Origin of the sequence: Aquibacillus saliphilus (assembly GCF_020404745.1) — a bacterium.
Classification (GTDB): domain Bacteria; phylum Bacillota; class Bacilli; order Bacillales; family Amphibacillaceae; genus Aquibacillus; species Aquibacillus saliphilus.
The window spans coordinates 1-57671 of record NZ_JAIZAP010000020.1; the positions used below are offsets into that span (position 1 = coordinate 1).

64 protein-coding genes, 1 pseudogene and 1 riboswitch (1 of these 66 running past the window's edge) are annotated in these 57671 nt (G+C 35.4%); of the genes and pseudogenes, 49 read left to right on the plus strand and 16 right to left on the minus strand.

What is annotated here, in order from left to right; translation table 11 throughout:
- The 3 genes and pseudogenes from LD272_RS17445 to LD272_RS17455 all read left to right on the plus strand — a co-directional run.
- Positions 1–189, plus strand: a pseudogene (locus tag LD272_RS17445) (group II intron reverse transcriptase/maturase); the annotation flags it as partial.
- A gap of 250 nt (positions 190–439) precedes the next feature.
- Entirely contained in the window at positions 440–898 is a 459-nt protein-coding gene (locus LD272_RS17450) for a hypothetical protein (protein ID WP_226037888.1), read from the plus strand.
- A 97-nt stretch (positions 899–995) separates the two neighbouring features.
- Positions 996–1424: a hypothetical protein gene (locus LD272_RS17455; protein WP_226037889.1), complete on the plus strand. Its 429-nt coding sequence runs from the start codon at positions 996–998 to the stop codon at positions 1422–1424.
- An 11-nt stretch (positions 1425–1435) separates the two neighbouring features.
- Here LD272_RS17455 and LD272_RS17460 read toward each other — a convergent pair whose 3' ends face one another.
- The 3 genes from LD272_RS17460 to ddpX form a co-directional block, all read right to left on the minus strand.
- Complete coding sequence (locus LD272_RS17460; RefSeq protein ID WP_226037890.1) at positions 1436–1693, minus strand: hypothetical protein; 258 nt, start codon at positions 1691–1693, stop codon at positions 1436–1438.
- A gap of 106 nt (positions 1694–1799) precedes the next feature.
- Complete coding sequence (locus LD272_RS17465) at positions 1800–2258, minus strand: DinB family protein (protein ID WP_226037891.1); 459 nt, start codon at positions 2256–2258, stop codon at positions 1800–1802.
- A 177-nt stretch (positions 2259–2435) separates the two neighbouring features.
- Positions 2436–3263 (minus strand): D-alanyl-D-alanine dipeptidase, encoded by an 828-nt coding sequence (gene ddpX, locus LD272_RS17470; protein WP_226037892.1) that lies wholly within the window; start codon positions 3261–3263, stop codon positions 2436–2438.
- A 259-nt stretch (positions 3264–3522) separates the two neighbouring features.
- On the opposite strand from ddpX, the gene LD272_RS17475 reads away from it, so the two are divergent.
- From LD272_RS17475 to LD272_RS17485, 3 genes are all read left to right on the plus strand, one after another.
- Positions 3523–3753, plus strand: a complete 231-nt coding sequence (locus LD272_RS17475; protein WP_226037893.1) for an excisionase family DNA-binding protein — start codon at positions 3523–3525, stop codon at positions 3751–3753.
- Between the two features lie 62 nt (positions 3754–3815).
- Positions 3816–4712 carry an RluA family pseudouridine synthase gene (locus tag LD272_RS17480; RefSeq protein WP_226037894.1) on the plus strand — a complete coding sequence of 299 codons (897 nt, stop codon included), beginning with the start codon at positions 3816–3818 and terminating at the stop codon, positions 4710–4712.
- Between the two features lie 223 nt (positions 4713–4935).
- Positions 4936–5439, plus strand: a complete 504-nt coding sequence (locus tag LD272_RS17485) for a GNAT family N-acetyltransferase (RefSeq protein WP_226037895.1) — start codon at positions 4936–4938, stop codon at positions 5437–5439.
- A gap of 37 nt (positions 5440–5476) precedes the next feature.
- On the opposite strand, the gene LD272_RS17490 is transcribed toward LD272_RS17485, so the two are convergent.
- Positions 5477–5773 (minus strand): transposase, encoded by a 297-nt coding sequence (locus tag LD272_RS17490; RefSeq protein ID WP_226037896.1) that lies wholly within the window; start codon positions 5771–5773, stop codon positions 5477–5479.
- Between the two features lie 135 nt (positions 5774–5908).
- A complete protein-coding gene (locus LD272_RS17495) occupies positions 5909–6460 on the minus strand; it encodes a hypothetical protein (RefSeq protein WP_226037897.1) in 552 nt (183 codons plus the stop codon).
- Positions 6461–6563: 103 nt separating this feature from the next.
- On the opposite strand from LD272_RS17495, the gene LD272_RS17500 reads away from it, so the two are divergent.
- Both LD272_RS17500 and LD272_RS17505 read left to right on the plus strand, forming a co-directional pair.
- Positions 6564–7478, plus strand: coding sequence for a phosphatidate cytidylyltransferase (locus tag LD272_RS17500; RefSeq protein WP_226037898.1), 915 nt, complete (start codon positions 6564–6566; stop codon positions 7476–7478).
- Positions 7479–7567: 89 nt separating this feature from the next.
- Positions 7568–7804 carry a hypothetical protein gene (locus LD272_RS17505; protein WP_226037899.1) on the plus strand — a complete coding sequence of 79 codons (237 nt, stop codon included), beginning with the start codon at positions 7568–7570 and terminating at the stop codon, positions 7802–7804.
- Between the two features lie 473 nt (positions 7805–8277).
- Here LD272_RS17505 and LD272_RS17510 read toward each other — a convergent pair whose 3' ends face one another.
- Entirely contained in the window at positions 8278–9114 is an 837-nt protein-coding gene (locus LD272_RS17510; protein ID WP_226037900.1) for a hypothetical protein, read from the minus strand.
- Between the two features lie 133 nt (positions 9115–9247).
- Here LD272_RS17510 and LD272_RS17515 point away from each other — a divergent pair, with 133 nt between their 5' ends.
- Positions 9248–9802, plus strand: a complete 555-nt coding sequence (locus LD272_RS17515; protein WP_226037901.1) for a DUF3231 family protein — start codon at positions 9248–9250, stop codon at positions 9800–9802.
- A gap of 47 nt (positions 9803–9849) precedes the next feature.
- Here LD272_RS17515 and LD272_RS17520 read toward each other — a convergent pair whose 3' ends face one another.
- Complete coding sequence (locus LD272_RS17520; RefSeq protein WP_226037902.1) at positions 9850–10149, minus strand: YggT family protein; 300 nt, start codon at positions 10147–10149, stop codon at positions 9850–9852.
- A 161-nt stretch (positions 10150–10310) separates the two neighbouring features.
- Positions 10311–10414, plus strand: a riboswitch (purine riboswitch).
- A gap of 136 nt (positions 10415–10550) precedes the next feature.
- On the opposite strand from LD272_RS17520, the gene LD272_RS17525 reads away from it, so the two are divergent.
- A complete protein-coding gene (locus tag LD272_RS17525) occupies positions 10551–11138 on the plus strand; it encodes a xanthine phosphoribosyltransferase (protein ID WP_226037903.1) in 588 nt (195 codons plus the stop codon).
- A gap of 27 nt (positions 11139–11165) precedes the next feature.
- The gene (locus tag LD272_RS17530) at positions 11166–12488 is read left to right on the plus strand and encodes a nucleobase:cation symporter-2 family protein (protein ID WP_226037904.1); all 1323 of its coding nucleotides are present in this window, start codon (positions 11166–11168) and stop codon (positions 12486–12488) included.
- Positions 12489–12527: 39 nt separating this feature from the next.
- Here the strand turns inward: LD272_RS17530 and LD272_RS17535 are convergent, their stop codons facing one another.
- From LD272_RS17535 to LD272_RS17545, 3 genes are read right to left on the minus strand one after another with little or no spacing between them, the layout of a single operon-like run.
- Complete coding sequence (locus tag LD272_RS17535; protein WP_226037905.1) at positions 12528–12926, minus strand: GtrA family protein; 399 nt, start codon at positions 12924–12926, stop codon at positions 12528–12530.
- A 1-nt stretch (position 12927) separates the two neighbouring features.
- Positions 12928–13959, minus strand: coding sequence for a glycosyltransferase family 2 protein (locus LD272_RS17540; RefSeq protein WP_226037906.1), 1032 nt, complete (start codon positions 13957–13959; stop codon positions 12928–12930).
- 11 nt (positions 13960–13970) lie between these two features.
- Positions 13971–15665 carry a DUF6044 family protein gene (locus LD272_RS17545; RefSeq protein ID WP_226037907.1) on the minus strand — a complete coding sequence of 565 codons (1695 nt, stop codon included), beginning with the start codon at positions 15663–15665 and terminating at the stop codon, positions 13971–13973.
- Between the two features lie 194 nt (positions 15666–15859).
- Between LD272_RS17545 and LD272_RS17550 the strand changes: the two genes are divergently transcribed.
- From LD272_RS17550 to LD272_RS17560, 3 genes are all read left to right on the plus strand, one after another.
- Entirely contained in the window at positions 15860–16291 is a 432-nt protein-coding gene (locus LD272_RS17550; RefSeq protein ID WP_226037908.1) for a BrxA/BrxB family bacilliredoxin, read from the plus strand.
- A 264-nt stretch (positions 16292–16555) separates the two neighbouring features.
- The gene (locus tag LD272_RS17555) at positions 16556–17533 is read left to right on the plus strand and encodes an aromatic acid exporter family protein (RefSeq protein ID WP_226037974.1); all 978 of its coding nucleotides are present in this window, start codon (positions 16556–16558) and stop codon (positions 17531–17533) included.
- A gap of 69 nt (positions 17534–17602) precedes the next feature.
- Complete coding sequence (locus tag LD272_RS17560) at positions 17603–18106, plus strand: L,D-transpeptidase (protein ID WP_226037909.1); 504 nt, start codon at positions 17603–17605, stop codon at positions 18104–18106.
- Positions 18107–18176: 70 nt separating this feature from the next.
- Here LD272_RS17560 and prli42 read toward each other — a convergent pair whose 3' ends face one another.
- Complete coding sequence (gene prli42, locus LD272_RS17565) at positions 18177–18299, minus strand: stressosome-associated protein Prli42 (RefSeq protein ID WP_226037910.1); 123 nt, start codon at positions 18297–18299, stop codon at positions 18177–18179.
- A 149-nt stretch (positions 18300–18448) separates the two neighbouring features.
- Here prli42 and LD272_RS17570 point away from each other — a divergent pair, with 149 nt between their 5' ends.
- The 4 genes from LD272_RS17570 to LD272_RS17585 all read left to right on the plus strand — a co-directional run bounded on the left by LD272_RS17570 (position 18449) and on the right by LD272_RS17585 (position 23537).
- Positions 18449–20095, plus strand: a complete 1647-nt coding sequence (locus LD272_RS17570) for an acyl-CoA mutase large subunit family protein (protein WP_226037911.1) — start codon at positions 18449–18451, stop codon at positions 20093–20095.
- Positions 20070–20489 carry a cobalamin-dependent protein gene (locus LD272_RS17575; protein ID WP_226037975.1) on the plus strand — a complete coding sequence of 140 codons (420 nt, stop codon included), beginning with the start codon at positions 20070–20072 and terminating at the stop codon, positions 20487–20489. The genes LD272_RS17570 and LD272_RS17575 overlap by 26 nt, the downstream gene beginning before the upstream one ends.
- A gap of 104 nt (positions 20490–20593) precedes the next feature.
- Positions 20594–21718, plus strand: a complete 1125-nt coding sequence (locus LD272_RS17580) for a M20/M25/M40 family metallo-hydrolase (RefSeq protein WP_226037912.1) — start codon at positions 20594–20596, stop codon at positions 21716–21718.
- Between the two features lie 619 nt (positions 21719–22337).
- The gene (locus LD272_RS17585) at positions 22338–23537 is read left to right on the plus strand and encodes a DNA polymerase IV (RefSeq protein ID WP_226037913.1); all 1200 of its coding nucleotides are present in this window, start codon (positions 22338–22340) and stop codon (positions 23535–23537) included.
- 105 nt (positions 23538–23642) lie between these two features.
- On the opposite strand, the gene LD272_RS17590 is transcribed toward LD272_RS17585, so the two are convergent.
- Complete coding sequence (locus tag LD272_RS17590) at positions 23643–24002, minus strand: SpoIIAA family protein (RefSeq protein WP_226037914.1); 360 nt, start codon at positions 24000–24002, stop codon at positions 23643–23645.
- Positions 24003–24253: 251 nt separating this feature from the next.
- Here LD272_RS17590 and LD272_RS17595 point away from each other — a divergent pair, with 251 nt between their 5' ends.
- The 4 genes from LD272_RS17595 to LD272_RS17610 all read left to right on the plus strand — a co-directional run bounded on the left by LD272_RS17595 (position 24254) and on the right by LD272_RS17610 (position 25834).
- A complete protein-coding gene (locus tag LD272_RS17595) occupies positions 24254–24676 on the plus strand; it encodes a YlbD family protein (RefSeq protein ID WP_226037915.1) in 423 nt (140 codons plus the stop codon).
- 11 nt (positions 24677–24687) lie between these two features.
- The gene (locus LD272_RS17600; RefSeq protein ID WP_226037916.1) at positions 24688–24921 is read left to right on the plus strand and encodes a YlbE-like family protein; all 234 of its coding nucleotides are present in this window, start codon (positions 24688–24690) and stop codon (positions 24919–24921) included.
- A gap of 64 nt (positions 24922–24985) precedes the next feature.
- The gene (locus tag LD272_RS17605; protein WP_226037917.1) at positions 24986–25426 is read left to right on the plus strand and encodes a YlbF/YmcA family competence regulator; all 441 of its coding nucleotides are present in this window, start codon (positions 24986–24988) and stop codon (positions 25424–25426) included.
- Between the two features lie 132 nt (positions 25427–25558).
- Complete coding sequence (locus tag LD272_RS17610) at positions 25559–25834, plus strand: YlbG family protein (RefSeq protein ID WP_226037918.1); 276 nt, start codon at positions 25559–25561, stop codon at positions 25832–25834.
- Between the two features lie 72 nt (positions 25835–25906).
- On the opposite strand, the gene LD272_RS17615 is transcribed toward LD272_RS17610, so the two are convergent.
- Entirely contained in the window at positions 25907–26296 is a 390-nt protein-coding gene (locus LD272_RS17615; RefSeq protein ID WP_226037919.1) for a DUF7147 family protein, read from the minus strand.
- A gap of 303 nt (positions 26297–26599) precedes the next feature.
- Here LD272_RS17615 and rsmD point away from each other — a divergent pair, with 303 nt between their 5' ends.
- Both rsmD and coaD read left to right on the plus strand, forming a co-directional pair.
- Entirely contained in the window at positions 26600–27223 is a 624-nt protein-coding gene (gene rsmD, locus LD272_RS17620; RefSeq protein ID WP_255639797.1) for a 16S rRNA (guanine(966)-N(2))-methyltransferase RsmD, read from the plus strand.
- Positions 27216–27713: a pantetheine-phosphate adenylyltransferase gene (gene coaD / locus LD272_RS17625; RefSeq protein ID WP_226037920.1), complete on the plus strand. Its 498-nt coding sequence runs from the start codon at positions 27216–27218 to the stop codon at positions 27711–27713. The genes rsmD and coaD overlap by 8 nt, the downstream gene beginning before the upstream one ends.
- A 183-nt stretch (positions 27714–27896) precedes the next feature.
- On the opposite strand, the gene spoVV is transcribed toward coaD, so the two are convergent.
- A complete protein-coding gene (gene spoVV / locus LD272_RS17630; protein WP_226037921.1) occupies positions 27897–29111 on the minus strand; it encodes a dipicolinic acid transporter SpoVV in 1215 nt (404 codons plus the stop codon).
- Between the two features lie 327 nt (positions 29112–29438).
- On the opposite strand from spoVV, the gene LD272_RS17635 reads away from it, so the two are divergent.
- A complete protein-coding gene (locus LD272_RS17635) occupies positions 29439–30461 on the plus strand; it encodes a SepM family pheromone-processing serine protease (protein ID WP_226037922.1) in 1023 nt (340 codons plus the stop codon).
- 46 nt (positions 30462–30507) lie between these two features.
- Here the strand turns inward: LD272_RS17635 and LD272_RS17640 are convergent, their stop codons facing one another.
- Positions 30508–31719, minus strand: a complete 1212-nt coding sequence (locus tag LD272_RS17640; RefSeq protein WP_226037923.1) for a nucleotidyltransferase — start codon at positions 31717–31719, stop codon at positions 30508–30510.
- A gap of 239 nt (positions 31720–31958) precedes the next feature.
- On the opposite strand from LD272_RS17640, the gene LD272_RS17645 reads away from it, so the two are divergent.
- The 3 genes from LD272_RS17645 to LD272_RS17655 all read left to right on the plus strand — a co-directional run bounded on the left by LD272_RS17645 (position 31959) and on the right by LD272_RS17655 (position 33417).
- Positions 31959–32489 (plus strand): YceD family protein, encoded by a 531-nt coding sequence (locus LD272_RS17645; RefSeq protein WP_226037924.1) that lies wholly within the window; start codon positions 31959–31961, stop codon positions 32487–32489.
- Positions 32490–32580: 91 nt separating this feature from the next.
- Entirely contained in the window at positions 32581–32754 is a 174-nt protein-coding gene (gene rpmF / locus LD272_RS17650; protein ID WP_153735815.1) for a 50S ribosomal protein L32, read from the plus strand.
- 174 nt (positions 32755–32928) lie between these two features.
- Positions 32929–33417 (plus strand): RsfA family transcriptional regulator, encoded by a 489-nt coding sequence (locus tag LD272_RS17655; protein WP_226037925.1) that lies wholly within the window; start codon positions 32929–32931, stop codon positions 33415–33417.
- A 114-nt stretch (positions 33418–33531) separates the two neighbouring features.
- Here LD272_RS17655 and LD272_RS17660 read toward each other — a convergent pair whose 3' ends face one another.
- Positions 33532–34005: an N-acetyltransferase gene (locus LD272_RS17660; RefSeq protein WP_226037926.1), complete on the minus strand. Its 474-nt coding sequence runs from the start codon at positions 34003–34005 to the stop codon at positions 33532–33534.
- A 284-nt stretch (positions 34006–34289) separates the two neighbouring features.
- On the opposite strand from LD272_RS17660, the gene LD272_RS17665 reads away from it, so the two are divergent.
- The 21 genes from LD272_RS17665 to sigE form a co-directional block, all read left to right on the plus strand.
- Positions 34290–35174 (plus strand): 2-dehydropantoate 2-reductase, encoded by an 885-nt coding sequence (locus LD272_RS17665; protein ID WP_226037927.1) that lies wholly within the window; start codon positions 34290–34292, stop codon positions 35172–35174.
- A 6-nt stretch (positions 35175–35180) separates the two neighbouring features.
- Entirely contained in the window at positions 35181–35564 is a 384-nt protein-coding gene (locus tag LD272_RS17670; protein ID WP_226037928.1) for a DUF3397 domain-containing protein, read from the plus strand.
- Positions 35565–35644: 80 nt separating this feature from the next.
- Positions 35645–37267 (plus strand): bacillithiol biosynthesis cysteine-adding enzyme BshC, encoded by a 1623-nt coding sequence (gene bshC, locus LD272_RS17675; RefSeq protein ID WP_226037929.1) that lies wholly within the window; start codon positions 35645–35647, stop codon positions 37265–37267.
- Positions 37268–37497: 230 nt separating this feature from the next.
- Positions 37498–37929 carry a division/cell wall cluster transcriptional repressor MraZ gene (gene mraZ, locus LD272_RS17680; RefSeq protein WP_226037977.1) on the plus strand — a complete coding sequence of 144 codons (432 nt, stop codon included), beginning with the start codon at positions 37498–37500 and terminating at the stop codon, positions 37927–37929.
- A 105-nt stretch (positions 37930–38034) separates the two neighbouring features.
- Complete coding sequence (rsmH, locus tag LD272_RS17685) at positions 38035–39012, plus strand: 16S rRNA (cytosine(1402)-N(4))-methyltransferase RsmH (RefSeq protein WP_226037930.1); 978 nt, start codon at positions 38035–38037, stop codon at positions 39010–39012.
- A complete protein-coding gene (gene ftsL, locus LD272_RS17690) occupies positions 39012–39398 on the plus strand; it encodes a cell division protein FtsL (protein ID WP_226037931.1) in 387 nt (128 codons plus the stop codon). Before rsmH ends, ftsL begins: the two co-directional genes overlap by 1 nt.
- Before the next feature lie 17 nt (positions 39399–39415).
- Positions 39416–41635, plus strand: coding sequence for a penicillin-binding protein (locus LD272_RS17695; protein WP_369414004.1), 2220 nt, complete (start codon positions 39416–39418; stop codon positions 41633–41635).
- 109 nt (positions 41636–41744) lie between these two features.
- Positions 41745–43676, plus strand: coding sequence for a stage V sporulation protein D (locus LD272_RS17700; RefSeq protein WP_226037932.1), 1932 nt, complete (start codon positions 41745–41747; stop codon positions 43674–43676).
- A 178-nt stretch (positions 43677–43854) separates the two neighbouring features.
- Positions 43855–45333, plus strand: a complete 1479-nt coding sequence (locus tag LD272_RS17705; protein ID WP_226037933.1) for a UDP-N-acetylmuramoyl-L-alanyl-D-glutamate--2,6-diaminopimelate ligase — start codon at positions 43855–43857, stop codon at positions 45331–45333.
- A 3-nt stretch (positions 45334–45336) separates the two neighbouring features.
- Complete coding sequence (locus tag LD272_RS17710) at positions 45337–46701, plus strand: UDP-N-acetylmuramoyl-tripeptide--D-alanyl-D-alanine ligase (RefSeq protein WP_226037934.1); 1365 nt, start codon at positions 45337–45339, stop codon at positions 46699–46701.
- Positions 46702–46763: 62 nt separating this feature from the next.
- Positions 46764–47723 (plus strand): phospho-N-acetylmuramoyl-pentapeptide-transferase, encoded by a 960-nt coding sequence (gene mraY / locus LD272_RS17715; protein WP_255639800.1) that lies wholly within the window; start codon positions 46764–46766, stop codon positions 47721–47723.
- Positions 47720–49069, plus strand: a complete 1350-nt coding sequence (gene murD / locus LD272_RS17720; RefSeq protein WP_226037936.1) for a UDP-N-acetylmuramoyl-L-alanine--D-glutamate ligase — start codon at positions 47720–47722, stop codon at positions 49067–49069. The genes mraY and murD overlap by 4 nt, the downstream gene beginning before the upstream one ends.
- Before the next feature lie 190 nt (positions 49070–49259).
- The gene (gene spoVE, locus LD272_RS17725) at positions 49260–50372 is read left to right on the plus strand and encodes a stage V sporulation protein E (RefSeq protein WP_226037937.1); all 1113 of its coding nucleotides are present in this window, start codon (positions 49260–49262) and stop codon (positions 50370–50372) included.
- Between the two features lie 382 nt (positions 50373–50754).
- Positions 50755–51561 carry a cell division protein FtsQ/DivIB gene (locus tag LD272_RS17730; protein ID WP_226037938.1) on the plus strand — a complete coding sequence of 269 codons (807 nt, stop codon included), beginning with the start codon at positions 50755–50757 and terminating at the stop codon, positions 51559–51561.
- Positions 51545–52237, plus strand: coding sequence for a DUF881 domain-containing protein (locus LD272_RS17735; RefSeq protein ID WP_226037939.1), 693 nt, complete (start codon positions 51545–51547; stop codon positions 52235–52237). The genes LD272_RS17730 and LD272_RS17735 overlap by 17 nt, the downstream gene beginning before the upstream one ends.
- A 15-nt stretch (positions 52238–52252) precedes the next feature.
- Positions 52253–52975, plus strand: coding sequence for a DUF881 domain-containing protein (locus LD272_RS17740; protein ID WP_226037940.1), 723 nt, complete (start codon positions 52253–52255; stop codon positions 52973–52975).
- Positions 52975–53343: a small basic family protein gene (locus LD272_RS17745; RefSeq protein WP_226037941.1), complete on the plus strand. Its 369-nt coding sequence runs from the start codon at positions 52975–52977 to the stop codon at positions 53341–53343. The genes LD272_RS17740 and LD272_RS17745 overlap by 1 nt, the downstream gene beginning before the upstream one ends.
- A 206-nt stretch (positions 53344–53549) precedes the next feature.
- Positions 53550–54833, plus strand: coding sequence for a cell division protein FtsA (gene ftsA / locus LD272_RS17750; protein ID WP_226037942.1), 1284 nt, complete (start codon positions 53550–53552; stop codon positions 54831–54833).
- Between the two features lie 73 nt (positions 54834–54906).
- Positions 54907–56034, plus strand: coding sequence for a cell division protein FtsZ (gene ftsZ / locus LD272_RS17755; protein WP_226037943.1), 1128 nt, complete (start codon positions 54907–54909; stop codon positions 56032–56034).
- 502 nt (positions 56035–56536) lie between these two features.
- Entirely contained in the window at positions 56537–57457 is a 921-nt protein-coding gene (spoIIGA, locus tag LD272_RS17760) for a sigma-E processing peptidase SpoIIGA (protein WP_226037944.1), read from the plus strand.
- A gap of 26 nt (positions 57458–57483) precedes the next feature.
- A protein-coding gene (gene sigE, locus LD272_RS17765) for an RNA polymerase sporulation sigma factor SigE (RefSeq protein WP_226037945.1) crosses the window boundary here: on the plus strand, positions 57484–57671 show its 5' portion. 532 nt of this gene lie beyond the right edge of the window; only the first 188 of its 720 coding nucleotides appear in the window; it begins with the start codon at positions 57484–57486; its stop codon lies off the right edge, out of view.

A 57671-nucleotide genomic window follows, 5' to 3' on the forward strand; every position in this document is an offset into this window, starting at 1 on the left:
CGGTACAGAAGTCTTATCAAATTAAAAATTCCCAAACAGAAAGCTTGGGAATGGGCTAACACACGAAAGGGATACTGGCACATAGCTTGTAGCCATATCCTACACAGAGCTATCAAGAATGAAATTCGCGAGAAAGTTGGTTTGAAAGACCTTAACCAACTACTCGAGAAAGCACACTTAAACTATTGAACCGCCGTGTACGGAACCGTACGCACGGTGGTGTGAGAGGTCGGATAATCAACTAATGATTATCCTCCTACTCGATTTATTGGTAAGAATGTATATATTTTGCGCACTGATATCTAGCACCAACGAAAGTGCTTGGGAATCAAGGTGTTATCCTGCGCTTTAATTAGTTATCGCTAAAAAAATGTACGATAAGCCTAAGTTAAACATATAAATAGATATATACTTCATTTAAAAGAGGGGGAGGGTTTATATGAAATTTGCTGTCGAATATATTCCAATCAGTAAAATAAAGTCTGACCAATCATCAAAAATGACGGATCACATAAAAAAGTTTCACATAGTAATGTTAGATTGTATGCATCTTATGGTTGTGAGAAAAAATAAAGATGGTCATTATACGGTTTTAAGTGGTCTCAGTCGATTTGAATATCTTCGAACACATGCGGATAAAAAGTACGTACCTTGTATTGTGGATCGGCGTAAAGGGTTAACTGCAAAAGCGTTGGTTAATCATTTAAACAATAAGTTTTATTCAGACGAAAACTCTATTGTCCAAAGCTGGTCAATTATTAAATCTTTCATAAGCAAGGAACCACACTTCAATCGTTTAAGTTTAGCTCAACAATTGAAAGTCATCTTTTTGGGGATAAGGTATAAACGAACAGTTATTTCCGCAATGAAAAATAAGGTAAATTATTATCGTGAATAAATCAATCGGTTAATGGACAATTGTTGACTGTTCGTAAAAATTGTAATTTATTATTATACTATTTCAATACTAAGGTAAAAATCGAGGGTGGACGTAAGTGAAGCTAATATATGAATTACTAGAGGAACTTACAGAGGTTGCCAGTGACTATAACAAAGATTTGATTGATAAAATTGAGCTTGATTTAAAGCTACAGTTACTAATGTCAAAAGTAGACAAGATTGAAATAAACTTTTATGTTAGTCCATTACAGAAACTAGTTAATAAAAGACATACGAATCTTTTTAACCAGCTTTTGTTTAAGTCAAAATATAATGCTAAACAATCTTTAATAAGACTAAAAGAAGCCAATAATAAGTGTGCGTTTAATACTAAACTAGGTTTAATATTAGCTAATAATCTGAATTTCAATTATTTGTACGAAATACTTGAAAACAGTTGTAGAGCTTATATTAGTAGAAATCACGTAAAACACGAACATGTGCCTATTCAGTTATTCATTTATTCGAAAATGGTTGATAGATAAAGGTGGGTTTATTAAGACTGTATTACACGTTTATAATAATCTAATGTAGTTGTAAGAGAACTCCAATGCTGTGCATATAACTCCGGACATTCCTCGATAATTTGACTTAAAACAAAATTGAGACGCATATGATTAGCGCCATCCTTGTGATGGACATTGTTTTGCAATCCATTTTCGAGTTCTTTAATCAAATCAAATGTATTGCCTTCATATTCCTCTTTTAAATCGCCAATGATTGTATTAATAACTGTATCACTTATAGTTTCCATTTAGTTGTTCTCCTCAGTCATTTAGGTGAATAAAGGAGCCTATCTCATATTAAGTGTATGAGGTGAGCTCCTTTTATTCCTGTTATGATAGTTTCTCGGTCAGAGTTTAAGAATGGTTAACAAAGAAAGGTAATGTTTCTATTCCAATTAAACGCGCGTATGTGAACAGTTGACCTTTATGATGTATTTCATGATCTTTTCCATTCTCTAGCAAGGCGATACCAGGTAGCTTCATGCCGGCAAACTCAACGAGCTGATCCAATTGTTCATCAGAAATGGATTCCAAATCAGTTTTTGTTTTTTCTGTTTGAGACTCAACAATTGACTTCAACTCTTCAATTGAATCAGCTTTTTTTGGTGAGGATTCAGATGTAGATGAATCTTCTTTAACAATTGTCGTGAACATACTCGTTGCACCTGTGGTATGGAGAACAAGTTCGGATAGCGACATAGCGTCCTCCCACGGTTTGAAATTAAGGTGTTCATCCTCTAATGTATCTATTATCTCTATTATTACTTTACGGTGACTCATCCAGCTTGTGATAAATCCATTAATTTTTGCCAAAGTAGATATACTCTCCCTTTTCATTTATAAATTTGATATGCGAACATTATATAATAGAAGAATTAATTTCTCAAAAATCATGATTTTGATGAAAGCTTTTTTAGTTAGTAAAAAACATATACGAAGGTGTCCTTCTACTTTTTTATTGACCTAATTATTCACACTTTAATCAGGATGCTAGTAATTAACGTTTATTTTTGATTTGAAATCTGTTAATGGAATGTTTAATACTGGATAACTTTTGGCACTTTTATCATTAAAGTGCCACCATTCTATATTAATGGTTGTAAACCCACTTTTAACCATCGCATCAGTTAATAATTCCATATTTTTTTGTGCTTCTTGAGAGTTGTTTTGGTAACTTCTCCATGCTTTGTTAGAGAATTCGTCAAATCCAGTTGGCATTTCTACTTCATTCAAAGCTTCATCGACTAAAGTAATATCAACTGCTGTACCTCGGTTATGATTGGAACCTTGGCTAGGGTCTGCTAAATATTCTTTATCTGGAGTTAATTCCCAAAATATTTTTTGAACGTCGAATGGTCGATACCCATCCCAGAGTTTAATCCGATACCCACTTTTTTTAACTAGATCATTTGCTTTTTTAAGTTTTAATGCAGTATCTTTTTGCAAAAGAGGCATTTCAACTTTGTAAACCTGCTTATCTACAAAGTTATTTTCTGTAGCATATCTTAATTCAACAACTATAGAATCATCTATATCCTTAATGTTAACTAAGCCAGTTTCTTCTTTAAGTGTACTAATACGCTCTAGTTCAATTTTCTTTAATTTAATCAATTCATCTGAAAGGTCGCTATTAACACTTTTTAATTTCTTGATTTCCTCGTTCAACAGTTTATTTTTTTGTTCAATGGATGTATATGATTCCTGAAGTTGCTTAAGTTGATTGTTTAAGATTTCCTGTTGTTGTGTCGATTCGTCGTCAGACGTACACCCACTGATAACGAAAATAAAGATCAGATAAAGTAAGATATATCTTTTCATCATTTCCCCCCTAATATAGCTATTATCCCTACTAATGTGAACTTGCTCTCTTAGATAGTAACTCTTCGCTAACCAAAAAGTAAAACTATAATCTGGTTTTGTTTTAGAATGTTTTGTGGCGTGTTATTGTTAGATGTCATATACTTGATATATTGTGTTAAAAATTATCCCGAACTATCTATAAAAACATGAAGCATTTTCACACCATATACATAAAATGCTAGTGATAATCTTAGCGGAAAGGTGGATTTTTGAAATCATGTATTTATCTATAAAAGAAACAGCAGATCACCTGGATATGACGGAAAAACAGGTCAATCAGTTAATAAATCAGGTAAAGATTCGTACGATTCATGATGGTGAACATTTCTTGATTAACAAAGAACAATTTAACACACACTTAGAACAAGTGGAAAAGTATAAGCAACTAGTAGAAGAACTGCGGAATGAACCAATTCCAGAAGATATAGATGTAAAGGATGAGGATTAATATCCTGTTTGAAATGTTTTTAAGGAATAGGTACTATCCAAAAGAATGGGAGACAGTTGATCGTGAATAAAAGAGCCAAACAAATAAGTGATAGATTTGAAACATACAAAGTCAATGAGGAAAGTGAATTACTGCCTTTCTTATTAGAAACAATGTCAAATCGAGGGCGTAATTCTGTTAAATCTATCCTCACACGTGGACAAGTTTTAGTAGAAGATAAGGTTGTTACGAAACACAATTTTATGTTACAGCCAGGGTTTACTGTTACAATCGAAAAAAATAAGGTTGCAAAAGCATCGACCTTCGAAAATATGGAAATTATCCATGAAGATGCTGATATTATTGTAATTGAAAAAGATGCGGGACTGCTTTCCGTTGCTTCTGCTAAAGAAAAATCAATGACAGCATACAAACAACTGATGACATACGTGCAGAAGATTGATAAGAAGAATAGAATTTTCATTGTACATAGACTCGATCGTGATACTTCTGGAGTAATGATGTTTGCCAAAAGTGAAAAAGTGAAGTTAAAATTGCAAAACTCTTGGAAGGATATCGTCAAGGAACGCGCTTATGTAGCACTTATTGAAGGTGTATTAAAGAAGCCAGAAGGTACGATAACTTCTTGGTTAAAAGAAACCAAAACATTAAGAATGTATTCTAGTCCAACTCCAAATGATGGACAAAAGGCAATTACAAACTATAAAGTAATTCAATCAAACAACAATTTTTCGTTAGTAGAGGTTCATCTTGATACAGGAAGGAAAAATCAAATCCGTGTTCATATGGAGGACCTAGGTCATCCAATCGTGGGGGATAAAAAGTATGGATCGAAGATTAATATTATAGGAAGACTTGGATTGCATGCTAAAGTATTAGCTTTTTCTCATCCTACTACTGGAAAATTACATCGGTTCGAATCAGCTACACCTAAGTCATTCTTGACTAGTTCTAAGTAAACAAAGATAAGAGTTCAGAATCTGCATTTTTAATAACTGCAAAGACATAAAACACAGTGATAGTAACGTAAATGCACTGTGTTTTGTTATTTATCGAACTGGAATTCCATCGTTTTAAAATACAATTAGAATAATCAACTAGCTAGCTCATTTTAATTGTAAAATTGGTTACTCATCGAGGAATTTTATTAATTGTTATTGAAAAATAATGAGCTTAAAAGAGGTGGAAAAATTGCCGTATTTAAACACTGATAGATTAACTCTAGTTACTTTTACAGTTGATATGATGAAGGCTATTTTAATTGGCAAGAATCAGTTAAGTAAAATAACAAACTATCAAGTTGCTGACGAATATCCAATGAAGGTTTATAAACAATTACTTCCATATAAAATTGAACGTTTTGCTCAGTATCCCGAAGAAAATAAATGGGAAGGTGTTATCATCCATAAGAGAGATAATACTATTATGGCTGATATTGGCTTTAAAGGTGGACCAGATGAGAAAGGAGAAATGGATCTGGGATATAGTGTTGTGCCAAGATACCAAGGGCATGGATACGCGACAGAAATGACGATTGCAATGGTGGACTGGGGTTTAAAGCAGGATAATGTAAAGAAAATTACAGCCAGTTGTTCAAGAAGTAACCTTCCTTCGATTCGAGTACTAGAAAAGGCCGGATTAAAACAAATTGGAATAAAAGATAATGAAATTTATTGGTCCACTTAATCTGACACTTTTATCGTTTTTGGTATTAGCATATAAGCTAATTATGTTGATACTCTTTTAAATTCCGCAACATAATTATATAAATCAGATATAACCCTAAGTATGCTCCTGTGATTAAGAAAAAAGGTTCTAGAAATAAACCATGAATATTGGTCATGAACACTGTCTGATCTCTGATAATTTTGTGAATAGCGATAGATGCAATATTTCCGAAGATAAGAGTAGATAGGAGTGCTGCAAAATTAAAGACCATTCGAAACTTGAGCCATCTTCGTTGTAGTATAACCATTACTATTGGAACAACAATACTACTTAAAACTATAAAAATTTTCATTGCTATCACCTCGTTCTCATTCTTCTCAATAAAAACGAGGATTAAACAGGATATGAATAATTTTGATAGAATAACCATCTAGTTTAGTGAATATTAGATGATCGAGTATAGATATAGCTGCTGTCTTTTTATTAATTAAAGATGTTGTTTAACTGGTCCGAATTCAAAGAGTTTACCCTGATAGATTAGTTGAAGAGAATCGTTATTACGAAAATCTTCAGGTGTAACAAGGGCAGGGAGCTTATCCCATAGTTTAATCCCTGATCGACTGAGAACCTCTGCAACAAATTGAGAACAAAAATAAGAATTACTGAACTCAACTGGCTCTTTTATCGAGACACCAATGACTCCAAGCAAATTGTATAAAAATTTATCATCATTTTTAATAAATACATCAAGGACACGTTTCATTTTTACAATTTCACGTTCTGTAACTTGAAGCTTGTAGATAACACAAGTCGTCTCTTTATACCTATTGTAGGTTCCTGTGAAAATATCCTCTTTGACAAAGCCACCATATAGAGGGTTCTTTGGGTTCTTACGCCCGAAGCTGTACATTTCAGTGAGCTCAGGATCAAACGACAAAGATGCGTGATTATACGGTGCTTTTGTATATTTTTTAATAGCATTAGTAAATAGGGTACCTGTGTCAGACAACATAATATAAACGTAATGATTGGCAGTCATTCTATATTCCCCATTTTTAAAATATTCTAATTAATTTATCTTTTAATTATATCGTATTTTTAGTAAAATGAATGCAGTTTTAACAAAAGAATGGGTGAAACTTATGATTGAAACGCTTTGGACGTTAGCTATCATTTTCATAGGATTGTTGTTGGCAACGATTATAATGTATGTGGTAAAGAAGCAAGACCCAAAAAAAGATTTTTCAGGTATTCTGCTCCGAGTAAAAACATGGTGGGGAATGTTTGTTGTTTTCTTTTTTGCGACGCTTTTTAATCCTGTCGTTTCACTGCTTTCAATCATGGTTCTTTGTTTCTTTGCACTTAAAGAATACTTCTCAATGATAAAAACTAGGAAGTCTGACAGGCGGCTGATGCTTTGGTGTTATCTAGTGATACCGTTTCAATTTTACTGGATTTACATTGGCTGGTACGGTATGTTCATTGTATTTATTCCTGTTTATGTATTTTTGTTTTTACCATTGCCAAGGATTATTCGAAAAGGTACTTCAGGATTTTTACGATCTGTTAGTATTACCCAGTGGGGATTGATGCTAATGGTATTTGGACTTAGTCATTTAGCTTATTATCAATTTGCGTCACCAGAGTTTGGTTCAAACTTAGTGCTATTTTTAATTGTTTTAACTCAGTTAAATGATGTTATTCATTATCTTATCTCACTATATATCGGGAAAAGGAGGGTTGTTCCATCGGCTAATCCTTATATAACATGGGAAGGTTTCATAGGAGCAATGCTTGTAACAACATTAATTTCATATTTTTTATATCCATACCTAACTCCATTTGATCTCAAGTTTGGAATTCTGTCAGGTATAATCATTGGTGCTTCGGGATTTTTAGGCAGCCTGACCATCTCCGTTTTGAAACGAGACTTATTGATAAGTGATAACAAGAAATTTGAAACACTTAAAGGTAGTTACCTAAACAGGATAGACAGCCTAACATATACATCACCGATTTTTTTTCATATCATTCGTTACTATTTTGAGTTTATGTAGGTAAACCTAGGTTAATTTTACGTATTGTGACGAACTTCACAGACATCGATTTTGAGAAGCGTATAGTTAAGGTCAGGAGGGTGATACCTATGGCACTTGAACTACTACGAAAAGGGAGTACTTGTAAGCTAGTTGGTACTTATATAGAAAATGGCGAAATAATGATAACAGTACTACATGATCAAAATGGATTTGTTTATTTTAGTCTAGGTGATACCGATAGACAGACTAAAGAAATACAGGAATACATCTCAGAATTGATTCCTGAAATTTCTGCCGGCGTATATCAAGTAGAATTTTTTGATATAAAAGAAGAAATTTTTTGATTTCAATTGTAAAGAACTCGTTAACATTAGGCTGTTTTCTAAAAGAGTGGGACTTGCGGTTAGTCGTCCCGTTGTAAATAATTATTGTTTTTGACAAAGAAACTATAAACTCCGACGTAACAACAGAGTTGATTGCCGCTCCGGGCAGTCGCTTTCAGCGAGCAACGCTTCAACTTCCTCGGAAGAAAACTGCTTCCTTGAAAAAGGAAAACGTTTTTTCTGCGTGCGCTGTAAAATCATTGAAGCTTTCCTTGTCCTGCGGGATTTTCAGCAGTTGCTTTTCCCGCAGCGCTGACATAGCACTCATCTTCTAAAGAATATAAAAGAAAATCTACAATAGCAGTTACGTCGCATTTTTTATCAACTACGAAGATTTAAAAGCAACAACACTTACGAGAAGCGCCTCACATTAAGATCTGCAGCCAAATTGCAGATTTTTTTATTTGGCAAAAGCAGCAATCCTGACTTTTAGATTATTTGCGTTCATAAATTAGACGGTAAAAAAAACGTGAAACAAATATCATCAAGATATGGATAGGTAAAGAACGCAATGATTGTTTAAAGTTCATTTTTAAGACTCCTAAATATACTAACGATTGGTCAATAACGACAAATATCGCTAAACACTTCATTCTTTGAACAAGACCCTGCTTATATGATGTAGTTAATGCTATATAAGACTGTAGAAAACTATATAAAGGTGCAATAATAAAATGTTCTCTCCAAGAGTGATGTTTGCCCCTACCAAAACGAATTCTCCGAATTAAAGCAGAAATATACATTACATTAATTCCTACTACCTCGATTGATAAATAGTGTGATACTTTTAATGACCAAGGTTGTTTATCTCTTAGCGCCTTATATAATATATCACTAATGAAAAAATAAAGTGGCATTAACATAATCGTATATATTGGCTTCCACCAGTGAACCTTATATATTTTTATTTTCATGAAAAGTTTTTCAATTAGATGAAAATAAATGGTGAATCCTACTTTCCATCTCCAATTTTTATTTAACACGGTTAATAAAGTAGAAGTAATTGGAACAAAAATACCTTGAGATAATATAGCTCCAAATATATTGTCCAGGTAACGTTTCTTAATAATGGACGGTTTGTAAGTGTAAGCTTTAAATAAATTTAAGACAATATAGTCAAATAGATAGGCTAATCCTATATTAGTTAATAGTAGTAACCACGTGGACTTGTCTCTTCTCCTGAAACCTAAATAGATGACCATTCCAAGATGTATTACTGCTAACAATAGGAACGGAATGGAGTTTTTGTTTATCTTTTTTACCTTCTTCACGAATCATCCCACCAAAGTAATATGTATCCGTTATTATTTGCTCAATATTAAGGAAATATAATATGTAAATTATTTTACAATTACATTATTTTAAATACATAAGGAATGATAGTAGGTAGGAGGTGAAAATTTCGTGCCTAATCCATTTGAAGCTGTTTGGAATACATTGAAAACAGCTATAGACAATACAGATGAACCTAAAACACCTTTGCATATCATCGAAGTAGGGGACTGCTGGAAATACGTTACGATGGTGGAGGAATTTATTCGTTATGAGGAAATAGGATTAAATACATCAACTGATGATGAAATAAAAGAAATGTTAACAGATGCAATTAAAGTGTGTGAATCACAAGTTAAACGGTTAAGTCAATTTATGAGAGAAGAAGGGATTTCATTGCCCGATGTCACTTCATCAAAACCTAATTCAGACTCTAAAGAAGTGCCGCTTGGTGTAAAGTTAACGGATAATGAAATTTCTAATGGAATTGCGTTTAAATTAGTAGTATGTATGCAAGCTTGTGCCAAAGGACAAGGTGACTCTCTACGCAATGATATGGGTTTGTTGTGGCTTAATTTCTATTCTGAGTGGGTTACATTTGGAACAACATTAAAAACATTAATGAAAAAACGTGGTTGGATAAAAGTACCACCGTATTACTATCCGCCGGGATATCCAAATCAATAAGGGCAAGAACCAGCTCTTAGCATTAGGAGTTGGTTCTATTTGTTCTTTTATTTATTATTTTGCCATACCATCAACACGAGTCTAGTTAATGCATAACCAATTATGGTATAAATAATAACAGCAAATAAAGCGGGAAATTCAATCAGAAATGTTCCATCAATATTAGTTGTTGGAAATATTCCTTCAAAAGGATAGAGTAGTGGTGCACTAGTATCATAAATCCATTGGACAAATGGTGCGCTTTTATTTGCTCCAAATAATTTAAGAACAATCCGTAATCCTAAAATTAGTTGTGCAATTCCAATAACGATATTGATTAAATGAATGATAATAGGTTTACCCTTCATAATTATCCTTTTTAAGTAAATGCCGTAGTTAAAGTATTCCCACTTACTAAATCGTAAAACTTGCATCAAAAAAGCGAACGATATAATATTTTTTTATAAAAACATTCGATATTAATTGCGAAAAACTGTTTGCAAATCAATTAAAATCCGTTATAATTCAATGTATCCAAAAAAATAATACTCGTATAATAGCAGGGATAAGGCCTGCTGAGTCTCTACCGGACGACCGTAAAATGATCCGACTACGAGTAAGCATTTATTGCTTGAGTAAAATCATATATTGTCCTTCTAATTTGTGGGGCTGTATTTTATTTATACTCATAAACAGTAGCTTACTCTATGTAGGTTGCTGTTTTTTTATGTTTTTAAAACTAGTATAAGAATTGGGAGTGACTTCAGGAATGGAATTATTAAAAGACAAAATCCTAAACGATGGAATTGTGTTAAACGAAAACGTGCTAAAGGTTGATTCATTTATTAATCATCAAATGGATCCATTTCTTATGAAAGAAATTGGTAAAGAGTTTGCTAGAATTTTTAGAGAAGAGAACATTACCAAGATACTAACTATTGAGTCATCAGGTATTGCGCCAGCAATTATGGCAGGTCTGGAACTAGAAGTGCCAGTGATTTTTGCAAGAAAACGCCAATCATTAACCTTAACAAATGATTTATTTTCTGCTGAAGTTTATTCTTATACGAAGCAAGAGACTAGCAAAATTACTGTCTCTAATAAATATATTGGCAAGGGAGATAATGTACTTATCATCGATGATTTTCTAGCAAATGGACAAGCTGCAATTGGTTTAGCTGAGCTTGTAAAAAAAGCAAACGCTAATGTAAGTGGAATTGGTATTTTGATTGAAAAATCTTTTCAACCAGGAGCAGATACTATTCGTGCTAAGGGTTATCGATTAGAATCGTTAGCACGTATTTTGTCATTACAAGACAAAAACGTTCAATTTGTTGAAGAAGTCATCCAGAAATAAATTTTAGACATCTAGGAGGATAAACAGATGAATAACACTTCGATTAAAACTTTTTCAATAGGATTACAACATGTATTGGCAATGTATGCAGGTGCCATCATTGTTCCATTAATTGTTGGAGGGGCGCTCAATTTAACCTTCGAGCAACTAACTTATTTAGTATCAATTGATTTACTTGCCTGTGGAGTGGCAACACTTTTACAAGTTTGGAAAAATAGGTTTTTCGGTATTGGCTTGCCTGTCATGCTTGGATGTACATTTACAGCAGTCGGACCTATGATTGCGATTGGAAGTCAACATGGTATTTCTTCAATTTATGGCTCAATTATTGTATCTGGTATTTTTGTTGTCCTTATTTCTAAATATTTTAGTAAATTAGTAAGATATTTTCCGCCAGTAGTTACTGGATCAGTTGTGACAATTATAGGCTTAACGCTTATTCCGGTTGCAATCAATGATATGGCTGGTGGTCAAGGTAGTCCTGATTTTGGAAGTGCAAATAATTTAACTTTAGCTTTTGGTGTGCTTGCATTTATTTTATTAGTTAATAAGTTTGCAAGTGGATTTCTACGTGCTATCTCTATCTTGCTTGGCTTAGTTGCTGGAACAATTATAGCTTCATTAATCGGAATGGTAGACTTTGCAGAGGTTGGCAATGCTTCTTGGTTCCATACGATAAAGCCTTTTTATTTTGGTGTGCCAACTTTTGAAATTTCAGCAATTTTAACAATGATTTTAGTAGCAATAGTTAGCTTGATCGAATCAACCGGTGTGTATCTCGCACTTGGCGACATAACCGATCGTGAGCTCACAGAAGAAGATTTATCAAAAGGGTATCGAGCAGAAGGACTTGCTATTGTTTTAGGGGGGATCTTTAACGCATTTCCATATACGACGTACTCACAGAACGTCGGATTAATCCAATTAACAGGAGTGAAATCGAAGAATGTTATTTTTGCTGCTGGTGGAATTTTAATTGTTTTAGGTTTCTTACCAAAGGTTGCTGCAATTACGACATTAATTCCAACGGCAGTACTAGGTGGTGCGTCAGTGGCTATGTTTGGAATGGTTGTTGCCTATGGTATAAAAATGCTAAGTCAAGTAAACTTCGAAGTAGAAGGGAACTTGCTGATAGTTGCCTGTGCTGTTGGGATGGGACTAGGTGTTACCGTTGTTCCTGAAATATTTGCTAATTTGCCAGAAAGTATTCGAATTTTAACAGAAAGTGGAATTGTTGCTGGAAGTTTGACTGCAATTATCTTAAATATTTTATTCCATGTTATTCCTAATCCTAAATCTAAACAAAAACAACAAAATCAAACTAAAGTAACTCATCAAAAAGCATCATAAAATACAGAAATCCCCTCTACCTATAGGTAAGGGGGATTATCATCTATAGAATACGAAGTTTTTCTGTCCGAAATAGTTCAACAACGTATATAGTACTGTGCCAAATAGAATGGAGATATATTCTATAGAAATAGGTGGGGATTGCAATAACTGGTCAAAGAGCAAAAATGCTGAACGCCTGCCAATAAAGTAAGCAATAAAATAACATGAGCCAATTACAATGAAAAAGCGATAAATCGTTTGCTGAATTGATTTTTCATTATGAAACGTAAACGATTTGTTTAATAGATAGCTAACACAAGCGCCAATCAAATTACCAATAAATGTCGAGAGCCAGTAGTTTAAACCATTAAAAAATAATAGATACATGAGTGACAGGCCGACAATTGTATTTACTATTCCAACTAAGATGAACCGTGAAAACATTAAACCTTTCATATTAACGTTTCATTTGCTTTTTATATTCTGGAATCGCTGTCGTAGGCGGTTGGGATAAATGTTTAAGTGGATCCTTATCCGTGTATAAATCAATATCGACTGCATATTTAGGTCGTCGCTTTACTTCCATAAAAACTCTGCCGATGTATTCTCCAATAATCCCAATCCCCATTAACTGCAACCCACCTAATAGCCAGATTGAAATCATAAGTGATGCCCAACCTGCATTAGTGTTGCCAATGAATTTTTGAATGAGGGCGTACATACCAGCAATTCCGCCTAGAAAAAACAGAAAAAATCCTAAAAATGTAATAAAACGAATAGGGGTAACACTAAACGAGGTAACTCCATCGAACGCAAACGACAACATTTTCTTTAATGGATACTTGGTTTCGCCTGCATGGCGTACTTTTCGTTCGTACATTACTTTCGTTGTTTTAAATCCGATCATAGGAATAATGCCGCGTAAGAATAAATTCTCCTCCTGATAGTGGTTCAATTCCACAAGTACTCGTTTGCTCATTAATCGGTAATCGGCGTGATTATAAACTAAATTGATTCCAAGTTTATTCATCAACTTATAGAAGCCTTGGGCAGTTAAACGTTTAAAGTGTGTGTCCGTTTTTCTGCTACTCCGGACACCATAGACAATTTGATAACCTTCGTGGTATTTTATCAAGAATTCCCGAATGACACTAATATCATCCTGTAAGTCAGCGTCAATTGAAATCACGCAATCCGATTTTATCAGCGCTCGCCGCAGTCCAGCCAACAGTGCAGTCTGATGGCCGACGTTTCGAGCAAGTTTTAATCCTGTTACGTACTTATTGAGAGCACATCCTTTAGAGATAAGTGTCCATGTTAGATCTTTACTCCCATCATCAACCAACAATAGTTTGCTTTTATCGGAGATCATTTCATCGCTTATTAACTCATCAAGCTTTAACGTTAGCTGCCTAATTGTCTCATTTAAGACTTCCTGCTCGTTGTAACAAGGTACAACAATCGTTAATAATGGTAGTGATTTCTCCAAGCTATTTCCTCCTAAGATGTTTGGTATAAGTAGATTTTCCAAGCTGATTCTAAGTGATTAAACTCTTTGACTAACTGAAGATTATTAGTCTCTGCATTTACTATTGGTAAGGCGGAAAAAAAGTAGCGTCCTCCCATTTCTTTAAAGGCTGCAATATTCAGTTCTAAGTTTTCTATTTTTTTTGTTGAATTTTTTCTGAAATCATAGTTTTTTCCCAACTCATCTACGAAGATGTAGCACCGACTTCCCCATTCATCGTAGTATTTTTTTAACGAGGCATTTTTTTCAAGTTCCTTACTAATAATTTTTCTGAACTGATATTTGTAGGAGATAGGATAAATATTGTTGTACGTATCTAACGTATAGAAGCCATTGTACTGTGCAATGCTTGGATGAAGTCCAATACTTGCGACCCGGTATGACTTCTGCGGTGTCCCGATGTATTCTTTAATTTCGTTAAATTGCTTTTCGGCATAAAACTCTTTAAATGAAGGTGTTTTGTGATAAGCACCATAATGAATTTCCTCATTAAAAGGGATGAGAACAATTAATTGCGCTAGAATAGCTATCATTACAAATTTCCTCCACCTTTTTTTCATTTTCCACAAGATCATGCAAGCTATCGCAAAGCTCAAGTAAATAACAAGTGGTCGTAAGAAGTGGAATCTGGCAAAATTGAATGTAACTAATAGTTCTATGTTTTCCTTTAATGGACCCCACATTTTGTTAAACCACAAGGCATACCATAAAGATAATCCGTAATTTAACACAAACAAAAAGATGAATAACTTATCTTGTTTCTGTTTTTTACGGAATAAAATGATACCTAGTGTTAAAAAAAGAACGGGAATGATAATTACTGTGTGAATAGTCATTACATGGGTGTGACCAAGAAAGAAATTTTTAATGGATAGACGAACAGAGTGCCAGAAGTCGTGCCGTGACGAAATAAATTCAATTCGATGCATTGGTTCTTCGACCGCTGTTAACATCGTTATCAGAAGTCGATATTCTACTAAAAGAAAAATACTAGACATTAAAAAAATACTCGTGAGGAATAACAAGTTCAAATCACGTTTCAAAATCAAATCATACAACCAGATAAATGAAACTAAGATTAAGAAAAATAAAAAGCCTAGTACTAAACTAGAGTAAAGTGGTAATAAAATGAGTGTTAGCCAGTTCTTCCATGAATAATCACGAAGCCTTATATTTAAAAATGCCCACAGTGCTAATGGATAGCCCAAGGTACTGAGCATCCCAGACGGCCAAAACGGTGTGAAGGCAAATGCCAATGCAACTCCAACTCGAATCACAGCTGCATCGTTATTAGTGATGAAATGTTTTTTTAGCAGTAGGTACATACCCATAAATGCAAATAGCCTCGTTATCGTTTGACTGAGTGCGTAGGCGGTCATCGTAGGGAAAAGGCTATGTAACCAGACAATTCCACTGAATTCTGTTCCAAACGCATTTCTAGGTAAGCCATTAATAACTTGAGGAATAGTTGACCCGACATCACCAAATACTTGTCCACTTTCAATTAAAACTTTATACCAAGCCAAATTTGAATCCATATTGTCATGAATTCGAATGTGAGCATCTTCCCCTAATAAATAGAGAGGAGACAAAAAAAGCACTAATAAACTAATGCCAGTCACTAAATATACTTTTTCTTTTCTATTGTTTAAATGGCCAAATGACATACCTACACATCCATTAGTAATTTAACTATTGTCTTTGCTAGTATGAGCAAAGACAAATTGAAAAATGTATCATTAAAGTAAAAAATATCATCCTTTACCAATTCCAATAATTGAAACCAATAAACAAACTTGTTACTATAATAGTAGTAATTGATGATAGCAAAGTATTCCAAACGGAGGAGTTGAGTTTAGTAATGGATTTTAATTTATATATGGGCGATGTAGTTAATTCTGCACGAAAAGATATTACTGAGGCAGGTTACGAGGAATTAACTATGCCTGAACAAGTAGATGAAGCACTAAATCGTAAGGGAACAACATTAGTTATGGTGAATTCGACGTGTGGTTGTGCTGGTGGGGTAGCTAGACCAGCAGCGGCTAATGCAATCCACTATGACAAACGACCAGACCATCTGGTTACAGTTTTTGCTGGACAAGACCGGGAAGCTACAGAGAAAGCTAGAGGATACTTTGAAGGTTATCCCCCGTCTTCACCATCGTTTGCTTTCTTAAAAGATGGTAAAATCGTATCAATGGTGGAACGTCATGATATTGAAGGGTTTGGACCTGTTGATGTCGTTGGTCGTTTGCAGAAAATATTTGATGAACACTGTGAAGAATTATAGGTTCACATTCAATCAGTAGTAAGTAGATTGTTCCTTTGTCGAGCTCTTTGACAAAGGAATTTTTTGTTAATCTAGCTTCAGCGTCTAGCCCGCCAGAGGTCTTAAGTCAAGCACCTTTGTGGCAAAAAGCGCAACATAGAGGCTTGACTTAATGCCCTAGGCTAACTATGGGCCTACCTTTTGTTCTGTATTTTGAGATATATAGAGATATATCAAATTTTCGATTATAATAGGTAGTGTATAATTAAGCATTGAGGAGTTTTTATCTTGAAAATTGGTTATCGTACGATAAAAACTGCAATTGGTACGCCATTCGCTATATGGATTGCTGAACTGTTGTCGTTAGACAATTTTGTTTCAGCCGGAATCCTGACTCTTTTATGCATTCAGCCTACCAGAAAACGGTCATTTTTAAGTTCATGGTACAGGTTTGGTGCATGTTTGTTAGCGATGGTTTACTCATTTATTGTGTTTGAATTAGTCGGCTATCATCCAGTTGCAATTGGTTTACTATTAATTTTATTTATTCCAACCACTGTAAAACTCGAGTTAACTCCAGGCATTGTAACAAGCTCTGTTATTTTATTACATCTTTATAGCTCACAACATATTACTTGGAATTTACTTTTGAATGAATTGGTCTTAATTGTGGTCGGAATTGGGACGGCGTTATTGTTAAATCTATATATGCCAAGCTTAGATGCAAATCTAATGAAAATGCAGAAAAAAATCGAAGGAAATTTTAAAATTATCCTAACTGAAATTGTCATTTACTTAAGAGAAGGTAGACAAACATGGACAGGCAGAGAAATTACCGAAACAGAAGATTTACTTAATGAAGCAGAGGAAATGGTATTACGAGATTTAGAAAACCATATTTTTCGAGACAGTCATCCCTATTATGATTATGTTAAAATGCGGAAAAAACAATTTGAACTTTTAAGAAGAATGTTGCCATTAATTAGCCAAATGAATGATTTATATGAGCAATCATACCGAATGGCAGATTTATTTGATGACCTTGCTGAAGCAATCCACCCTGGTAATACAGCTAGCATCCATTTGCAAACAATCCGTGAACTAAAGCAGCAGTTTGAAGGAGATGATTTACCTAAAACACGCCAAGAGTTTGAAACAAGAGCAAACCTTTTTCGGCTACTTTATGAAATTGAACAATATTTGGTGATTAAAAAGAATCGTGCTCCTAATTTCAAACAAAAACAAAGGGTAGATGCACCATGAATAATTATTAAATTGCTTCATTTGGTTATGTTAATCATAAACAAACTTCCATAGAAGTGAGGAGTTTTTATGAAAAACTTAATGATAGCAATAATGCTGTTTTTGTCTTTTTTTGGCCAGGCTGAGAATGAACAGGCACAAACTGCTCCTTTTTTAATTGTTAACAAACAGTCAAACGAACTTGCTTATATAAATGATGGTGAAGTAGTCCGAGTCTTCCGTATTGCTACTGGTGCGACAAATAAGCTCACTCCAAATGGTTTGCATAAGATAATAATTAAAGCAGTAAAGCCGTATTATCGCAAAAAGAATATACCAGGAGGATCTCCTGATAATCCGCTTGGAAGTAGGTGGATTGGATTTGATGCAAAAGGCACTGATGGGCGAATATACGGTGTGCATGGGACGAATAAACCAGATTCCATCGGAAAAAATGTATCGGCTGGTTGTATTCGAATGAAAAATGAAGAGGTTGAACAGTTGTTTACTCAGATTGCAATTGGCACAAAAATCTTTATCACAGAATCAGACGAGGATTTTGAAACGATCGTAGAGCAAGTGAACAAAATGTAAAAAACAGACTGTTCCATGGGAAATCCCCATTGATTCAGTCTGTTTTATTATTTTTATTTTATTTGGTGGATTAAAGAAACATTGCTAAACCAGCTGTTAGAGTTGATAAGACCATAGCAATAATCATAATATATACAACTAATGTGATACGTCTTTGACGTTTTGATTTTCTAGGTTTATTTGGTGTGGCCATAGTAAATTCCTCCTTCATGCCCTCGTTGCTACTAATATTCTACCTTGAAATGGCTAATTGGACAAGTCCATATTTTAATTACTAACTTTGACAACTTAAGAATATAAATTGACTAAGTTAGAAAATTTTAACACCAGGGGTGACTAGACATGAATAATGATAGTAAAGGTAGGGTTAAAAAGTGTGATGGACATTTGAACAGCTCTTTTAATAACGAACAGGAAGAACCAAGTTCTATCCATACAAGTTCTGGTATTCCGGTAGAATCTGTGTACAATTTTAGCAATGCTAACACTATGCTACCAGGTATTTATCCTTTTACAAGGGGGATTCATTCATCAATGTACCGTAGTAAGCTTTGGTCCTTTAGACAATATGCTGGGTTCGGATCTGCGGCAGAAACAAATACTCGTTTGCGTTACTTGCTTAAAGAAGGACAGACTGCTTTGTCAATTGCATTTGATCTACCAACTCAAATTGGCTATGATTCCGATCATCCACTTGCAGTAGGAGAGGTTGGGAAAGTTGGGGTTTCTATCGATAGCTTAGCTGATATGGAACTTTTATTTGAATCAATACCGTTAGATAAAGTAAGTACCTCCATGACGATAAACGCCCCAGCCGCTATTTTGCTATGCATGTATGTGGCAGGAGCTGAGAAAAAGGGGATCAGGGCAAGAGATCTTTCCGGGACAATTCAAAATGATATTTTAAAGGAATATGTTGCTAGAGGAACATACATCTATCCGCCAAAACCCTCAATGAGACTGACCACTAATCTTATTACCTTTTGTACGAACCACTTACCGAAATTCCATCCGATAAGTATTTCCGGTTACCATATGAGAGAAGCGGGTGCGACGGCAGTGCAGGAAATTGCCTTTACTTTTGCTAATGCAAAAGCATATATAGATGAGGCATTAAAAAATGGAGAGGATATTGATAATGTTGCAGCAAGATTATCTTTTTTCTTTAGTGTTGATAATGAATTTTTTGAAGAGGTTGCAAAATTTAGAGCTGCTCGCAGGCTATGGGCAAAGATAATTAAAGAAGATTATAAAGCAAGTAAATCATCCAATTGGAAGCTTCGATTTCATGCACAGACTGCGGGCTCAACATTAACCTCAACGGAACCTGAGAACAATGTTACTCGAGTTTCCTTTCAAGCACTTGCTGCTGTTTTAGGAGGAACACAAAGCTTACATACGAATTCTAAAGACGAGGCACTAGCTTTGCCTAGCGAAGGTTCTGTACGAACTGCTTTAAGGACACAACAAATTATTGCGAATGAAATAGGAGTGATTAAAACAGCAGATCCGCTAGGTGGATCTTACTATATTGAATACTTAACTGATGAAATTGAAGCACGTGTAAATGAATACCTTACTAAAATAGCTGCACTCGGGGGGGCGGTCGAGGCAATTGAAACGGGGTTTATCCAACAAGAAATAAATAAGGCTGCCTTTAAGTCTTTTAAACAAGCTGAAGAACAAAAAATAACTCCTGTTGGCATAGGGAATAATCAAATAGATAAAGATGTTTCTTTGGAATTACACGAAAACAACCCATTAACTGAGAAATTTCAATTAGAACAATTGATTCAGTTAAAACAAAAGCGAGATAATCAACTTGTTCACGTCTGTTTAGCTAATCTTAAAAAAGCTTGTGATAACGAACAAGCTAATTTAGTTCCTTTTATCATGGAGGCTGTCAAAGCATACTGTACGGTGGAGGAGATTTCAACTATTCTTAGAAGTGTGTTTGGTGAATATGAAAAAGGTGATTATCTTGATTGAGCCAATCCGTGTATTGATTGCAAAAGTGGGTCTGGACGGCCATGACCGTGGAGCATTAATTTTGACACAGGTACTTAGAGAATCCGGTATGACGGTTTACTATACAGGAATCAGAAAGACACCAACACAAATTTCAGAGATGGCTGTTAGAAATCAGATAGATGTAATTGGTATTTCAATTTTATCTGGTGGACATCGTTACTTGATTCCCAAAGTAATAGCGGTGTTGGAGCAAAGTGAAGCTGGCTCGATTCCGATTATTATCGGGGGTATTATTCCAGTCAAAGATAGAGAATTTCTTACAAGTAAAGGTGTTACCAAAATTTTTATAGATAACGAATCATCGACAGAAATAGTGAAGTATATAGCGGAATTGGTCCACAGAAACAGGTGAAATGATTTTAAGTATGACAGATGAAGTAGGTTGCAACTAATTGACAATTACCAGTCGTTTCGCTAACGTACTAATTAACGCAGTTACATACTAGGAGGAGAATCATGCTAGAAATTAATCAAGATAGACTAGTAAATGAATTTATTGAATTAGTTAAAATAGACTCTGAAACAAAGAGTGAAGCAATGATTGCTGAAGTCTTAAAGAAAAAGTTTGAAGCTTTAGGATTAGAAGTTCATGAAGATGATAGCAAAATACAAACAGGTCATGGTGCTGGTAATTTGATATGCAATCTAACAGGAACAAAAAATGGTGCTGATACAATTTATTTCACATCACATATGGACACAGTTGTTCCTGGTAAAAATATTAAACCATCAATAAAAGACAGCTATATTGTTTCTGATGGTAAAACGATACTTGGTGCAGATGATAAAGCTGGATTAGCAGCAATGTTAGAAGCAATTCGAGTTCTAAAGGAAAAAGAAATAGAACATGGAGATATTCAATTTATTATCACTGCTGGTGAGGAGTCAGGGCTTGTTGGTGCAAGGGCTTTAGATACCTCATATATAAACGCGAAGTATGGCTATGCGATTGATAGTGATGGTAAGGTAGGGAATATTATTGTCGCAGCGCCAACCCAAGCAAAGGTTAATGCGATTGTTAAAGGGAAAACTGCTCACGCTGGTGTAGCACCCGAAAAAGGTGTTTCAGCAATTACGATTGCTTCAAAAGCAATATCTAAAATGCCATTAGGTAGAATTGATTCAGAGACAACTGCAAATATAGGTCGTTTCCAAGGTGGATCACAAACGAACATCGTTTGTGACCATGTGGAAATTCTTGCAGAAGCACGGTCACTAGTGCCAGAGAAGATGGAAGCTCAAGTTAACAAGATGAAACAAGCTTTTGAAGAAGCTGCTGAAGAAATGGGTGGCAGCGTCGAATTAGATACTTATATAATGTATCCTGGCTATAAACATGCAGCTGGAGATCACGTAGTTGAGATTGCTAGAAAAGCTGCCAAAGCGGTTGGTAGAGATAGTGAATTGCGGCAGAGTGGTGGAGGTAGTGATGCGAATATTATTGCTGGTCATGGCATCCCTACAGTCAATTTAGCGGTAGGATATGAAGAAATCCACACAACTAATGAACGTATCCCTGTTGAAGAGCTTGTAAAAGTTGCTGAATTAATCACATCTATTGCACAAGAGGCTGCAAAGTAACCAAGTGTAGAAGGGATCAAATCATTTAATGGTTTGGTCCCTTTTTCATTGATTAAACCTTATTCACCTAGTTTGCTATTGATAGAAAGTGGAGCGTAACTTAAATGGTGAGTGCATAATACCCTCCCGGAAATACACTGAAAAAGGATCTTCATAACGCTGATGAAGGTTCTTTTTCACCTCTTTCACACACAAAAGGATCTTCATAACGCTGATGAAGGTTCTTTTTCATCTCTTTCACACGCAAAAGGATCTTCATAACGCTGATGAAGGTTCTTTTTCATCTCTTTCACACGCAAAAGGATCTTCATAACGCTGATGAAGGTTCTTTTTCATCTCTTTCACACACAAAAGGATCTTCATACTCTGATAAACAGCTTATGGATCACTTTGATTCATTATCCAGCGTATTTCAGCCTCCTTGCAAACCACCTATCTGGGTACCCGCCGCGTGCTTTTCGGTATGACAGGGTATGTTATGTCGCAATTACCTGTTAAGATTCAATGCTTTTGAAAAGAAACAATTTAGTAAACCGCTTTGAACAAAAATGGCTACTTTTTTCATTTCTGAGCAATATGGTATAATCAATAGAACAACCGTTCTTAAAGGGAGATAGTTATGTCAAAATGGTATCCAAAAAAAGGGCGCGTCATCTTTCACGTTGATATGAATAGCTTCTATGCATCAGTCGAGGCAGCCTATAATCCTAAATTGAAAGGGAAGCCATTAGCTATAGCAGGTAATCCTGAACAAAGAAGAGGGATTATCGTTACAAGTAGCTATGAAGCAAGAGCGAAAGGTGTTAAAACCACCATGCCACTTTGGGAAGCAAAAAAACTCTGTCCAGAATTAATTGTTATGCGTCCTAATTTTGAACGATATCGAACAGCTTCAAAAGCCATGTTTCAGCTGTTATCAGAAATAACCCCCTATGTACAACCAGTATCAATTGATGAAGGATACATGGATATTACTGAATGTGGGCATTTAGGATCACCACTCGAAATTGCGAATAAATTACAACAGCAAATCAAAAACGAAATAGATTTGCCAAGTAGTATTGGTATCGCACCTAATAAATTTCTGGCTAAAATGGCTTCAGACATGAAAAAGCCAATGGGTATTACGGTTTTAAGAAAAAGAGATTTGCCAACAAAGTTGTGGCCTTTAAAAGTCGAGGAAATGTATGGGGTTGGGGCTAAGAGTGCAAAAAAGTTGAATGACATTAATATTGTAACGATAGAAGATTTAGTAACATCCGATGTGTTCCAATTAAAACGTGTATTAGGAATCAATGGTGAGCGACTTCAAAACCGGGCGAAGGGAATAGACCCGAGTCCTGTAGATCCAGATGCCATTTATGATTTTAAGAGTATTGGAAGTTCGGAAACACTTCCACAAGATACTGTTGAGGAAGCAGAGATAAAGAAATTGATGCGACACTTAGCTAAAAATGTTGCTAAAAGATTAAAAAGAAAAAATGCAGCTGGTCGAAACGTACAGATAATGATTAGGTTCCATGATCGCAGAACAATTACTCGAAGTGTAAAATTACCGAATTATATTGAGGAAGAAGACGACATTTTTGCTATTGCTATCGATTTATTTGACCAACATTGGAATGGAGATCCAATTCGACTACTCGGAGTTACTATCCAAGATGTTGCTGAAAAAAAAGATATCGCTCAACAGTTAGATCTATTTACTTATGAGAAGGAAGCGGATAAAGAAAGCCTTTATCAAGTGATTGACCAATTAACAGAAAAATACGGGAAAAACCCGTTTATGAAAATAAATCCGAAAGAGGAAGAAAATTAACCTAAAACAAGCTTTCAAAAAGATTTTTTAGATGACTATAAAAGGTGACAGAAATACTTTTAAAATCAAAAGCCAATCTCCTGATAAGGAAATTGGCTTTTGATTTTATTTGGTAGATAGCCATTCCATTGCTTGCTCTCTTTGATTATGATTAAAATGCTTTGCATCAATTTTGGGTAAATAACTGCTTATTTTGGTTGCAATTTCTAACCATTTTTTGTCACTTAGAATGCCTACTTTATTAATATCTTTCCAATGGTTTGCTTCAAATTTCAAATCATCAAGAAGTCCTTGAATAGAATATCCCTGGATGTCATTAATCACTAATAGCAAGTTTAGTTTTCCATCCGCAGATTTTTTTAGCTTAAAATACTCTTTAAATTGTTCGATGTCACGCTCGGTGATTTTTCCATCCACGTTTACCTCAACGATTGATTCCATGTTATTTGTTCTTAAGGTAACCATCTTATTCCTCCTTAATCTATCTTTTGTTATAAAATACCCGTTGTATCGACGATTAAACTAGCAAACTTTTTGTCAAACTATCATGAATCATGCGCTTTCCCGGGAAATGATTATTTCCCTAGTATTATTACCTAAACTGTTATCTACTCCTCTAGAAGCAGTCGTATTCTCTTTAAGGATTGTCACAAAGCCCACGATATTTCATAAAATACAGTAGAAAAGGTTTATTACACGATTTGAGGTGAATAATTTTGGCACAAAAAGATATGCATCCATCAATTAAGGAGTTCAAAGTGTTTGTAAAAGAACATCCTGGACTGATAAAAGAAGTAAGAAGTGGTGGGGAAAACTGGCAAGATTATTATGAGAAATGGATTCTTCTAGGGGAAGATGACCCCTCATGGGATAAATATAAAGGTGTAAATTCAACCAAAACGAATAAAACAGATTCAGATGGTAGCGAATCAAAGAAAGATAAACAAGAACTATTAAATCAAATGATGAAGATGGTTGAAGGTGTTGATTTGAATAAAGTGGAGGGTCATGTGAACCAGTTAAATGGAGCTATCGCAAATATTCAATCACTGATTGGTCAATTTAAAGAAGCAAAAAAACAGTTTCCTTCTTCTAAAAAGAACGAAGTAAGGTCCCCTTTTAATATAAACAGAGATTAGGAGGTATAGGTATGCAGCCCGGTCTTTACCAATATTTGCGTTCTAGACCAGATTTATTACAGTTTGTTCGACTTAATCCACAGTGGTATAGAGAATTAACAAGAGCACCTTCCCGAATAAAGGATCTTGAGCGGGAATCAAAAGTGTTTTATGGCAAGACAGTCCCCCAACGGATAGAAAAGCTATCGAGTCAAGTACAAATGGTATCAATGTTAATCCAGATGGCAGGTGCCATGAAAGATTAGATTTCACCTGCCTCTTTTATTTTGGGAGAATAATTGATATGATAGTGAAAGTGGGGGTGAAAAAATGTTAGCCACGTTAGAAATAGTCGATATTGTTGATCAGTCAGAAGAAATTGGTCAGATGATACTTAAATCTGATGTTTCGGAAGAATACTATAAAGCAAAACAAGCTTTATCAAATGATAAAGAAGCCCAAAGCCTCATTACTAATTTTTCAAAAATTAAAGATCAGTATGAGGAAGTTCAACGTTTTGGAAGATACCATCCAGACTATAGCTTCATCATGAAAGAGATTCGTTCAACGAAACGCGAGATGGATATGAATGAACTAGTGGCTTCATATAAAATTGCAGAAAGAAATATGCAAAACCTACTAGATGAAGTAAGCGAAGCTGTTGCTCATAGTGTTAGTCAACAGGTGAAGGTACCTAGAGATGGTGCACTGCTTAAAGAGGGTGGTTGCGGTTGCGGATCTGGAAGTAGTGGCTGTGGCTGTGCTTCATAAACTATTTCTCGTGACATGTTTTAAAATATAGTCTACCTTTAAAGGGTAGACTTTTTTCATACTCCCAAGATGTTGATGATAACAAAGTATTCTGATAAACTAATGAAAAGAAGTTATAAGTGAGGACTTATTATGAGAACAAAACGCCAAGGTATAATTGTTTGGTTTCAACATATGAAAAACGTAAAGCAAATTAAACGGTATGGTCACTTGATTTTTGTTTCTAAAGAACTAAGATATGCTGTTCTTTATGTTAATCAAGAAGAGATTGAAGAAAAACAAATTAGGTTAAATCAATTGCCATTTGTTTCAAGGGTAGATTTATCATACAAACCATTTATAAGTACTAATTACGAGAATGCCAAAGTGGATAAAGCGAAACAGTATGATTATAAGATGGGCATATAGTGATAGAAAAACGCCGCTAAACTAATTAGTTTAGCGGCGTTTTGGGTTGCTTTTTTGGTACAAGTTAAAAAATTATTGATATGGTTTTATGAAACGATTCATCCTGAAAATCCCGATTAAATGCTGATAATATAACGTTTTATCATAAAATGTAGTAGAAGGTTTAACGGTTATTTCCATTATTGGATGATTGGTTTTAGTAGATATCTGTTCGAATAACTGAAATCTTTTTGTCGATTTATATGATGGATTCGGCACGCCTTCAAGACATATATATATTGGTTGAAACTCGCCTGCTTCAGTGGCTTTCATGATAATAGCTAGAGATGTTAATTCTTGCTCATTTTTAGTTGTATGAATAGCAATAATTTTTTCGATTCTTGTTGGCATATACTTAGCCAGTTCTACTAATTCGTAAATGTCCGAATACCCATCGCCTAGTTCAATAAATCGTTGTATCATAGTTATGTACACCTCTCTTTCATTCATCTTATCACGGTGAATTAGAAAAGTGAAAGTAATAGATAAGACAAAAAAAAGCCTGCAGACATAATCTGCAGGCCCTTTTTGCCTTCAATTAGAAAACAAAAAGGCAAAGGGAGAGGAGAAACCGGAGGAGAACTTATGGGGAAACGTAAGTCTTCTCCGTGTTCAGAAGCAACTAATAGGATTGTTAGCTGCCTCACTACGTTATTATGGTCGGCGTGAAAAATATTATACATCGATAAAAACATTTCCTACTAATTTTTTAGGGGCATTTCCTGAATGTTCTATTTTGTGGTAGGATTAATGTCGAATAAGATAGAAGAGGTGTCCTATATGAGAGTGATTTCTGGTGAGCATAAGGGGCGACAGATTAAGCCAGTGCCAAACCAATTAACTAGACCCACGACTGATAAAGTCAAGGAAGCCTTGTTTCAAATTATTGGACCTTTCTTTGAGGGAGGCAATTGTTTGGATTTATTTGCAGGCAGTGGGGGATTAGGTATTGAGGCTTTGAGCCGTGGTATGGATAAAGCCATATTTGTTGATAAACATCCTAAAGCCATACATACTATTCACGAAAATCTAAGAACATTAAAATTAGAAGCCAGAGCTGAGGTTTTCAGGAACGACGCTTTCCGTGCCATCAAAGCTGCTGCGAAAAGAGAGCTAGTCTTTGATCTTATCTTCCTTGATCCACCTTATGCAAAAGTATCCTATCAGGATTTATTGGAGGAAATCAGTAAGTTTGATTTACTAGCAATTAATGGTTTAATTATTTGTGAGCATGATAAAAGGAAAGAGCTACCGCTAGAATACAGTGGATTTAAACAAATTAAATCTGAGCTTTATGGTAGTACGACAACAATTACCTTATTCGAAAAAGGGGATATTAAATATGAGTAGGTTAGCTATTTGTCCGGGAAGTTTTGACCCTATTACCTATGGTCATCTAGACATTATTCAACGAGGGGCAAAAGTGTTCGATCAAGTTATTGTAACAGTATTTAATAACCAATCCAAACAGCCGTTGTTTTCTGTTGAAGAAAGACTTGAACTTTTAAAAAGTGTTACAAAAGATTTGGAAAATGTAAGTGTTGATACAAGCAGTGGTTTACTGATGGATTATGCTAAAGAACAAAATGCGCATGCTATTTTAAGAGGACTACGTGCGGTAAGTGACTTTGAATATGAAATGCAGATAACATCAATGAACAGAAAATTAAATGAGGATATTGAAACTTTCTTCATGATGACAAATAATCAATACTCTTTCTTAAGCTCTAGCATGGTTAAAGAGGTAGCAAAGTACCATGCGAATGTATCTGATCTTGTACCTGAAGTGGTAGAATCGGCCTTGAAAAAGAAGTTTGCAGAAAAAGGTGCTAACAGCTAACAGACGTTTAGTTTCAGCAGTTTGGAAACAGAGTAGGAAGTCGAGTGTAACCTTAATTTTATACTCGACTTTTTAGTGTTTTAGAATTTAAACTAGGTTTCTTAATTAACTTTTGAAAAAGCTTGAGGGACTCCCTCAAGCTTTTGATGTTAAGTAAGTCGATTTTTAATATTAAAATTAAATCTATAAATAGTTGTGTTTACTGTTTATTCTAAGTGCAACAATGAATATTGCTACTGCTAATGAAAATAGAGTTATCATCGGCCCATAAGTTTGCAAGGTTTGGAAGGCATTTGACCAAGGTTCGGGATTTGCTTGAGACACGACAGGTATGTCCCTAGCACCTGAAACTTGTTGATTTAAATATAACGGTTTAAATAGGATTATTGCTAATAAGCTTGCAAACAGACCATGTAATATTCGTGCGAAAAAATATGGGGCAAAGCGTATGTCTGTTTCTGCTATGATGCTAGCTACTTGAGCCTGAACGGATAGACCATTAAATGCAAGTATGAAGCTAAGAACGATTACTTGAGGAAAGAGACTAGTTACATCTGTTTGTGCTATTAGCTGGGCACCAAGAGTGATCTCGAATAAACCAGAGAACATGGGTAGCGCAAGTTCTGTTGGTAGACCAACAAGGTTCATAATAACTGCTAATCCACCAGCCAAGATGGTCGAAATTCCGACTAGATAAATTAGTTTTGTAAACACTGAAAATAAGATAATAAAGCCACCTATCATTAAGAGTGTTTGAACAGAATTAATAACAGCATCACCTAGTATTTTACCGAAAGGTCTTGTATCTTTTAAGCGTGTACGGTGCAACTCTTGTAATGCTTTATAAATGGATAATCTACTGTTTTTCTCTCGGATTTCTTGACTGTTTTCACCATAGAACCTCATGCAGATACCAACTAATGCATTACCGACATAATGACAAATAGCGAGAAGAATACCAAGTTGAGCGTCGTGGAAGAAACCGACTGACACTGCAGCAATGATGAATAGAGGGTTTGATGCATTAGTAAAAGATACAAGTCGTTCTGCTTCTATTTTAGTTAATTGTTTTTCTTGTCTTAGTCTTGCTGTTAACTTTGCACCAGATGGATATCCACTAGCCATTCCCATTGCCCAAACGAAACTTCCTACACCAGGTACATTAAAAAGAGGACGCATTATAGGTTCAAAGAGGACTCCTATAAATCGAACGACACCAAAACCAATTAGTAGCTCGGCAGTTATGAAAAAGGGTAGAAGAGAAGGAAAAACAGTTCCCCACCACATATCTATTCCTCTTGTACTTGCATCGAGTGCTTCTTTTGGAAATTTTATCAGTGCAAAAGCAACGAATAGTGCACCTCCAGCTAGAGTTATTGACTTTATTTTAGATTTCAACTTTGAGGCCTCCTAGCTTTCGCGGGGTTCTGTACTTCTTATTACGAAAATAGTAAAATATGGATAGCTTACAAAATGGGTACAAGCAATTCTCTACCAATATACGCTCATAGATGCTTTTTTTATGCCATATTATATAAAAACAGTTTTTTATCTGAGGGGAAGAGTGATTTAGTGAATTGAACAAAAGGCTTATCTGTAGGTAAATGAGTAGGGAATGTTTAGAATTGAAGTGTTAAATATTTTTTAGAATCAGACTGTAAGAATGTGTTTTTTTGAATAATACGAGTCGACAAATTGGCTTTGATGTTTGGAAGGAGAAAAGGAATGAGATTTAATCGTCGTAATTTTATACTTAGTATTATTATTATTTTATTAGTGGCTTTTTTGGCAGGATATCGCCTTCCATATTATATTTACAAACCTGGTGGAGCAGATGCACTCAATCCAATTGTGGAAGTTAGTGAAGGATTTAAAAGTAAGGGTGACATGCACCTTGTGACGGTTAGAGGTGGTGTAGCAACTCCGGTCCAATATTTGTGGGCAGCTGTTCGGCCTTATCAAGATATCCAACCAATAAGTGAAGTATTTCCAGAGGGGGTTTCCCAAGAAGATTACTTCCAAGTCCAGTTGCAGATGATGGAGAGTTCACAGGAGGCTTCCACAGTTGTTGCTTATCAAGCGGCAAATAAAGAAATAGAAATAGAATATGAAGGTGTTTACGTTGTTGCCGTAATTGAGGATATGCCAGCTGATGGCATCCTTAAATCTGGTGATAAAATCATTCAAATTGATGACCTTACTATTAAACAAACAGATGAGTTAATCAATTATGTATCAGCGAAAGAAGTTGGTACTACAATAACAGTTACCGTCGAGAGGGATGGGGATCAGTTAACAAAAGAAATTGAATTAGAGTCCTTTAAGGGAATAGACGATAAAGTTGGGATCGGTATTCAGTTAGTCACAAATCGAAATGTTACTGTAGATCCTGAGTTAACATTTGCAAGCGGGAATATTGGAGGCCCCAGTGCTGGACTGATGTTTTCGCTTGAAATATACGATCAGTTAACAGAAGAAGATATAACAAAAGGCTATCAAATTGCTGGTACTGGGGAAATTAGCTATGAGGGTAAAATAGGTAGTATTGGTGGTATTGATAAAAAGGTTATTGCTGCAGATAACGAAGGCTGTGACGTCTTTTTTGCTCCAAATCAAGGTGGAGATCCAAATTCTAACTATCAGCTTGCGCTTGAAACGGCCAAAGACATAGGAACAGACATGCAAGTGGTACCTGTAGATTCATTTGAAGATGCTCTAAATTATTTGCAAGACTTAAAAGCTAAGTGATTATATTTATCTTAAAAAGAAGACTGACTTGAAGTCAGTCTTCTTTTTAATCTACTATATAGGGCGGACCAATTTCTTGTTTGCGTAATTTCTTACGTTTGATTGGATTGATAATACTGTAATAAGAATCACTAGCTTGTTTCTCAATAGATGCTACTGGGTGATAGCGATCTTTAAGTGTTGTAATCAGCGGAATTTCCATATGTTTTTTTGCTTTGTTCAGATAAGCTTGACCATTCTTAGTCATCGCTAATAGTCGAACGTAAGGCAATGGTTCGTTAGTTAATGATAAAATAGATTCTTTTGTTGTGTTTACCAAGATGTGTGTGAACATTCGTTGCAGCCTAGTCCAGGTATATCTTTTTGTTTTTATATCATGCATCCAGGAGTCAAAACTAGTGGCTTCTTGAGCTGTTCGTTTTAACCGGTGCTCTAACCCTTCATCAACGCCATTAATTTGCCTGAGCTCTGTCTCAGACATTGTGAGGACACGATAGTGTATTAAATCAAAATAATGTTCAAAATAGTGCCATACACCAGAATGTTGTTTATACTCAATTAATCCCTCTATCATTGATGAAGGAAGTGCTTCGCCGGCAATTGGTGTAATTTGGTTATTATCAATTATTTCCTTGCGAATACTGGTAGCACTAGCAATTTGATTATTAATATCTTGATCGTGATAGTTATTTTTTGTCCGTTTTATTGTGACAGGTCTAATAGGATAATTGTTTTGGTAAATACTTTTAAGGTAACTAAAACCTAAAATGTTGTTTGGCTGTGATAAGTCAATATTCCCTTGTGTTAATCCAATTGATTGATAAGCTTGTCTACTTGCTTCTGGAAAGGAAACACCAAGGGTCAGTTGTCTTTTAAGTTCGTGCTTAAAGTCTTCCTGTTTCGTTTGAAATATATTGTATGCATTAATAAAATCGTTAATTTCTCCACTCTCACTTCCAAAACACAAAGAACTAACACCTAATGCTGCTAAGGTTGAAACAGCTCCTTTTGCAAATAAGTCACTGTTTTGGACAGAATAAATAAAAGGTAACTCAACAACGATATCAACACCTTGTTTGACAGCTATTTGTGCTCGTTTGAATTTATCAATGATGGCAGGTTCGCCTCGTTGTAAAAAATCACCACTCATTACCGCTATCATACAGTCAGCATTTGTAGCTTTTTTTGATTGTTCTAGGTGATAATAGTGCCCATTGTGAAATGGATTGTACTCGACGATTAGTCCACATGCATTCATAGTTAACAACCCCTATATGTATTAGTTTTATTATACCTGTTTTTACAGGAAATGGACAAGAGGGGGAAGTAGGCAAGAAGTTGAAAAATAGATTTACTATATGTTAGGATATGTAAATATGAGTTAAATCAAGAATTTTTAGAGTTATATCTTGGATAAATAAATGCCTGTAAAGAAAAAATATTGACAAAAAGCGTTATTCCTAATAAAATAACCTTTGTTGCCTAGAGGTGATAGTGATGAAAATTCCTGTTCAAAAGTTGAAAATTAGTGGTTCAGAACCATTAGACTTTGAGGAAGATGTAGATGTCTCTGAAGTTGTAGAAATGAACAATGATATTCGAAAAATTGACCCTGTTCATGTTAAAGGAAATGCAACCATGCAGGGGAATGAAATTACTTTTCATTTTTCAATTGATGGTACAATGATTTTACCATGTGCAAGGACCCTAGTTGATGTGAATTATCCTTTTCAAGTGGATGTAATAGAGGTTTTCTCTACTTCTCCTTATTATAACGAAGAAGATGATTCAGAAATTCATCCTGTTAGTGGAGAAATGCTTGACTTAACTCCGTATATCAAGGAAAATGTTTTATTGGAAGTTCCTTTTCGTGTGTTTTCAGATGATAAGGAAGTTCAGGAAAATGCATTAACAGAGGGTGAAGGCTGGGAATTACAAACTGACGATCAAAATGAACAGAAAGTAGACCCACGTCTTCAGAAATTGCAATCATTACTAGATGATAACAATGAAGAGGGAAATCGGTGAGGTAAGGTGTTATAGAAAAACTCTGCCTTTGCCTTATTTATGATTACGAATAAGGATGATTTTCGTTTCGTGTATAAAGGAGGTGTAAGACATGGCAGTACCAAAAAGAAAAACTTCTAAAAAAGTAAAAAATCAACGCCGTACGCATAAGAAGTTACACGTACCTGGCATGATTGAGTGTTCAAATTGTGGTGAACTTACAAAATCACACCATGTTTGCAAATCTTGTGGACATTATGATGGTAAACAAGTGGTTGAACAATAGAATGCACGAAAAAAAGATGGCTGTATAACTTGCAGTTATCTTTTTTTTATTCATTAATAGTTCAAATGACGTTCTATAAGCGATACAAAATTATCAAAATAGAAAATAAATTATTCTATCATTCCTATCGTTTGCATACATTGATAGCAAACGTATAAATAGAGGAGGGATGAGATGAATAATATGAGACAGGATGCATGGAGCCAAGATGAAGATCTACTTCTTGCAGAGACAGTACTGCGTTATATTCGGGAAGGTAAGACTCAACTTGAGGCTTTTAAAGAGGTAGGTAAACGCCTATCTAGAACGCCTGCTGCATGTGGTTTTCGTTGGAATGCTTCAATTAGAAAGCAGTATCAAAAAGCTATACAAATGGCTAAAAAAGATAGAAAGCAACAAGTGGATACTTATGACATACTTCTTCCAAGTACTGAACAAAATGAGGAAGGTACGCTTGATGCAGCTATCTCTTTATTAGAAAAAATGAAAGTGAACTATTATTCAGTAAGCGAGCAAAGTAGCGAGTCTGCTGAGGAAAAAGTTCAGTTACTTAATGAGGAAATTGCAGAATTAAAGCAACAACTTACAAGATATGAACAAGCATGGCAGGAAATGGGTCAGTTGTGGCATTGGATTGAACCGAATCAAAAAAGTAAAACTTAGGCAAATTGATTCTTTAAATATCATCTATAAAATTCAAACCCTCGCTGGTCATCCAAGGGAATGGCGGCAAGGGTTTTTAAATTGTTCGTTTACTCTTCTAAAGATGCTGATTTATCAAGTTTGTTCATATATCCCGTCTGGAGACCAAATTAACGGGTTCTCACCTAAATCTCGTTCCACTTGATATTTCGCTTTTTCAAACCCCATTTTTTTCCAAAAATCATGAGAATTAACCCTCGGATTTGTTTTTATTGCCAATCGAAAGCTTTTAGCGAAGTCTACTAAAGTTTTGCCAAAACCTTTGTCACGATAGTCTGGTAAAACCTCCAATTTCCATAATTCAAGGTAATCTTGTGAAGGGTCAAAATACTGGTTATATTTTGCACTTACTTTATATAAGCTCATCCTTGCCACTAAAGCGTTTCCAAAGTATATGCCATAAAAAGGTGACTCACTATCATTTTCAATAATATTGCTTTCTAAATCTTCTAGCATAGAAAGTTCTTGATTTCCATACTCTTTAAATTTTTTGAACTTTTCTAATGTCTTATAATTAACTAACAATCTCTCAACTTTTACAGATTCCATGTAATTACCCCTTTCTGCAAAACTCTGTTTTCATTATAGTATAAATAATTTTAGAATCCAATTACTAGTTTAGTCAATTTCATAATACTAATTTTTGCAAATGTCATCCTTGGATGATATTTGCTGCATTAAGATAATTGTGAAATTGATTCAGTTATTTTAATCATTAGCGGGAAAGAACCGCGTCTTAAATTAAAATGCTGATAATGTTATTTATTTTCAAGAAAAGTTTGCTACAATAATCAGAGTCAGCATACATACTTGTTTGGGTGGAGTGGATTAATATGAGAATAGGAATTATTGGTGGGGGATCAATTGGTCTCTTAATGGCAGCTCTTTTGGCCGAACAAGGGCACATCATTACTATTTATGTTAAAAGGGTCGAACAAAAGAAAACTATAAATCAAGATGGTTTAACAATCCGTCCATATAATAAGGTTTACCCGGTTACCGCTTTGTTGTTGGAAGATAGACTAACTGGTGAAGATGATTTAGTGCTTGTCTGTGTAAAGCAATATCAGCTAAAGGATATCTATCGTTTCACTACAAATTCAAGTTTTCCAATTATCTTTATGCAAAATGGGATGGACCATGTAGAAGAAATTCAACAACTTGAACTAACTAATACTATTATATTAGCTTCATCAGAACATGGTGCAATCAGAGTGAGTGATTCGGTGGTAAACCATACAGGTAGGGGTCAACTGAATATGGCGATATTAGCAGGTGATTCTTCTTTGTTGATTTCAATCAATCACTTGTTAACCAGTGATAATTTTCCGATTGAAATTAACGAGAATTGGTTTTATATGCTTGCAAACAAATTAATCATAAATGCAGTGATTAATCCAATAACGGCCATATTTCAAGTTAATAATGGTCAAATCATTTCTAATCCCTATTTATTTAAATTAAGTAACCTGTTGTGTAACGAGGTTTGTCACGTACTAAAACTAGAACACCAAGAACAGTGGAAAAGAATTATGTCAGTTGCCACCAATACGAAGGATAATAAATCCTCTATGCATTTAGATGTTGTTAAACAAAGAAGAACTGAAATTGAGGGGATATTAGGATACATCATTAAACAATCAAATGGCGATTTGCCACATACATTATTTGTTTATCAAAGTATCAAGGCTCTAGAATGGAATTATAAGGGGAAGTGAACTAAAATGATTGATATAATTTCTTATCTTGTCGAAGTAATTATTTACGTTCCAATACTAATAACGATAATAACGTACGTTATTGCAAAGAAAGTGCAAAGAAATAATTGGAAAGCTATACATATATCAGTTAACTATTCAACATTATTGTATATTATTTCAGTTGGAATGTTACTCGATATCATTTTTAATCGTAACTTTTTTAGTATAATAATTATCGTTTTGCTAATCATGCTTTCAATATCTGTTATCGTTCAGTGGAAAGTTAAAGAAGAAATATTGTTTCGCTATGTTTGGAAAGGGTTTTGGCGATGTTCATTTCTTTTGTTTGGATTTAGTTACATTGGTCTGATTATTATAGGCATCGCGAGGTACATAATGGAGTTATAAACATAACAAGTGAATTTGAAAGTGCTTTTATGTAAAATACGGATAGTAATGAATATTATATATTAGAAGGAGCAAGTTCTATGCGGATCGACCCAATTAATTTGGAGACAAACAACAAACTAATAGATGAATACCGTACTAATGGTGAAATTGTGAATAATTTTGATTACCTACCTTATGAAGCATCAACCTTTCAACAACGGGTCGCTGATTTAAAGGAAAGGGATTTTGATCGAGATGGACTTAGTTCTGTTTTAAAGAAGTTAAATGATGGCTGGAATGCACCTAAGTCTACATTAAACAATATCGAGCGGCTTCGGGAGAAGGATAGTGTGGTGGTTATTGGAGGACAACAATCAGGATTGTTAACAGGACCGCTTTATACGATTCACAAAATTATCTCGATTATAAACCTTGCTAAGAAGCAGGAGAAACAATTAAAGGTGCCAGTAATACCTGTCTTTTGGATTGCTGGGGAAGATCATGATTATGATGAGATCAATCATATTATGCAAGAAACTAGTTCTAGAATGAAAAAGTTCAAAACACCACAACGGGTGAAAGGCAAGATATCAATGTCAGAGTTTGAACTTGATAAAGAAATTACGAAGGCATGGTTAAAACGGATATTTGAGGGATTACAAGAAACAGAGTTCACGAATTCCTACTATCAACTATTTGATCAATTAATAGATGAAACAGATACAATTGTTGATTTTTTTGCTAAGGCAATTTTTAGGTTGTTTGATGAGGAAGGAATTGTTTTGATTGATTCTGGAAATAAACTGGTAAGACAATTAGAAAGTAAACATTTTCAAGCGATGATAATAAAACAGAAAGAAATCAGTCAAGCCGTTTATCGTTCTAATCAAAAAGTGAAGCAGGCAGGATATTCAATCTCAATGGATGTAGAGGCAAATGAGGGACATCTTTTCTTTCATAAGGATGGAGAGAGAGTATTACTTGTGCGTGCTGAAGATGGTTCTTGGCGTGGTAAACAAAATGAATGTGAGTTTACCACAGACGAACTTTTACATATTGCAAATCAAAGTCCGGAGTTGTTAAGTAATAACGTTGTCACTCGTCCATTAATGCAGGAATTATTATTCCCATCCTTAGCTTTTTTAGGTGGACTAGGTGAAATAGGATACTGGTCTGTCTTGAAGCCTGCATTTCAAACATTTGAAATTAAGATGCCACCAGTTTTACCAAGATTGTCAATAACAATGATAGATCGAACAACAGAGAAGAAACTTAATCGATTCTCTATTTCAGCCAGCCAAGTGGTTAATCACGGTGTTGAATATGAGAGGGGTAACTGGCTAGCATCGCAACCAGCTGCTCCAATCGAACAGTTAACCGATCAAGTCAAGTTCTCGATTGAACGTGCTCATAGACCGCTGAAAGAGTTAGCTAAATCGATACGGTCTGACTTAGGTGATGTAGCCGAGAAGAATTTATTTTATCTATTTGAGGATATAGAATATCTAGAAAATAAATTAATGAATGTGCTTGAAGAGAAATATCACCATGGACTAAAAGATTTTGATGCAATTCAAACATTGCTGCGACCAGAAGGTGGTTTGCAAGAAAGGTGTTGGAACATTACTCCTTTTCTCAATCAATACGGAGATGATTTTATTAAACAACTAGTTGATCAGTCTTATGATTATCAAGCAGACCATTATCTTGTCTATTTGTAAATTATCCTCCCACTTTCCACCACAATTTCAGGTGAAATAATGAAAAGTTGCTTTAAAACGCCAGCTGGCTTATGCCGTGCTGGCGTTTTTGTGTGGTTTGAAATGTTTTTTAATTATAGATAAAAATGATGATTTTAATAAAACTCTGTTATAGTTTAAAAATTGTTTGAAATAGGTGGTAGATGGTGGGGGATTGTGGTACTATAGAAAAAGAAAGTGGGGCGAGCTATATGTTTATGGGAGAATTTCAACATTCTATTGATACTAAAGGTCGCATAATCGTCCCAGCTAAATTTCGTGAGGGGCTTGGAGATATGTTTGTGCTCACTAGAGGTTTAGATCAATGTTTGTTTGCTTATCCCATGAACGAGTGGCGCATCCTTGAAGACAAATTAAAGAAACTACCACTTACTAAAAAAGATGCCCGTGCTTTTACCCGTTTTTTCTTTTCAGGTGCAGTTGAATGTGAAGTAGATAAACAGGGTAGAATAAACATTCCGGCACCTCTTAGAAAATATGCAACGCTAGATAAAGAATGTGTCGTTATTGGTGTTTCTAACCGAATTGAATTCTGGTCTAACAATCAATGGGAAACTTATGTTGAAGAATCTGAAGAGTCATTTGCTGAAATTGCAGAGAACATGATGGATTTTGATATTTAAGTTGGCATTACCTACATATAGTTAAGCCGAGTTTTGTGAAAAGTTAGTTTTAGACACCTAACCTAAAAAAAGATTAAAACATCGTAGTAAAAGCAGGTGATAAAAATGTTTGAACATTTTAGTGTTTTAAAAGAAGAAGCTGTAGAAGGTTTAAATATAAAAGCGAATGGTACTTATGTAGATTGTACCCTTGGTGCTGGTGGTCATTCTGAGGTAATCGCTAGACAGCTATCTGAAGAAGGATTGCTAGTGGCTTTTGACCAAGATTTAAATGCGATAGCAGCTGCCAAAGAACGTCTTGAGCAGTTCAATGACAGAATTGTCTACATACATTCAAACTTCCGATTTTTAAAAGAAAAGTTAGCAGAACACAACATCGAACATGTTGACGGCATCTTGTTTGATTTAGGTGTATCCTCGCCGCAGTTAGATCAAGAAGAAAGAGGATTCAGCTATCAGAATGATGCCAGGCTTGATATGCGAATGGACCAAACACAGGAAATCACGGCATATGAAGTGATTAATCATTGGTCATATGAACAACTAGTGAAGATATTCTTCAGGTACGGAGAAGAAAAGTTCTCCAAACAAATAGCTAGGAAAATAGAAGCTCACAGAAATATAAGTGAAATCAGTACTACATTTGAATTAGTAGAAATTATAAAAGAAGCTATCCCGGCGCCAGCGCGCAGAACTGGAGGGCACCCCGCTAAACGAGTGTTTCAGGCAATCCGAATTGCAGTGAATGATGAGCTTAATTCCTTTTACGATGTATTACATCAGGCTGCAGAAGTGGTAGATGTGGGTGGTAGAATTTCTATCATCACCTTCCACTCATTAGAAGATAGACTGTGCAAACAAGCATTTAAGAAGTGGAGTACAACGCCACCTCTACCAAGGAATATCCCGATCATTCCAGAAGGTAGTAACCCGCCGTTTAAGCAAATAACTAGAAAACCAATCATAGCAAATGATGATGAGTTAGAACTAAACCGTAGGTCGCGTTCAGCCAAGCTGCGCATCGTAGAGAAAATGAAACCTTGGGACCCGAAATTTATGTATCAGGAAGGACGGAATAAATAATGAGCTCAAGTGAAGCTAGAAGCTGGCAATCATGGCAAGAGGAAGAAACTAATCCGAACAGACAACCTAAGACTAATCCAAAAGTAAAAATTAAAGTAAAAAAAAGCTGGATAACATCAGGTGAAAAATTTCTATATACTTTATTTAGTGCAGTAACACTAGTGGCATTATATTTGACTGTTTCTTTTAGCTCTACTACGGACTCATTAAATCGTGAAGTTCAGACACTTGAAGCACAGGTTCAAAAGCAACAAGTAACGAATGAAAACCTACAATATAAAGTCAAAGAATTTAGTAATCCTGATCGAATTCTGACAATCGCAAAAGAAAATGGGTTATCTATCCAAAATACGCAAGTAAAACAAGCTAGCCAAATTTCCAATTAATAAGGGCGTGGATAAGTTTGAAGAAAAACAAAACCACCAAGATTATGTCGTCTGTGCTCATGTTTGTTTTTGCTGTAGTTTTTTTAATTCTGGCCGGAAGATTTTTGTACATACAAGGTACAGGTGAGGTCGCTGGTGTTTCATTACAGGAGTGGGCGGATGAAAAACGGACAAGCTCCTACGAACTTCAAGCAGAACGAGGAACGATTTATGACCGAAATGGGATGGAACTAGCACAAGATCGTGCTGCATACCGACTTTATGCAATAGTTGATGAGAAATTCACTGCAGACGAAGAGGAGCCTAAGCATGTAGAAAATCCGCAACATACTGCGGAAGTGCTGGCTCCTTTATTAAATATTGAAGCATCTGAGATGGTTGCTACTTTAGAAAAAGGAATAAATGAAGAGAAGTTTCAAGTAGAGTTTGGTGCAAATGGTAAGGATCTCTCTCAAGAAAAGAGAGACGAAATTGCTGAATTAGATTTGCCAGGTATTCAGTTTACAAAAGAACCAAAGCGATATTATCCTAATGGAATGTTTGCATCACACATAATAGGTTTAGCGCAGAAAAAGGAAATTGCTACACAAGATGACAATGGTGATGAAAAAATAGAGTTCATAACTCAGGGTGTTAATGGTATTGAAAAACAACTTGATGAATCACTAAAAGGTGTTGATGGGCGAATCTCCTATAAACGAGATCGATATAATACCAAGCTGATAGATCCTGAGGAAGTTATTACTGAAGAACAGGATGGAAAAGATGTCTACCTAACGATTGATCAAAAGATTCAAACACTACTCGAGGATGCGATGTCACAGGTTGAAGAACAATATGATCCTGAGAGAATGACAGCAATTGTTATGGATCCTAAAACAGGGGAAATAGTAGCGATGAGCAACCGTCCTAGCTATAATCCTAACCAACTTGGAGAAGTGGAAAATTGGTACAATGATGCGATAGCTACTCCATTTGAACCAGGATCAACGATGAAGATATTTACCCTTGCAGCTGCGATTGAAGAGGGTGTCTATAATCCGAATGAAACCTATCAATCTGGTAGATATCAAAACGACTCAATGAATATCCCGATTCATGACCATAAACGTAGTGGTTGGGGGCAGATTACTTTTGAAGAAGGAATACAGCGGTCCTCAAACGTTGCAGCCGCAAAATTGGCTTGGGAAAAACTGGGCCCTGACCGGTTTTTAGAATACTTAGAGGCTTTTGGCTTCAATCAACCTACAGGTATTGATCTTCCAGGAGAAAAAGCTGGGAAAATTCTATATAACTGGCCACTTGAAAAAATTACTGCTTCATATGGGCAAGGGTCGGTTGTAACCCCGATTCAACAAATGATGGCCGCAACTGCAATTGCAAATGACGGAAGTATGGTAAAACCTTATGTTATTTCTAAAGTTGTCGATTCGACGAATAAGAAAACAGTTGAGGAAAAGAAACCGGAAGTGGTAGATAAACCAATATCTAAAGAGACGGCTAAACAAGTAAGAGATATCCTTGGAACAGTTGTTACTTCCGATAACGGTACAGGAAAAATGTACAAGTTGAATGATTACTCGGTTGCAGGTAAAACTGGAACAGCACAAATGCCTAATTCTGAAAATCGTGGATACTTAACCGGAAATGAAAATCACGTTTTTTCTTTTTTAGGGATGGCTCCCAAAGATAAGCCGGAACTTATGATTTATGTATCTGTCAAACGACCAAACTTAGATGTGCATGAAGCTGGATCGCAACCGGTATCGTTTATATTTAAGAATGTTATGGAAAATAGCCTACATTATTTAAACATCCAGCCAGATAAGGACGTTCAAGAGAATATCCATACGGTCAAAATTCCTGATGTTGTCGGCAATCCTGTTGACGATGTTAAATCAGAACTTAATCAATTAGGATTAAACGTGATTGCTATCGGAAATGGAAATGCAGTGAAGGAGATTAATCCGGTGGTTGGTGAAGATGTACTTCCTAACGAGAAAGCATTTTTAATAACAGAGGAGCCACAAATGCCTGATTTAACAGGGTGGTCGATTAGAGATGTTATGAGACTTGGAGAATTATTAAATTTAGAAGTTGAAGTTAACGGCAGTGGTTTTGCTAATTCGCAAAGTATTGAAAAAGGAAAAGTTATAAAAAAAGGTGGTAATTTAGTTGTTGAGTTTACGCCACCTAAAGAAAAGATTGTCGACCAAGAAGAAGATAGTAACGAATAATAATAGTGACATCTAAGGCAGGTAATTAAGCATAAACGAAGCAGTGTTCTACTTTGTTTCACTTATTCATATATTGGATACAAGCTACCTGAAAGTAAGGAGATGTATTATGAAGCGAGTATCCAATGTAACAATGAGAAAACGAATAGTCACTGTTTTTCTTTTGGCAATTTTGGCTTTTATTATTATTGATGTCAGGTTGGGCTATGTGCAATTTGTTATTGGTGATGTCCTAATGGATCGAGCGAGAGAATCTTGGAGCAGAGACATTACCTTTGAACCTGAACGCGGGAAAATTTTGGACAAGAATGGTGAAATTCTTGCAGAAAACGTATCAGCGCCAACTGTAATGGTTGTCCCGCGCCAAGTTAAAGAACCGCAAAAAGTTGCAGAACACTTAGCGAATATATTAGATATAACAGTAGAGAAAGCCTACCTGGAGATAACGCAAAAAGAAAGAATTGTTCGTTTTACTGAAGGTAGGAAACTACCTGAAGATAAAGTAGATGCGATACGGACATTAAACCTTGATGGCGTTTATATAGCAGAAGACTCGAAACGTCATTATCCTAATGATAACTATCTATCCCATGTCTTAGGTTTCAGTGGTATTGATAATCAGGGGTTAATGGGTCTCGAGTTATTTTATGACGAGATGCTAAGTGGTGAGGAAGGTACACTTTCTTTTTTCTCCGATGCAAAAGGTCAACGTATGCCTAAAATTGCAGATGTTTATCAAGCGCCAAGAGATGGGAATGTTTTGAAACTAACAATTGATTCAAGAATTCAAACGATAATAGAACGTGAGTTAGATTTAGCTGAAGCTAAATATGATCCAGACGGAGCATTAGCAATTGCAGTTGACCCTGATACTGGTGGAGTATTAGCAATGTCTTCACGTCCGAATTTTCATCCAGAGGAATACCAGAAGGCAGATCCCGACATCTACAATAGAAATTTACCAATATGGAGTACCTATGAACCAGGCTCCACTTTTAAAATTATTACGTTAGCTGCTGCACTTGAGGAACAAGTTGTCGACCTTCATGAAGATGAATTCGACGATGATGGTGCGATTAAAGTCGGTGGGGCGACGTTGCATTGTTGGAAGAGCGGTGGACACGGACATCAAACATATTTAGAAGTTGTCCAAAATTCATGTAACCCTGGATTTGTCTCGCTTGGCATGAAATTAGGCGAAAAGCGATTATTTTCCTATATTAATGACTTTGGTTTTGGGCAAAAAACGGGGATTGACCTACAAGGTGAGGCAACTGGTATCTTGTTTAAACCAGAACAAGTAGGTCCGGTTGAACTTGCGACCACAGCCTTTGGCCAAGGTGTTTCTGTCACACCAATTCAACAAGTGATGGCTGTTTCTGCAGCTATAAACGGTGGCAATTTATATGAACCTTACATTGCAGATGAATGGTTAGATCCTATTACAGATGAAGTCATCGAAAAAACAGAACCAACTCTTAAGAGTCGTGTTATCTCAGAAGGTACATCACAACAGGTAAGAGATGCGTTAGAAGGTGTCGTCGCCGTCGGGACTGGTCGGGGTGCTTATGTTGATGGCTACCGGGTCGGTGGCAAGACTGGTACCGCTCAAAAGGTTGGTAAGGATGGAAAGTATATGAGTAATAATCATATTGTTTCCTTTATTGGTTTTGCGCCCGCGGATGATCCTGAGATTGTTGTTTACTTAGCAATTGATAATCCAAAGAATACCGTTCAGTTCGGTGGAGTTGTCGCGGCACCTATTGTTGGAAATGTTATTGGTGATAGCTTGAGAGCGCTCGGGGTTGAACCAAGAGATGGCGGTTTAGAAAAAGAGTATAAATGGCCAGATCAACCTTTAGTAGAAGTGCCAAATTTGCGAGGAGTTATGAGAAAAGATTTACAGAAATATTTAGTAAACCTATCAATCGAATCCAACGGTACTGGTGATTATATTATCGATCAAGCCCCAGAACCAGGAGTGAAAATTCAACAAGGGGAAGAGATTCGCATTTATTTTGATGAAGAAAAACCAGACTAAAAAAATGTGCATTTCGCAATGTCGAATTCTACAAGTTCTGTTATAATGAAATGATGAAGTGGACCATTCTTATAAATTGTTTTTTAATTTATCAGTATCACGTAACTCATTAGAGTGATGTCTGGATAGGTATAAGAACGAGCTCCCTTAGTGATTCATTAGAATAGGATGTGTACGAATGAAACTGAATGAGATTGCCAAAGCTTTATATTTTTATGAAATTACATCTAGTATTGATAATATAGAGATTAATGGCTTAGAGATGGATTCAAGAATAGTTGAAGAAGGAAATTTGTTTGTATGTATAAAAGGATTTACAGTCGATGGCCATGACTACGCTCATCAAGCTGTAAAGAGAGGAGCAGTAGCGGTAGTGGCAGAGAGACCGCTTGAATTGACTGTTCCTGTTATTATAGTAAATGATTCCACTAGAGCATTAGCTCTTCTATCAAATAAATTCTATGACTATCCAACAAATAAACTGAATTTAATAGGTGTAACTGGTACAAATGGTAAAACTAGTGTCACGCATTTACTTAATGAAATCTTTCAACAACTTGAGCAAGAAACGGGTTTAATTGGAACTATTCAAATGAAAATGGGAAAAGAGAGCTTTGATGTCAAGAACACAACTCCAGATTCTCTGTTTTTGCAACGAAATTTTGATGAGATGGTTAAACGAAATATCCAAACAGTTTTCATGGAAGTATCTTCACATGCATTAGACTTAGGAAGAGTGTTTGGTTGTAATTATGATATTGCTGTATTTACCAACTTATCGCAAGATCATTTAGATTATCATGATACGATGGAGGACTACCTTCGAGCTAAAAGCTTGCTGTTTTCGCAGTTAGGTAATAATTATGATACGAACAAACCTAAATTCGCGGTAATAAATACAGACGATCCATACAACAAAGCCTTAATAAAAAGTACTTCCCAACCTGTAGTTACCTATGGAATTGACTCAAATGCTGATGTTAGAGCTACTGATGTTAAACTGAATGCTGATGGGTCAAGCTTTATGTTACATACCTCAAAGGGCAAGTTAGCTATTAATAGTAAACTGGTCGGAAAATTCAGTGTATATAACCTGCTTGCGGCAACGGCTGCAGCTATTTGTTCAGATGTTCCATTAGAAGTAATTAAGAAGGCATTAGACAGTACAACAGGTGTTAACGGCCGATTTGAACCAGTTATATTAGGTCAATCATTTGGTGTAATTGTAGATTATGCACATACACCAGATTCACTGGAAAATGTAGTAACTACAATTCGTTCGTTTGCAAAAGGAAAAGTATATGTGGTTGTAGGCTGCGGTGGAGACAGGGATCGAAAGAAACGGCCGATGATGGCCGAGGTTGCAACTAATTTCGCTGATGTTGCCATATTTACGTCTGATAATCCTAGATCAGAAGATCCACGTGATATTGTAAATGACATGGTAGCTGGGATTAGTAAAGACAACTACAAAGTAACTTTAGACAGAAAAGATGCAATTGAAAATGTGATAAATATTGCCGAAAAAGATGATATTATACTTATTGCTGGAAAAGGTCATGAGACATATCAAATCATTGGTGACCAAGTGAATGAGTTTGATGATCGGAAAGTAGCAACAGAAGCTATACTCAATAAGTTTGATAAGGAGAACTAATCGATGTTATTTTCTACAAGTTTTTTATCCGAGTTATTTCCCGATACTAAGGGAGCAGCTTTAGACAATATTCCGATTTTAGAAGTAACGACAGATAGTAGAAAAAAGTCAAAAAAGTCGTTATTTATCCCGTTAAAAGGGGAATCGTTTGATGGTCATGACTTTATCAAAGATGCGTTTAATAATGGAGCAGTAGCTACTATTTGGGAAAAAAATCGAGAATTACCTGCTTTTTTGCCAACCGATTTTCCAGTCTTTTTTGTAGAAGATACATTAGTAACGTTACAACGATTAGCTAGTGTTTATCGTCAGGATGTAAATCCGATTGTTGTTGGTGTTACTGGTTCAAACGGAAAAACGACGACAAAGGATTTAATCGGCACAATACTACAATCACACTATAAGACCCACCGGACTAAGGGTAACTTTAATAATCAAATTGGACTACCATTGACAATCCTGTCAATGAATAGAGAGACTGAAATGCTTGTCCTAGAAATGGGTATGGACCATTTTGGTGAAATTGAATTATTATCGAAAATCGCAAAACCGGATTATGCAGTGATTACGAACATAGGAGAATCACATATTGAATATCTCGGATCTAGAGAAGGTATCGCTCAAGCAAAATTAGAGATACTGTCAGGGATGAAGGAGAATGGACTACTAATTATTGACGGTGATGAACCTCTTCTCACTAGCCTGAAAACTAGAGATAATGTTTTGTCGATTGGTTTCGATAAGGACAATGATGTAATTGTCGAGAACTATTCAATGACAACAAAGCACACATTGTTCACTCTTAACAATCAGATCCAGTATCAGCTGAATTTATTAGGAAAACACAATGTTAAAAATGCAATCTTTGCAATAAAAATAGCAGAAAAGCTAAATGTACCGATGGAAAAGATTCATGATTCGTTACTCAATATTGAACTAACAGGTATGCGTTTTGAAATAATTTCTGGAAAGAACAATGTTACAATTATTAACGATGCTTACAACGCATCGCCAACATCGATGAAAGCTTCAATCGAGGTTCTTAAACAAATGGAGTCTTATCCAAAAAAAATGCTTATTCTTGGAGATATTTTTGAATTAGGGGAACACTCAAAAAGACTGCACCGTACAGTTGCTGAAGTAATAACTGAAGAAATAGATGTTGTTTTTACTGTTGGTAGTGATGCACGGGAAATCTCTAAGCAGCTTGTTGAAAATAAATTAACTATTGAAACAAAGCATTTCAACGATAAAGACCAATTGTTAAATAGTATTGATGGCTATTTAAATGATCAAACCATCATTTTACTTAAAGCATCTCGTGGAATGAAGTTTGAAACAATACTTGAAGACATGATGAATGAATAAATGGACGGTTTTTTGCAGTAAAGGAGGAAATAGTTGTGAGTGTTTACGTATTAATAATAACGATGGCAATAGCTTTTTTAATAACCGTCCTAATCTCGCCAATCTTTATCCCTTTCTTACGGAGGTTAAAGTTTGGTCAAAGTATTCGGGAAGAAGGCCCAAAGTCTCACATGAAGAAGATGGGTACACCTACAATGGGTGGGCTTATGATCCTTTTCAGTGTGACAATAACGACATTGATTATGACCGGAAAGTTCAATCCGGGATCGGTAAGTTTTGAATTACTACTTTTACTACTAGTATTACTCGGTTTTGGTTTATTAGGATTTCTAGATGATTTTATAAAAGTTGCTTTAAAAAGAAATTTAGGATTAACATCTAAACAGAAGATGGCCGGACAAATTCTTATTGCAATTATTTTTTATTTCATATTACGTTATCATGATTTTCCAACCTATATTCAAATTCCAGGCACAAGTATTCAATGGGAACTTGGATGGGGTTATGCTTTACTAGTTGTATTTATGTTAGTAGGTGCATCCAATGCGGTCAATTTAACGGATGGGCTTGATGGATTATTAGCTGGTACAGCAACAATAGCTTTTGGAGCGTTTGGAATCTTGGCTTGGTATGCTTTTCCGCAATTCGAGGTTACCATATTCTCATTAGCTGTAGTAGGGTCTTTATTAGGATTTTTAGTCTTTAATGCCCATCCAGCTAAGGTCTTTATGGGTGATACTGGTTCTTTAGCTTTAGGTGGATCAATTGCAGCTGTCGCAATTCTAACCAAACTTGAAGTACTATTAGTTATTATTGGCGGTGTATTTGTCTTAGAAACATTATCCGTTATTATACAGGTTATATCGTTTAAAACTACAGGAAAACGAGTGTTCAAAATGAGCCCACTTCATCATCATTATGAGTTGCTTGGTTGGTCCGAATGGAGAGTAGTAACAACATTCTGGCTAATTGGACTAATTTTTGCGGCACTTGGTATCTATATTGAGGTGTCAGTATTTTGAATTCATTAATAAATTTTCCATATCATCATGTGCTTGTGTTAGGACTAGCTAAAAGCGGAACAGCTGCTGCCAAGCTACTAAGAACAAGTGGAAAAAAAGTAATCGTCAATGATTTAAAAGCGAGTAGCGACGCACCAGAAGTTACATCGTTAACGGAAATGGGAATTGATGTTATTACAGGAAGTCATCCACTAAACGTGTTGGACAACGTAGAAATACTCGTGAAGAACCCTGGAATTCCTTATGATAATAGTATTATAGAAGAAGCCATAAAAAGAGATATACCTATTATTACCGAAATTGAACTGGCTTCTTATCTAGTAACAGGTTCAATGATTGGAATAACGGGTTCAAACGGTAAAACAACAACCACTACACTTGTCTATGAGATGATCAAGCATAGTAACCTGAGTGTGCAAATTGCAGGTAACATTGGCAACGTTGCTACTGAAGTTGCGCAAACAATGAAAGAAGATGAAACAATGGTGATTGAGCTTTCTTCGTTTCAATTGCTGGGAATTCAATCATTCAGACCTAAAATTTCTGTATTACTTAATTTATTTGAGGCACATCTTGACTATCATAAAACACTGGATCATTACAAGCAGGCAAAGTCAAATATCTTCATAAATCAAAAAGAAACAGATTTTTTAGTTTACAACGCGGATGATACAACTGTCTTAGAAATGATAACTGATGCTAAAGCGGCTAAGATTCCTTTTTCCACTAAGTCTCAATTAAAAGATGGAGCCTGGATTGACGAGCATTATTTATATTTTCAAAATGAAAAAATCATTGCTTTAGATGACATTGTACTTGTTGGAAATCATAACTTAGAAAACATTCTGGCAGCAGTCTGTGCAGCTAAATTAGATGGTGCAACAAATGAGGGAATCGTTCAGGTTTTGACAACCTTTACTGGGGTGAAACACAGGCTCCAATTCGTTGACAATATCAGGGGTAGGTTGTTTTATAATGATTCAAAAGCAACAAATAGTCTAGCCACATCCAAGGCGCTGTCGTCATTTAAACAACCAACTATATTGTTAGCCGGTGGTTTAGACCGTGGCAATGATTTTGATGATTTGATATCTCACCTAAAAAATGTGAAAGCAATGATCGTTTTTGGTGAGACAGCAAATAAATTAAAAAAGACTGCGACTGAAGCAGGAATAGAAACGGTAATATTCGTCGATAATGTAAAACATGCCACTCAAAAAGCATTTCAGCTTTCTGAATCAGACGATGTCATTCTTTTGTCTCCAGCTTGTGCGAGTTGGGACCAATATCGCACATTTGAAGAAAGAGGGGACATGTTTGTCGATGCTGTGCATACATTGAAGTAGGGGCTTGTTTTACTTCTACTATCGACTTATAGAGAAATGCTTGATAGTATAAGAAAGATCAAGGCTTTCGTTACTAGGAACTGGACGCTACCTAAAAATACAGGTTGTCAGCATATATTCCTTTAGCGAAAGTCGCGTTTTTTCTAATGAGCCCCACATTCCAATGTCTATTGGGAAATGGGGTGTTTTTTTGTCTAGTTCAAAACGCAAATCGCTTAACTCACCTGATTTACTGCTAACTATTACGGTTTTTACTCTGCTTATTGTTGGTGTAATTATGGTATATAGTGCTTCGGCGATTTGGGCCGAGTACAAGTTTAATGATTCATTTTACTTTGCAAAAAGACAGCTTTTATTTGCTGGTACAGGAATTATAGCGATGTTTTTCATCATGAATATTCCTTATTTAACCTGGAGGAAGTATGCAAAACCAATTCTGATTGTTTGTTTTATTTTACTTATTGCCGTCTTAGTTCCTGGTGTTGGTTTAAAAAGAGGAGGAGCGACAAGTTGGATAGGCGTAGGTGCATTTAGTATTCAACCTGCGGAATTTATGAAACTTGGACTGATTATCTTTTTATCGACTTATTTGGCATCACACCAAAAATACATAAACTCCTTTAGGAAAGGATTTATGCCTTCGATACTTCTGGTGTTCGTAGCCTTTGGATTAATCATGCTGCAACCAGATTTAGGCACAGGTGTGGTACTAATTTTAACTTGTTTAGTAATGATATTTATAGCAGGTGCAAAAATATCACACTTTGTAGGACTTGGGATTATAGGGGTGATTGGATTCTTAGGTTTAATTATCTCAGCGCCATACCGAATAAATCGAATTACCGCATTTCTCAATCCCTGGGAAGATCCACTAGGAAATGGCTTTCAAATCATTCAATCTCTTTATGCAATAGGTCCAGGTGGTTTAATGGGAATGGGTTTAGGACAAAGTTTACAGAAGTTTTTTTACTTACCAGAACCACATAATGATTTTATCTTTGCAATATTGGCTGAAGAGCTAGGATTTATTGGTGGGACCTTTATCTTACTATTGTTTTTTCTTTTACTCTGGAGAGGAATTCGGGTTGCCCTTGCAGCACCTGATACATTTGGGAGCTTACTTGGCCTTGGGATTATTGGGATGATATCGATACAGGTAATGATCAATATAAGTGTTGTAATTGGACTCATTCCAGTTACAGGGATTACCTTACCATTTCTTAGTTACGGCGGCTCATCGCTTACTCTAACCCTTTGTTCAATCGGGATATTATTGAATATAAGTAGATATGCAAAGCTATGATAAAGATTCTTGGCCCATCTATCAAACTAGATAGAAAGGGCTATTTTATTTTTGCTTGAAATAGGGAAAAAGAATCATAATGTATATACATGCAAAAAGAGAATACGTGAACTATAAAATATGATATAATTTTAACTGTGTAAAAGTAGATAGCAGATAGTATCTCGTTTTCTTTTTAAATAATTGAACAATAGATATTCAGTGCTTTACTTGCTGACTTTAAAAGGAAGATAGTTGATAATATAATGTGAGTGTTTATCAGATTAATTAATAGAACAAAAGCGCAGGCGCCGGAGCTTTACGTAGCTGAATTAATTATACGCAGTATGCCGTTTTATAATTTCGTAGATAATAAAAAATGCAAAAAGGGAAGAATTAAGGAATGAGCAAAAAGAAAATTGTCTCAATTGAAGATAGAATTCCTAAATTAAAGCAAGAAAGAAAGAAAAAGGCAAATAGACGATTAATATTTTATCTATCGATTTTTTTTGTGTTAATTTCGATAGTCGTTTATTTGCAATCTTCTCTTAGTAACGTACATCATGTCGAAGTATCTGGAAATAATTATATTTCCGATCAGGACATTACCAAGTTGAGTCAAATATCAACAGAGGACAACTATTGGAGTGTTAACAAAGAAACGGCTAAGGAAAATGTAGCTTCTCACGAAGAAATTAAAGAAGTAACTATTTCAAAAAAGTTCCCAACTACAATCATCATTCAAGTTAAGGAATTAAATCGTGTTGGCTACGTTGAACAGGATGGATCTTATTTTTCGCTACTAGAGAATGGTGTTCTACTTACGTCAAAGCCTTTAAAAACAATTAATGGGGACGCTCCGTTATTGACAGGATTCGATAAAGAAACGTATTTACAAGAATTAATTAAAGAGCTTGAACAGCTACCAACTAGTATTGTTAATTTAATATCAGAAATCAAATGGAGTCCTACAGAAGGGAATCCATATCAAATTTTGATGTACATGAATGACGGTTTTGAGGTAGAGGGATCGATTCGTAACTTTTCAAAAACAATGAAGTCCTATCCATCTATTGTTGCACAATTAAGTCCTGATAGTGAAGGTGTTATACATATTGGGGTAGGAGCATATTTTGAATCATATGATAATGAAATAATAGACGAAGAAGGATCTACACAAGGGGAGAATCAAGATGAAACTGAAGGGTAGACACGTAATCTTGTCGCTTGTCCTTTTGATCTCTGGTTTTCTAATTTCTTTTAATTACCAGTACACAAATAGTGATTCTAGAGTAATTCAATTGTCTGATCAGGAATGGGAAAAAGATTATTATTATCGACAGCAACTGATTAATTTAGAGGAAAAGAATTTTGAGTTACGGAATGAACTTGAGAATAAACGACAAGATATTCAACAAATAGAAACAGAACTTGGTCAACAAGAAGAAGATACAAGTGATTATGTTGAGCAAAAGAAACAATTACAAATGCTCACTGGTGAGTTGCCTATCAAAGGGAAAGGTATGCAGGTTACACTAAGAGATGCTGATTATATCCCATCAGAGGCAAATGCTAATCAGTATATTGTTCATGAACGACACATTCAGTTAGTTTTAAACGAACTGTTTAGTGCTGGAGCAAAAGCAATTTCAATAAATGGACAACGAATCTTTAAAGATAGTTTTATTGTATGCACAGGACCAGTTATTACTGTTGATGGCTCAAAGTACCCAGCTCCATTTACCATTTCTGCAATTGGTAATCAAGAGACGTTAGAAACTAGTCTAAATTTGACAAATGGTGTTGTTGACATTTTAGTCGGTGATAACATAGAAGTAACAATGGAAGAGATGGATAGAATTGAGATGAAAGCAAGGGTAAACTAAGAAAGGTGATTTAACTTGAAGATAAGTAATAAAATAATCATTTCCTTGGTATGTGCACTTGCTGGTTTAATGATTGCTGTTTTATTCCAATCGAACCAGGAACCAGATGAACGTGATACTAGAGACTTATGGGAAATTAGATCGGAATTACAAGTAGAGCAAAAGGCACAACAACAACTTTATCAACAAATATCTGAAACCGAAAGTGTATTGAACCAGTACCGCGAAGTATCAGAACACCAACAACTTGATACATTAAAAGAATCAATTGTGGAACTAAAAGAGGAAGCTGGTTTAACTGAGTTGACAGGAAGTGGCGTGCGAATTACGATTACGCCAATCTTTCAAGGAGGAAATGATAACATTCAGGAGTATCCTACAATATCACCTGAATTACTTAATCGATTGTTAAATGAATTAAATACATATGGTGCAACTGATGTCGCAATCGAAAACGAGCGTATTATTAATGTGACACCAATCCGTTATGTTAATGGTAAAACGTATGTGAACAATCATGCACTTCCTTCAATACCAATTGAAATAAGCATTTTATCAGACAATCCCAAACGTTTGTTAAACCATATAGAAGTTAGTCAATCACGTGATGATTTTGCAATAGACGATTTGGAACTATCAGCTGAAATTAAAAATAATATAACATTGCCTAGTTATGATGAACCAATAATATTGGACGAACTAGATGTAAATGAACAAGTGGAAACGGGTGAAGATTAATGTGGCTACCAGCGCTATTTTTGGTAGTTGGAATAGCTTTGGGATTATTAACTAACATAACAATTCCAGATCAGTATTCAAATTACCTGTCGATTGCTGTTTTAGCAGCGTTTGATACATTATTTGGAGGTATAAGAGCTCATTTAGAGAAGAAATTCGATGAAAAAGTATTCATTTCTGGTTTTTTCTTCAATGTAAGTTTAGCTGCTCTTCTTGCCTTCCTTGGGGTTCAGTTAGGTATAGACCTATATCTTGCAGCGGTCTTTGCATTTGGTGTAAGATTATTCCAAAACATAGCAATAATTAGAAGACAAATGATAGAAGAAAAGTTTATATTGAAGAAAATTCAAAAATTTAAAAGAAAATAAAAGGAAAATAGTCGTTTTATGTAGAATATTGTGTATACTTGAAAAGGGTTTTAATTTTAAATTAGAAAAAGGATTTGTTTGGTACGCGAGTAAAATAGTAAAATTATGGATTTTGATAGATTTTCGATTAAATCGATTGTAATTTTATAAAATATTCGATACTATTTACACTAATCATATGCCTTAAGATAAGGAGGTGCCTTTCTTTGAACAACAATGAAATTTTAGTCAGTCTGGATATAGGTACATCGAAAATAAAAGTAATAATTGGTGAAGTCCATAACGATTCCTTAAATATTATAGGAGTTGGCACTTCTAAATCAAATGGAATGAAAAAAGGTGCCATTGTTGACATAGACCAAACTGTTCAATCGATAAAAACTGCTGTTGAACAAGCTGAGAGAATGGTCGATATGCAAATTGATCGAGTAATAGTGGGGATCAATGGAAATCATATACAATTGCAGCCATGCCACGGAGTCGTCGCTGTTTCAAGTGACAATCGTGAAATTGGTAATGAAGACATTAAACGTGTTATTGATGCTGCACAGGTTATATCCGTTCCACCTGAAAGAGAAATTATTGACGTCATTCCAAAGCAATTTATTGTAGATGGCTTAGATGAAATCAACGATCCTAGAGGAATGATAGGTGTTCGATTGGAAATGGAAGGAACAATTATTACTTGTTCCAAAACAATGCTACATAATATATTAAAGTGTATTGAAAAAGCTAATCTTCAAGTATTAGATATTTGCCTTCAACCATTAGCAACAGGTTCAATTGCTTTATCAAAAGATGAAAAGAACTTAGGAGTTGCGTTAATTGACATAGGTGGAGGAAGTACTACAATTTCGGTTTTTGAAGATGATCACCTAGTTTCTTCAAGTGTAGTCCCATTAGGTGGAGATAATATCTCGAAGGATCTTTCCATTGGTTTACGAACTTCATCTGAAGAAGCTGAAGAGTTGAAAATAAATCATGGACATGCCTTTTATGATGATGCAAGAGAAGAAGAAACATTTGAGACTTCAATTATAGGAAGCAATAAAAAGCAAACATTTAATCAATTGCAAATTTCTGATATGATTGAAGCTAGATTAGAAGAAATTTATGCATATGCTGATCGAGAAATAAGAAAGATGGGTTATAATGAATTACCTGGAGGTTTTGTATTAACTGGTGGTTGTATGAGCATGTCAGGTGCATTGGAACTTGCTCAGGACTTGCTACAGTCAAATGTTCGTATTGCAATTCCAGATTACATAGGTGTTAGAGAGCCACAGTACACTGCGGGTGTAGGTATCTTGAAGTTTGCCTATCGCAATGCGAAAATACAAGGGAAAGAAATCTCTGAATCGGTTACAATATCTGATCATCAGGTACAGAAACCAAAAAAAGTCAAAAGATCAGCAAAACAAAGTGATTCAACTCCAAGTAGGAAAAAAGAATCCGGAATCGCTAATTTGTTTAAATACTTTTTTGATTAAACAGGCGTTCCCTAAACACAATTAAAATGACTTCAATGAATCTTGTAATCTTGCAAACTAGGAGGAACGAAAAATGTTAGAGTTTGATACGGACATGGATCAGCTTGCGACGATTAAGGTAATCGGTGTTGGCGGTGGTGGAAGTAATGCTGTTAATCGAATGATAGAGCACGGCGTCCAGGGCGTTGAATTCATCGCTGTAAATACTGATGCTCAAGCCTTAAATTTATCTAAAGCTGAAATAAAAATGCAAATAGGAACGAAACTAACACGTGGTTTGGGAGCTGGAGCGAATCCAGAAGTGGGTCGCAAAGCTGCTGAAGAAAGTAAAGAACAGCTTGAAGAAGTGTTAGGTGGCGCTGATATGGTCTTTGTTACTGCCGGCATGGGTGGCGGTACGGGAACAGGTGCTGCCCCCGTGATTGCTCAAGTTGCAAAGGAACTAGGGGCATTAACAGTAGGTGTAGTTACCCGTCCATTCAGCTTTGAAGGACGGAAGCGTTCTGCTCAAGCTGTTATAGGTATTGATGGCTTAAAAAGCAGTGTAGATACATTAATCGTTATTCCTAATGATCGACTATTAGAAATTGTTGATAAGAATACACCGATGTTAGAAGCATTTCGTGAAGCAGATAATGTTCTTCGTCAAGGTGTACAAGGTATCTCCGATTTAATTGCTGTGCCTGGATTAATTAACGTAGACTTTGCCGATGTAAAAACAATTATGTCTGACAAAGGTTCTGCCTTAATGGGAATTGGTATAGCTACAGGTGAAAATAGAGCAACTGAAGCTGCTAAAAAGGCAATTTCTTCGCCACTTTTAGAAACCTCTATTGATGGAGCACATGGTGTGTTAATGAACATTACTGGTGGGACAAACCTTAGTCTTTATGAAGTACAAGAAGCAGCAGATATTGTAACTTCTGCAGCTGATCAAGAAGTAAATGTTATTTTTGGTTCAGTTATTAATGAAGAGCTTAAAGATGAAATTGTTGTTACTGTTATTGCAACTGGATTCGTTGAAACTCAAAGCGATTCCGCAAAACCAAAACAACGTCCGGTGACGAATACAACGCACCAGACTGGTGAAAGAAAACGAGATGAATCTCGTAGAGAAGCACCAGCTGAACAAAAGGTTAAGCAAGAGGAAGATACGCTTGATATACCTACTTTCTTACGTAATAGAAACCGTAGAAGATAACAAAACATATAGAAGGCCTAATTGGAATATTAATTTCCGATTAGGCCTTTTTTTATGGTCCAATAAATTATAATTTGGACTCCTGTGGATTATTAATTCTTAGGGGCCTCGTCTTTCTCCAGAGCAAAAAGTACTTCACTGAATTTACTTCGAAGTTTTTGTACGGTGTAATTTAAATTTCCGCCCTCCCCGGTCTAAGGGTAATCACTAAGGAAGGTGCTAAAAGAAGAAATACGTGTCCCTTGATATTTCAAAAGCGACGTGAGCTTTTGATCTTTGACTACAATATGTCTAAAGCTGTTGATAGATTAGAAATACAGAGTTGCAATCGTTCGAACTTAATTTTAAAAAACACTTTAAATATAAAGTTTCACTGTCTGACAAATTTACTAATAACCTCTGAAAATTAGTTGTTGATATATCACAAAATGCGACAGACTTTTAAAACTATATTCGCTATACTAACAACAAACCTTAATAAGCACTTGAAAGGAAGAATTAAGTGACTATCTATTTAGATGCGATTTGGCTACTAAACTTTTTGCTAGATTGGATGATTCTATTGTTAACGCAATGGATAGTAAAAGATAATACGAGAGGTTTACGGATTATGGCTGGAGCATTTGTAGCTTCTGCTTTAGTACCAATCACTTTATTTCTTCCAGATTCATTTTTTGTGAGCCCTTTTGGTAAGGGACTTTTTTCATTATTAATCATTTTGATGTCATTTGGATTTACCAATGTTCATCAATTTATCAAGAGACTTTTATCTTTTTATTTTGTTTCTTTTGCACTCGGGGGTGGATTAATTGCAATACATTTTATGTTAGGGAGGCAAATGACTGCTTCTAATAGTGGAATATTAACATTTCAAACCGGATATGGAGATCAAATCAGTTGGTTGTTTGTAGGTGTTGGATTTCCTATTATTTGGTGGTACACAAAATCTCAAATGGACAAGCAAAAATTAGAAAATTTTCGGCAAGAACAATTATATAATGTGACCATCCAGCTAAAAGGTAAAGCTATTTCTACAATTGGCTATGTGGATAGTGGTAACCAGTTAGTTGATCCTTTTTCAAGAAAACCAGTTGTCATATGTGATCAAGAATTTTTACTTAATTGGTTTACTATTGAGGATTTGGAATTACTTAAAAATGCTAAGGATAATTTAAACTTTAAATTAATTCCAACAAATTGGAATGATTTTATTCATATCCTTCCATACCAAGGTGTAGATGGGAATCGTACCTTCATGATTGTATTAAAGCCGGATAAGTTTATCGTTAATTTTGATAGCAAAGAAATATCAACTAAAAAAGTATTAGTTGGAATCCAATTTGGACAATTAGCACCAGACGGTAGCTATCATTGTCTGTTGCACCCGCAAATATTTAAACATTCGGTAGCAACTTCCGCATAATCAAGGGGAAAAGGAGATGTTAACAGATGAAGAGATGGAAGTTTAAAATTCAATTATGGTGGTACAAAATATTAGTTAAGTTAGGCTATAAAACAGATGAAATCTATTACATAGGTGGAAGCGAACCATTGCCACCACCGTTGTCTAAGGATGAAGAACAAGAATTATTAAAAAGACTTCCTGTTGAAGATAAAGCGGCAAGAGCAATGCTAAT

What these genes read in the sequence shown, in the direction of transcription:
- LD272_RS17545 (WP_226037907.1), bottom strand. Translation starts at nt 15,665, where the DNA reads ATGTCATTTGGCCATTTAAACAATAGAAAAGAAAAAGTATATTTAGTG.
- LD272_RS17580 (WP_226037912.1), top strand. Translation starts at nt 20,594, where the DNA reads ATGCTAGAAATTAATCAAGATAGACTAGTAAATGAATTTATTGAATTA.
- mraZ (WP_226037977.1), top strand. Translation starts at nt 37,498, where the DNA reads ATGTTTATGGGAGAATTTCAACATTCTATTGATACTAAAGGTCGCATA.
- LD272_RS17600 (WP_226037916.1), top strand. Translation starts at nt 24,688, where the DNA reads ATGCAGCCCGGTCTTTACCAATATTTGCGTTCTAGACCAGATTTATTA.
- LD272_RS17660 (WP_226037926.1), bottom strand. Translation starts at nt 34,005, where the DNA reads ATGGAATCTGTAAAAGTTGAGAGATTGTTAGTTAATTATAAGACATTA.
- rsmH (WP_226037930.1), top strand. Translation starts at nt 38,035, where the DNA reads ATGTTTGAACATTTTAGTGTTTTAAAAGAAGAAGCTGTAGAAGGTTTA.
- LD272_RS17730 (WP_226037938.1), top strand. Translation starts at nt 50,755, where the DNA reads ATGAGCAAAAAGAAAATTGTCTCAATTGAAGATAGAATTCCTAAATTA.
- ftsZ (WP_226037943.1), top strand. Translation starts at nt 54,907, where the DNA reads ATGTTAGAGTTTGATACGGACATGGATCAGCTTGCGACGATTAAGGTA.
- LD272_RS17640 (WP_226037923.1), bottom strand. Translation starts at nt 31,719, where the DNA reads ATGAATGCATGTGGACTAATCGTCGAGTACAATCCATTTCACAATGGG.
- LD272_RS17570 (WP_226037911.1), top strand. Translation starts at nt 18,449, where the DNA reads ATGAATAATGATAGTAAAGGTAGGGTTAAAAAGTGTGATGGACATTTG.
- ddpX (WP_226037892.1), bottom strand. Translation starts at nt 3,263, where the DNA reads ATGAAAAGATATATCTTACTTTATCTGATCTTTATTTTCGTTATCAGT.
- LD272_RS17710 (WP_226037934.1), top strand. Translation starts at nt 45,337, where the DNA reads ATGTTATTTTCTACAAGTTTTTTATCCGAGTTATTTCCCGATACTAAG.
- LD272_RS17665 (WP_226037927.1), top strand. Translation starts at nt 34,290, where the DNA reads ATGAGAATAGGAATTATTGGTGGGGGATCAATTGGTCTCTTAATGGCA.
- LD272_RS17525 (WP_226037903.1), top strand. Translation starts at nt 10,551, where the DNA reads ATGGAATTATTAAAAGACAAAATCCTAAACGATGGAATTGTGTTAAAC.
- LD272_RS17655 (WP_226037925.1), top strand. Translation starts at nt 32,929, where the DNA reads ATGAATAATATGAGACAGGATGCATGGAGCCAAGATGAAGATCTACTT.
- LD272_RS17490 (WP_226037896.1), bottom strand. Translation starts at nt 5,773, where the DNA reads ATGAAAATTTTTATAGTTTTAAGTAGTATTGTTGTTCCAATAGTAATG.
- coaD (WP_226037920.1), top strand. Translation starts at nt 27,216, where the DNA reads ATGAGTAGGTTAGCTATTTGTCCGGGAAGTTTTGACCCTATTACCTAT.
- LD272_RS17550 (WP_226037908.1), top strand. Translation starts at nt 15,860, where the DNA reads ATGGATTTTAATTTATATATGGGCGATGTAGTTAATTCTGCACGAAAA.
- LD272_RS17635 (WP_226037922.1), top strand. Translation starts at nt 29,439, where the DNA reads ATGAGATTTAATCGTCGTAATTTTATACTTAGTATTATTATTATTTTA.
- LD272_RS17500 (WP_226037898.1), top strand. Translation starts at nt 6,564, where the DNA reads ATGATTGAAACGCTTTGGACGTTAGCTATCATTTTCATAGGATTGTTG.
- LD272_RS17610 (WP_226037918.1), top strand. Translation starts at nt 25,559, where the DNA reads ATGAGAACAAAACGCCAAGGTATAATTGTTTGGTTTCAACATATGAAA.
- LD272_RS17535 (WP_226037905.1), bottom strand. Translation starts at nt 12,926, where the DNA reads ATGAAAGGTTTAATGTTTTCACGGTTCATCTTAGTTGGAATAGTAAAT.
- LD272_RS17450 (WP_226037888.1), top strand. Translation starts at nt 440, where the DNA reads ATGAAATTTGCTGTCGAATATATTCCAATCAGTAAAATAAAGTCTGAC.
- LD272_RS17495 (WP_226037897.1), bottom strand. Translation starts at nt 6,460, where the DNA reads ATGACTGCCAATCATTACGTTTATATTATGTTGTCTGACACAGGTACC.
- rpmF (WP_153735815.1), top strand. Translation starts at nt 32,581, where the DNA reads ATGGCAGTACCAAAAAGAAAAACTTCTAAAAAAGTAAAAAATCAACGC.
- LD272_RS17585 (WP_226037913.1), top strand. Translation starts at nt 22,338, where the DNA reads ATGTCAAAATGGTATCCAAAAAAAGGGCGCGTCATCTTTCACGTTGAT.
- LD272_RS17530 (WP_226037904.1), top strand. Translation starts at nt 11,166, where the DNA reads ATGAATAACACTTCGATTAAAACTTTTTCAATAGGATTACAACATGTA.
- LD272_RS17460 (WP_226037890.1), bottom strand. Translation starts at nt 1,693, where the DNA reads ATGGAAACTATAAGTGATACAGTTATTAATACAATCATTGGCGATTTA.
- LD272_RS17735 (WP_226037939.1), top strand. Translation starts at nt 51,545, where the DNA reads ATGAAACTGAAGGGTAGACACGTAATCTTGTCGCTTGTCCTTTTGATC.
- prli42 (WP_226037910.1), bottom strand. Translation starts at nt 18,299, where the DNA reads ATGGCCACACCAAATAAACCTAGAAAATCAAAACGTCAAAGACGTATC.
- LD272_RS17560 (WP_226037909.1), top strand. Translation starts at nt 17,603, where the DNA reads ATGAAAAACTTAATGATAGCAATAATGCTGTTTTTGTCTTTTTTTGGC.
- LD272_RS17705 (WP_226037933.1), top strand. Translation starts at nt 43,855, where the DNA reads ATGAAACTGAATGAGATTGCCAAAGCTTTATATTTTTATGAAATTACA.
- rsmD (WP_255639797.1), top strand. Translation starts at nt 26,600, where the DNA reads ATGTTCTATTTTGTGGTAGGATTAATGTCGAATAAGATAGAAGAGGTG.
- LD272_RS17475 (WP_226037893.1), top strand. Translation starts at nt 3,523, where the DNA reads ATGTATTTATCTATAAAAGAAACAGCAGATCACCTGGATATGACGGAA.
- LD272_RS17505 (WP_226037899.1), top strand. Translation starts at nt 7,568, where the DNA reads ATGGCACTTGAACTACTACGAAAAGGGAGTACTTGTAAGCTAGTTGGT.
- LD272_RS17670 (WP_226037928.1), top strand. Translation starts at nt 35,181, where the DNA reads ATGATTGATATAATTTCTTATCTTGTCGAAGTAATTATTTACGTTCCA.
- LD272_RS17575 (WP_226037975.1), top strand. Translation starts at nt 20,070, where the DNA reads ATGAAAAAGGTGATTATCTTGATTGAGCCAATCCGTGTATTGATTGCA.
- LD272_RS17520 (WP_226037902.1), bottom strand. Translation starts at nt 10,149, where the DNA reads ATGAAGGGTAAACCTATTATCATTCATTTAATCAATATCGTTATTGGA.
- LD272_RS17605 (WP_226037917.1), top strand. Translation starts at nt 24,986, where the DNA reads ATGTTAGCCACGTTAGAAATAGTCGATATTGTTGATCAGTCAGAAGAA.
- LD272_RS17590 (WP_226037914.1), bottom strand. Translation starts at nt 24,002, where the DNA reads ATGGTTACCTTAAGAACAAATAACATGGAATCAATCGTTGAGGTAAAC.
- mraY (WP_255639800.1), top strand. Translation starts at nt 46,764, where the DNA reads ATGGCAATAGCTTTTTTAATAACCGTCCTAATCTCGCCAATCTTTATC.
- LD272_RS17645 (WP_226037924.1), top strand. Translation starts at nt 31,959, where the DNA reads ATGAAAATTCCTGTTCAAAAGTTGAAAATTAGTGGTTCAGAACCATTA.
- bshC (WP_226037929.1), top strand. Translation starts at nt 35,645, where the DNA reads ATGCGGATCGACCCAATTAATTTGGAGACAAACAACAAACTAATAGAT.
- LD272_RS17615 (WP_226037919.1), bottom strand. Translation starts at nt 26,296, where the DNA reads ATGATACAACGATTTATTGAACTAGGCGATGGGTATTCGGACATTTAC.
- LD272_RS17745 (WP_226037941.1), top strand. Translation starts at nt 52,975, where the DNA reads ATGTGGCTACCAGCGCTATTTTTGGTAGTTGGAATAGCTTTGGGATTA.
- LD272_RS17700 (WP_226037932.1), top strand. Translation starts at nt 41,745, where the DNA reads ATGAAGCGAGTATCCAATGTAACAATGAGAAAACGAATAGTCACTGTT.
- ftsL (WP_226037931.1), top strand. Translation starts at nt 39,012, where the DNA reads ATGAGCTCAAGTGAAGCTAGAAGCTGGCAATCATGGCAAGAGGAAGAA.